We start from the raw sequence: 56,639 nt of genomic DNA on the forward strand, positions 1-56,639 counted from the left end.
GCCCGGCGATGGTGACCGCCAGCGTGGTGGTCGTGTCGACCCGGCTCGACCGGATCACCTGCCGGTACCCGTCGTTCCACCGCCGGTCGCCGACGCCCGCGCCGGCCAGGTTGACCACCGCGTCCGCCTCCGCCACCGTCGCCGGGTCGAGCTGCGCGGCGGACGGGTCCCACTGCCGCTCGTCGGGGGCGCGCGGCGGCCGGCGGACCAGTCGGGTGACCTGGTGCCCGTCCGCCGTGAGCCGGTCGACCAGCCGGGTGCCGAGGAAGCCGGACGCACCGGCCATGAGGATCCGCATGCTCATATCTTCGGGTACGGACGCCGGGCCTGACGTGTAGAGCCGGTCACCGTCCGGGGGCTGGGGGCCAGCAGCCAGCCGAGCGCGCCCCGGGCGAGCGTACGGCGTCGGTCAGTGAGTGGGTCGCCAGGTAGGAGAGGAACTCGATCGCGTCGAAGACGTTCGACTCTCCCATTCCGTTCGTGCCGGCGATGCAGGTGAAGGGGCCGAAGTCGACACTCACGTCGAGGAGGTTCTTGAACCCCTGCACCTCCAGCCGCGTCAGCGTGGAGAGAGCTTAGCCATGCAGAGGTCAACCACCTAGGTCACGTCGTGGCCGGGCGCGGCGGCGCTCCCGGACGGGTGGTCGGACGACTGCCGGGGCAGAGCCCAGCCGAGGAAGCGGTCGAAGAGTTGGGTCGGATCGGGGCCGTCGTGCGGGTTGAGCGTGTGCAGGTGACCGGCCGCGTCGTGCAGCAGGCCGCCAAGGTGGATCAGCAGCGCGATCCGGTCGTGGGCGTACTCCCGCAGCAGGGTGAGTCGCGCAGGGCCGCAGGGCCACGGCGCGCCGCATCCCCGGCAGAGCCAGAGCGGGCGCAGCGGCAGGTGCGGTCCGGCGGTCGTCACCAGCGACCGCCGTTGGCTCGCCAGGTCTGCGCGGGCGTCAGCCGGCCCACCCGCCCCACCTGCGGGTTCGCCCGGGTCGCCTCGTCCCACCACCGCGTGTTGCGCGGCGGGGTGGGCGGCTCGGTCGGCACTGGCAGGTGCCGGTCGGGGCACGCGCGCCAGCGCAGGCCGCACGAGCACCAGCGCCGCCAGCCCCGCCACGTCCGCCGGTGCCGAGGCGCGAGGGGGACGGCCCGCCCGTTCCGCCGCCGACTCGCCGCCATGTCAGCGCCGCCGATCCGGTACGCGGACCAGCCGCCTGCCGCGCGCCACCAACTCGTCGCCTTCTCCACAGCGTCCACCGGCTGGTCGATTACGGGCACGACTCTCCTTTGAGGATTCGATGCGGCGCCGAGGCGGGCGGGGGCAGCCGTTGCGCGGGCGGCTGGAGCCCGGCACCCGCCCCGGGCCTGCGGGGGCCCGCCACCGTGCGGCGGGCAGGGCGTGGCACCCGGCCGACCTCCGGGGGATTGGGCCGACCGGGTGCGTTTCACGGAACGACCAGCTCTGGTTTGCAGACCTGGGAACCAGTCAACGAGAGCTTTGCACGACATGTTGTACAAAGCAAGCCTCAGCTTGTCCTTACTTGTCGTGCCAAGTTGTTCATGGTCGAATGGCGGTGCAGACCTGGGAGTGTGAATGCCCGCCAAGCCGAAATGGGCGCAGCTCGCCGACTACATCCGTGCCCGGATCGAGTCAGGCGAGTGGGCGCCGGGAGACAAGCTGCCGTCCACCGCGCAGCTCAAGGAAGAGCACGGTGTGTCGCAGACGGTCGTGCGTCAGGCGATCCTGGTGCTCCAGACGCAGGGGCTCGTGGAGGGAGTGCACGGCGTCGGCGTGTTCGTCGCCGAGCACCCGACGACCTGACCTCGCCTCACCCGTACCCGAAAGTCGGTGGCTCAGCTGGCGGCGGCCAGGCGGGCCAGTACCGGCGTGAGCGGGTCGAGGGCGTCGGCGCGGACGACGAACCGGGTGACGCCCCAGCGGCGCCGGTGCGCGGCGACCGCCGCGACGATCTCGTCCTCGGTGCCGGCCAGCACGAACGGCGTGGCCAGCAGCTCGGCGGCGGTCAGGCCGGTCTGCTCCGCGAACTGGGCGGTGGCGGCCTCGGCGTCGTCGGTGACGGCGACCAGCTGCACGAGCGCCTCCAGCACCGGCGGCTCGGCCCGCCCGGCTGCCCCGGCCGCGACGCAGGCCAGCTGTGCCTCGATGTCCGCCTCGCGCCAGCGCACCTCGTGCATGTAGCCGTCGGGCAGGGTACGACCCAGACCGGCCAGCCCGACCACGTCCGCGTGCGCGCCGGCCCAGCGCAGCATCGTGGAGTTCGCCGTGCCGAGGGTGAGCGGGACACGCCGCTGCACCGGTCGCGGCGTCTCCAGCCGCGCGGCCCGCACGACCAGGTCGGGGGAGTCGACGGTGACCTCCTCGCCGTCGAGCAGCGCGCGGACGGCCTCGGCGACGGCCAGGCAGCGGCGCACCCGACCGGCGACGTCGGGGCGCTCCCGCCCGACCGCGTGCCACTCGGCGGGGGTGTGGCCCGCGCCGAGGCCGAGCCGGGCCCGGCCGCCGGAGAGCAGGTCGAGGGTGGCCACGTCCGAGGCGAGCAGCATGGGCTCCCGGATCCCGGCATTGGAGACGTACGAGCCCAGCTTGATCGTCGACGTCACCGCCGCCGCGGCAGCCAGGGCGACGAACGGCGACGTCGTCTTGCCGGGGTGGTCGGCGGTGGACAGGGTGTCGAAACCGGCCGCCTCGGCCCGCCGGGCCAGGTCCAGCCAGCCCCGGCCGTCGGACGGAGTCGCCTGGAGGGAGAAGATCGCCATACGCCCACCCTGCCGGCCCCGGGGCCGGCAGGCCAACCCGACGCCGGCAATTCTGCTACCGGCAGACCTACTCGGGGCCGGGCGGCGGGACGGGGACCCCGAGGAGCCCTTCGGTGGTGCCGTCGGTCAGCGCGTTGAGCGCGTCGACCAGCTTCTTCTCCTCGTAGACGAAGTGCGATTCGAGCAGCGCGGCGAGCGTGTCCAGCTCGGCCCGCACCTCGGCCGGCGGCGCGGCGGCGTCGGCCAGCTCCTCGACCCGGTGCAGGATCCCGGCCACCACGTGGTGGTCGGCCTCCAGCTCGCGCAGCACCGGGGTCAGCTCGGGGACGCGGTCGGCCAGCACCCGGAACGCCCCGGCGTCCTCGCCCGTGTGGTGCCGGGTCAGTGCCGCGCAGAAGGCCAGGCAGTGGATCCGCAGGTCCCGAGGCCGTGCGCCGGGCTCGCCCAGGCCGTCGCGGATGCGCGTGAGCTCCTCGCGGAGCCAGAGGTGGATCTCGATCAGTTGGTTGCCGAAGGCCCGCAGGCGCTCGTCCGGCGTGGATGGATGCACGCGTGTCCCATGCTGTCCCGCGCCTCCATGCCCTCGGCGGTCTCCTTGCCGGGTGCACCGCGACGCTGCCGGCCAGCCTAGACGAAGGCCCTCCCGGCGGGGTCGCCGGTGACGACCGACGACAGTCCGAGGGGCGTCAGGTCGACGGCTCGTCCGAGGTGGGCTCGCGCCAGCGGGCGCGCCAGGCGGCCTCGTACGCCTCGTGGCTGGTCTTCTCCTCGAAGACCCGTTCGCGCAGCGCGCGGCGTTCGTTCGCCTTGACCACCACCTCCACCCCCACCAGCCCGACGCAGATGGCGGTGAGCAGGGCGAGGGTGGCCAGCCCCGGCAGCACCAGGCCCACCGGGATGGCGGCGGCGAGCAGCAGCACCGCGGCGACCCTGGTCCAGTAGACGGTACGCAGGGTGCGCGCCTGGAACAGCATGTTCGCGGAGAGGTAGCAGATCACCCCGCCGAACAGCAGCGGGACACCCGGGCCGTGCGTCGACTCGGTGAATGGCACCTCGGGGTCGGTGATGTCGCCTACGACCTCCTCCGCACCGAGGGCGAACAGGATGATCCCGGCGATCATCGGCAGGTGGAGGTAGGCGTACGCGTCCCGGGCCATCGCCACCCGGGCCCGGCCCTCGGCCGTGTGCAGGGCGATCCGAGCGGCCGGGCCGACCACGTCGTAATGGGCCCACCACAGCGAGGCGGTGAAGAATCTGCCGAGCACCGCCGCCGCCACCGCGGGCCAGGTGGGGGGCTGACCGACCAGGTTGCTGCCGACGCCGACCGAGATGACCGACTCGCCCAGCGCGATGATCAGGATGAGGTCGTACCGCTCGGTCCAGTGCTCGGCGGAGGTCACCGTCCAGCCCCAGGCGCCGGCCACCAGGCCCATGCCGTACTGGAGCAGGACGACGCTGATCCAGAGCCCGTCCCGCACCAGTGCGGCCCGGCCCGGGTCGTCGACCTGCGGCGGAATCAGCGCGGCGGCCGTGAGCAGCAGGGTGCTGACCGTCAGCTCGGGGGAGTACTTCAGCAGCAGCCGGCGCTCGCCGGGCCTCTCCCGCGCGATGTGCCAGTACAGCAACAGGTGTACGCCGCGGATCACCACGTAGCTCAACGCGACCACCATCGGCCCGGCGGCCACGTCCTCCGTGTCGTCGAACGCCTGCGGCAGGGACAGCGCGAAGCAGAACAGCGCGGCCATGCTGACGACCATCAGCACCGGCACGAAGCCCTCGCCCAGCCGGACCCGGGACGCCACCACGCAGTGCACCACCCAGCACCACCAGAGCACGGCGAGCACCAGCAGGGCGTGCAGCAGCTGGCGGCCGGAGATGTTGGCGGCGGTCGTCCGGGTGATGATGAAGAACGAGAAGACGAAGACCAGGTCGAAGAAGACCTCGAACCGGTCGACCCGGGCGCCGGGGGCGATCGAGACGGCAGGCCCCAACCGCTCCTGCCACCGGAAGCCGCCCACCAACCCACTCTCGCAGCGCCCCGGCCGCGCCGCGCCGGAATCGGGCCACGGCGGGCCCCGGGGTCGGCCCGGGGGCGGGCGGCGTCGGCCGGGCGGCGTTGTCGCCGAGCGGGCGGCGGCGTCGGGCGCGGGGGCTGGCGGGGCGGCGGCGTGCAGGTCCGAGCCAGGTCGACAACGACGAGGGCGCCCCGGTCCGTGACCGGGGCGCCCTCTGTGCGTCGTGCGGGACTACAGACCCAGCTCGGCCTCGAAGTTGCCGGCCTCCAGCCGCTCCTTGACCGCGACCAGGAAGCGGGCGGCGTCCGCGCCGTCGATCAGCCGGTGGTCGTACGACAGGGCCAGGTAGACCATCGACCGGACGGCGACCACCTCGCCCAGCTCCGGGTCGTTGACCACGACCGGGCGCTTGACCACGGCACCCGTGCCGAGCATCGCCGACTGCGGCGACGGCACGATCGGGGTGTCGAACAGCGCGCCCCGGCTGCCGGTGTTGGTCAGCGTGAAGGTCGCGCCCGCGATCTCGTCCGGGCTGATCTTGTTGGTGCGGGTGCGCTCGGCCAGGTCGGCGATCCGCTTGGCGATACCGCCCAGGTTCAGGTCGCCGGCGCCGTGGATGACCGGGACCATCAGGCCACGCTCCGTGTCCACCGCGATGCCGAGGTGCTCGGCGTCGGGGTAGGTGATCGTGCCCGCCTCCAGGTCCATGCTGGCGTTGACGATCGGGAAGGTCTGCAACGCCTCTACGGCCGCCAGGGCGAAGAACGGCAGGAACGACAGCTTCACGCCGTGCCGCTGCTGGAACGCGTCCTTGGCGCGGGCCCGCAGCTTGGCGATCCTGGTGACGTCCACCTCGACCACGGTGGTGAGCTGCGCCATCTCGTGCAGCGACTGCTGCATCCGCTTGGCAATGGTGGCGCGGATCCGGGGCAGCTTCTCGGTGGTGCCGCGCTTGGCGCTCGGCTGCGGCCTGGCGGCCGGCTTGGCCGGGGCCGCCGCGGCGGCCGGCTGCTGCGCCGGGGCCGGCGCGGCCTTGGCCGCCTTGGCCTTCTCCGCCGCGTCCAGCACGTCCTGCTTGCGGATCCGACCGCCGACGCCGGTGCCGTTGACCGAGGCCAGGTCGACGCCGTGCTCGCTGGCGAGCTTGCGCACCAGCGGGGTCACGTAGCCGGCCGCCTCCTCGCCGCCCTGGACGGGCGCCGACGGGCGCTGCGGGGCCGGGGCCGCCGGCATCGCCTTCTTCTCGGCCTGCACCGGCCGCGCCGAGGTCTCGGCCTCCGCCGCCGGCTCGTTGTACGACAGGCCCGGGGTCGGCTCCTCGACCTTGGGCTCCGGCTTGGCCTCGGCCTTCGGCTCGGGCTTCGGCTCGGCCTTGGGCGCCGGCTTCGGCTCGGGCTTGGCCGGGGCCGGGGCCGGGGCCGCGCCGGCGGCACCGATCACGGCCAGGTCCGCGCCGACCGCGGCGGTCTCGTCCTCGGCGACCTTGATCTCCAGGACGGTGCCGGCGACCGGCGACGGGATCTCGGTGTCGACCTTGTCGGTGGAGACCTCCAGCAGCGGCTCGTCCACCTCGACGGTCTCGCCGACCTGCTTGAGCCAGCGGGTGACCGTACCCTCGGTGACGCTCTCGCCGAGGGCCGGCATCTTGACCGGGGTGCCCTCGCCCGACGGCGCCGGGGCGGCCTGCGCCCGCGGCTCCTCGACGGCCGGCTGCTCGGCCTCGGCCTGCGGCTCCGCGGCGGCCTCGGCGGCCTCCTCGGCCGGCTCCTCCTGCTGCGGGGCGGCCTCGCCCTCACCGGCGATCACGGCCAGCTCGCTGCCGACCTCGGCGGTCTCGTCCTCGCCGACCACGATCCGGCTCAGCACGCCCGCCGCCGGGGACGGGATCTCGGTGTCGACCTTGTCGGTCGACACCTCGAGCAGGGGCTCGTCGACCTCGACGGTGTCGCCCTCCTGCTTGAGCCAGCGCGTGACGGTGCCCTCGGTGACGCTCTCGCCGAGCCGGGGCATGGTGACCGATACCGGCATCTTCTAAGACTCCTTCATTCCCCTGGTGGGATCATCGCCCGTCGCCGGACGCCGCGGTTGTCGTGGTCAGGCGTGTGCGTGCAGCGGCTTGCCGGCGAGCGCCAGGTGCGCCTCGCCCAGGGCCTCGTTCTGCGTCGGGTGGGCGTGCACGAGCTGCGCCACCTCGGCCGGGTACGCCTCCCAGTTGTAGATGAGCTGCGCCTCGCCGACCATCTCGCCGACCCGGGCGCCGACCATGTGCACGCCGACGACGGGGCCGTCCTCCACCCGGACGAGCTTCACGAAGCCGGCCGTCTTGAGGATCTGGCTCTTGCCGTTGCCGCCCAGGTTGTAGTTGTAGCTCTTCACCTTGTCGGCGCCGTACTGCTCCTTGGCCTTCGCCTCGGTCAGGCCGACCGACGCCAGCTCCGGGTCGGAGTAGGTGACCCGCGGGATGCCGGCCTCGTCGATCACGGCCGGGTTCTGGCCGGCGATCTCCTCGGCGACGAAGATGCCCTGCTGGAAGCCGCGGTGGGCGAGCTGGAGGCCGGGCACGATGTCGCCGACCGCGTAGACGTTCGGCACGCTGGTGCGCAGCCGCTCGTCGGTCAGCACGTAGCCGCGGTCCATCTTGACGCCCTGCTCCTCGTAGCCGAGGCCGGCCGTGTTCGGGCCACGGCCGACGGCGACCAGCAGCAGCTCCGCCTCGACGGTCTCGCCGCCGGCGATGGTCACCTTGACGCCGCTGTCGGTCTTCTCGACCTTCTCGAACGGCTTGCCGACCTTGAAGTTGATCTTCCGCTTGCGGAAGGCCCGCTCCAGCGCCTTCGACGACTCCTCGTCCTCGGCGGCGACCAGCCGGGGAAGCGCCTCGATGATCGTGACGTCGACGCCGAAAGACTTCCAGACGCTGGCGAACTCGACGCCGATCACGCCGCCGCCGAGCACGATCGCGGAGGACGGCACCCGGTCCAGGACCAGCGCGTGGTCGCTCGTGATGACCCGCTCGCCGTCGACCTCCAGGCCCGGCAGGCTCTTCGCGTACGAGCCGGAGGCCAGCACGACGTTGCGGCCGGTGTAGCGCTTGCCGTCGACCTCGACGACGTTGCTGCCGACCAGCTTGCCGTGACCCTCGACGATGGTGATCGCCTTGTTGCCCTTGAGCATGCCCTGCAGGCCCTTGTACAGGCGGGAGACCACGCCGTCCTTGTACGAGTTGACCGCGGCCATGTCGATCCCGACCAGCTCGGCCTTCACGCCGAACTGCTCCGACTCGCGGGTCTGGTCGGCGATCTCGGCGGCGTGCAGCAGCGCCTTGGTCGGGATGCAGCCGTTGTGCAGGCAGGTCCCGCCGAGCTTGCCCTTCTCGACCAGCGCGACCGTCAGGCCCAGCTGGACGGCGCGCAGGGCGGTCGCGTAGCCGCCGCTGCCACCTCCGAGGATGACGATGTCGAAGGTTGCGTCATTCGGCTCGCTCACGTCCAACTCCCAGGTCGCGTCACTGCTTCGGGGGGTCACGGCGGGGGGCCACGGACACACCCCACCTCGGTCATCTTGTCACCACCGGGCACAGGCCGCGTAGCGAGGTGCCCAACGACACGTCCGAGACACGTACGCTGGGCACTGCCTTCGATGACGGAGCTTGGGGGAGACGGCCGGTGGGACTGTTCCGACGACGCAAGAAGGCGCGCGCCGTGAGCCTGGACCGCGCCGCCGACCGCGCCGATCTGGACCATCTGGAGAACTTCGTCCGGAGTCGGCGCGGCGTCGAGGCGTACATCGAGCCCCGCACGACCGTGACCGAGACCACCGTCATGCTGATCGCCGACGACGGCGAGTGGACCCGCCGCCGCATCGACGGCCCGGACGGCGCCCGCCGCTTCGCGTACCGGATGGGCATCCCCGTCTACGACGTCCGGCTGATGGGCTACCCGCAGCGGATGCGGGACTACAACGAGCGCCGCAAGCGCCGCCCCGAGTTGTTCTGATCCGGGCCGCCGCCTGGTGTAAGGAAGGGCCCCTTGTTAACGCAATGCGTTAACAAGGGGCCCTTCCTTACACGTCAGCCGTTGGCGGCGACGTCCTCGACGAGCTGGACGAGCGTGCGGACCGGGACGCCGGTGCCGCCCTTGGTCCAGTAGCCGGTCGGCTCGCCCGAGTGGTAGCCCGGCCCGGCGATGTCGATGTGCGCCCAGGCCACGTCCTCGGTGACGAACTCGCGCAGGAACACCCCGCCCTGGAGCATGTGACCGGCCCGGTCCATGCCGGCGTTGACCTGCGAGATGTCGGCCACGTCGGAGTCCATGCCCTTGCGTACGTCGTCCGGCAGCGGCATCGGCCAGGCCGGCTCGCCGACGGCGTCGCCGGCGACCCTGACCCGCTCGCACAGCTCCGGGCTGCCCATCACGCCGGCGATCTTCTTGCCCAGCGCGATGACCTGCCCGCCGGTCAGGGTGGAGGTCTCGAAGAGGTAGTCGCAGCCGTCCTCGCAGGCCCGCGCCATGGCGTCGGCCAGGATCATCCGGCCCTCGGCGTCGGTGTTGAGCACCTCGACCTTCTTGCCGTTGTACATGCTGATCACGTCACCCGGCCGGTACGACCGCCCGGACGGCATGTTCTCCGCCATCGGCAGGTACGCGGTCACCGCCACCGACGGCTTGAGCGCGGCGATCGCCAGCATGGCGGCGCCCACCGCGGCGGCGCCCGCCATGTCGGACTTCATCTCCCACATGCCCTGCGCCGGCTTGATCGAGATACCGCCGGTGTCGAAGGTGATGCCCTTGCCGACCAGCGCGACCCGCTTGCCGTTGCCGCCGCCGGCCGGGGTGTAGCTCAGCTTCACCAGGCGCGGCGGGGCCTCCGAGCCCTGCCCGACGGCGATGATGCCGCCGTAGCCGCCGGCCGCCAGCGCGGCCTCGTCGAGGACCTCGACCTCGAGGCCGGCCTCGCGGGCGGCGTCCGCCACCGAGTCGGCGAAGGACGGCGGGCGCAGCTCGTTGGGGGCGGTGTTGACCCAGTCCCGGCTGCGCCGGACCGCGCCGCCGACCGCCTGAGCCCGGGCGATCTCGGCCTGGGCGCCGGCGTCGCCGGCGTCCGGGACGGCCACCAGCACCTCGGCCACCGGCTCCCGCCGGGCCGGCTGCGGCCGGGTCTTGTAGCCGGCGAACCGGTACCCGCCGAGCAGCGAGCCCTCCGCCACGGCCCGCAGCGCGGCCGGCGCGTCGGCGTCGTCCGGCAGCGGCAGGGCCAGCGCCACCCGTGGCGCGCCGGCGAGCGCCCGGACGGCCGCGCCGGCCGCCCGGCGCAGGGCCTCCGGGGCCGGGGCGGCGCCGGTGGGCTCCGGGCCGAGCCCGACCGCCGCGACCACCGGGGCCGTCACGGTGCCCAGTGTGGCCAGCTTGATCACCTCGCCGGGGCCGCCGGTCGCGCCCAACAGGGCAAGCGTCTCGGTCAGCTTGCCGTCGAAGGCGGCGGCGATGCTCTCCGCGCCGCTGGCCAGCAGGAGGGTCCCGGCGGGGCCGCTGGTGGCGTCCTGCTCTCCGGTCTGGCTGTGCACGCCGATCACGATCGCGTCGACGGCGAGCTCGGCGGGGTCGGTGTCGACCAGGCTCAGGGTGGTGCTGGGCGATGTCACTGAAGCTACTCCGGGCGGGCCGGGCCGGTCGCGTCGTGGCGTACCGGCGATGAAGGTCTCCGGCGGAACGTACCCGTCGGAGGTCGGGGCTGTCCCGCCGACGGCTCCGGCGGGTCCCGCCGATGCTAACCAGCCGTTCAGGCCCCGGTAAGTTCCCACCCATGACCGACGTGACCTCCGACGCCGCCGCGACCCGGCTGCGCCGTTCCCCCCTGCACGAGCGGCACACCGCTGCGGGCGCGAAGTTCGCCCCGTTCGGCGGCTGGGAGATGCCGCTGGAGTACGCCGGAGGCGGCGTGCTCAAGGAGCACACCGCGGTGCGGACCGGGGTCGGCGTCTTCGACGTCTCCCACCTCGGCAAGGCGCGGGTGACCGGGCCGGGCGCGGCGGAGTTCGTCAACGCCTGCCTGAGCAACGACCTCCGCCGCATCGGGCCGGGCCAGGCGCAGTACACGCTGTGCTGCGACGACGCCACCGGCGGCGTGGTGGACGACATCATCGCCTACCTGCACGCCGACGACCACGTCTTCCTCATCCCGAACGCGGCGAACACCGCCGAGGTGGTGCGCCGGCTCCGCGCCGCCGCGCCCGCGTCGGTCACGGTCACCGACGAGCACGAGGCGTACGCCGTCCTCGCCGTGCAGGGGCCGCGCTCAGCGGAGCTGCTCGGCGCGCTGGGCCTGCCGACCGACCACGGCTACATGAGCTTCTCCACCGCGACCCTGGACGTGGCGTCCGGGCCGGTCGAGCTGACCGTGTGCCGCACCGGCTACACCGGCGAGCTGGGCTTCGAGCTGGTGGCGCCGGCGGAGCACGCCGTCGCGGTCTGGGACGCGCTCTTCGCCGCCGGGGAGCCCTTCGAGCTGCGCGCCTGCGGGCTGGCCGCCCGGGACACCCTGCGCACCGAGATGGGGTACCCGCTGCACGGGCAGGACCTGTCGCTGGAGATCACCCCGGTGCAGGCCCGCTCCGGCTGGGCGGTCGGCTGGGACAAGGCGGCCTTCTGGGGCCGCGACGCGCTGCTCGCCGAGAAGGCCGCCGGCCCGAGGCGTACGCTGCGCGGCCTGGAGGCCGTCGACCGGGCGATCCCGCGCCCCGGCATGGCGGTGTTCGTCGGCGACGGGCAGGTCGGCACGATCACCAGCGGCACGTTTTCCCCGACGAAGAAGCAGGGCATCGCCCTGGCACTGCTGGACACCGCCCCGAAGCTCGCCGACGGCGACCTGGTCGAGGTCGACATCCGCGGCCGCCGCGCCCAGATGCGCGTCACCCGCCCCCCGTTCGTCACCCCCTCGGTCAAGTGACCAGGACCCGTTGATCATGAAGTTGTAGCCGTCCGGATCGGCGTGTCGCGGCGATAACTTCATGATCAACGGGGGCCTGGGTGGCCGGGGTGGGCGGCCGGGGTGGGGGTCAGACCGGGGGTGGGGGGCGTTCGCCGGCGTCCAGGACGGCCTGGGTCCAGCCGCCCTCGATGACGCCGGTGCCGTCGAGCACCGCCCAGTCGACCACGTCCGCCGCCTCCACCACGACGGGGGAGCCGATGCGCACGGTGGGGTCGGTGTTGGCGTCGCTGGCGCTCGCGCCGACGATCCGTTCCGGCGCGTCCCACGACGTCACCCCGGCCCAGACGTACTCCGGGCCGTCGTCGCCCGGCAGCCCGTACTTCACCACGAGCTGCGTCTCCGGCGGGAGCTGGCCGGCGAGGAAGCGGGCCCGGATGTCGCCCAGCCCGGCGCGTGCGGTGGCGATCGCCTTGCTCATCGCGTCGCCCGGGCGGGCGTAGCGCACGTCCGGCTGGATGCCGGCGAAGAGGGTCGCGCAGGCGGCGGCATAGTAGCGGCCGTCCGGCCCCGGGTGCCCGGCCGGCGGACGCAGGCTGAGGAACGAGTCGGCGTCCGGGTCGGTGGCCGGGTCCAGCTCCAGCCGCAGCAGCACCGGCGCCGTCGCCCCGTGCTGCTCCGGATTGCCGTACGCCACCGCGATGTCGTGCCCGGTCACCGTGGCCAGCACCGGCAGCTGCACGAACGCGGGCACCTCCTCGCCGGAGAGCCCGTCGGTCCAGTCCCGCAGCAGCCGCCGCGCCGCGCCGGTCATCACCGCGCCCCACGCCCGGGTCAGGTGGTCCGGCACGCCCTGGGTCTGCAGCTCCAGCAGCCCGAAGCGACGCAGCCCCTTCGTGGTGAACCAGAGCCCCTCGGCGTCCGAGGAGTAGGGCACCAGCACCCAGTCGACCAGCCGGATCCGCCCCTGCTCGTCGGGCAGCGAGCGCAGCGCCGCCGCCGGGTCGAGGAACTGCAGGCCGAAGACGTCCACCACGTCGCCGCCGACGGACTCGGCGACGGCCGCGGCCACCGCCCGCGCCGCCCACTCGTGGGCCGGCGGCCAGCCGGGCCGGTATTCGGCCTGCACCACCACCAGGTGGCTCGCGGCGGCCAGCCGGGCCAGCTGCGCCTCCGTGGCGCCGAACGCGGTGAGCAGGTCCGGCGGCAGCGCGGGGAACTCGCCGATCGCCCGGGTGTCCACGGTCATCAGCGGGCTGTCCAGCATCTGCCGGGCCAGCCCGTGCACCGGCTCGGCCAGCCGGCCGCTGAGCCGCTGCACGGCCGTCTTCGTGCTCACCTTCGGCAGCCCCGTCATGGGCACCAGATAGGTCGCGCTCAGCGACTCCGGGACCGGTACGGGCAGGAAGTCGTCCGTGATGAGCATGTCGTCCCCCGGATGGCCGCGCCGGTGCTGTCGTGGGAGAACGCTACCCGCCGCAGCGGGCCCGTTCAGCCGGACAGCACCAGTCCCAGGTAGACCAGCGTGGTGACCACCTCCACGGTCGCGCCGAGCACGTCGCCCGTGACGCCGCCGAGTCGGCGTACCACGTGCCGCAGCAGCCCCACCGCGACGGCGAGGGCGGCGGCGACGGCGAGCGGCCCCTGCCACGGGCGGCCCGGCACGGCCGCGAGCGCCGGCAGCGCGACGGCGACCGCCCCGGCGGCCAGCGCGACCGGCCCGACGGTGCCGGCGACCAGCGCGCCGAGCCCCTCCGGACGGGCGGCCGGCACCCCGCGCCGGCAGGCCACCGCCACCCCGAGCCGGCCGGCGGCCGTCGCGGCGACCACCGCCGCGAGCGCAGCCGGCCACGACCGCCCCGCCAGCTCCGCGAGGGCGGCTGTCTGCACCAGGAGTACGACCACCAGCGCGACCACCCCGAACGGGCCCACGTCCGGCTTCTTCATGATCTCCAGCGCGGCCGCCCCCCGCCGGTACGACCCCAGGGCGTCCACGGTGTCGGCCAGCCCGTCCAGGTGCAGTCCGCGGGTGAGCAGCGCGCCGGCGCCGACGGTCACGGCCGCCGCGACCAGCGGGGGCGCGAGCGCGCCCGGGAGCAGCAGGATCGCGGCCAGGACGGCGCCGAGCAGCGCGCCGACCGCCGGGGCGAGCGCCATCGCCGTTCCCGCCACCGGCCGGTCGATGCGCCCGGCACGCACCGGCAGGGTGGTGAAGGTGGTCAGCGCCAGCCGCGCCCCGTCGGCGAGCCGCGACTCAGCCGGCACGCCGGCCGGACGGGTCCACCGGCTCCGTCTCCGGTTCCGTGCTGGTCGGCCCGGGGCCGGCCGGTTCCGGCTCGCGGAAGTCGGGCTCGTCGGTGTCGACACCGGGCTCCGGCTCGCCGTCCCCGTCGTCGTCGCCGTCCTCCCCGCCGCCGGGCGACGGGCGGGCCGGCAGCGCGGCGGCCAGCGCCAGCACCGATCGCAGCAGCGGCAGCGCGGCCAGCGCGTTGGCGCCCTCGCCGAGGTCGAGGTGCACGTCGAGCAGCGGGGCCAGGCCCAGCACGTCGGCGGCGAGCCGGACGGCGGGATCCCCGCGGTGGTCGGCCAGCAGGCACCAGTGCCGGGCCTGCCCGGCCAGGTCACGGCTGACCATGGCGGCGGCCACGCCGACCGGCCCGTCGAGCATGACCGGCAGCCGGCGGGCGGTCGCGCCGAGCAGGACGCCGGTGGCCACGGCGACGTCCCCGCCGCCCAGCTCGGCCAGCACGTCCTTGGCGCCGCGGGGCGAGCGCCGGGTCCGGTGCAGCGCGTCCCGGACGGCGGCGCACCGCCGCATCCAGGCCGCGTCGTCGATCTCGCCCGAGTCGGTGACCACGCGGCCGAGCACCGCGGGCGTCTCGGCGCCGGCCGTCGCGGCCAGCACCGCCGCCGCGGCGGCCTCGGTGCCGGCGCCGCACGCCCCCAGCACCAGCAGGTGTACGCCCGCGTCGGCGGCCTCCTCGGCGAGCCGCCAGCCGTCCCGCAGGGCCGCCTCGACCTGCTCGCCGGTCAGCGCCGGCTCGTCCTCCATCGGTGCCGAGGCAGGGGTCTCCACGACCTGGACGTCGGCGCCGCTCTCGGTGGCCAGCCGGGCCAGCACCCCCCTGCCGGCGCGGGCCTGCCGGGCCCGGCGCGCCGACTCGCCGTCCACGCTGCCGGCGGCGGCGCCGCCGAGGTGGTCGCCGTGCAGCAGCAGCACCCGTACGGAGCCCCACGGGGCCGGCGTGGCGGTGCCCTGGGTGGCGGCGGCGAACCCGACCACCCGCTCCAGGGCGCCCAGACCCGCCCCGGGCACGTCCAGCGTGGCGAGCCGCTCGACCGCCTGCGGGCCGGCGTACTCGTCGGGCATGGGCAGTTCCATCCCGGCCTGGATGACCAGGCCGGTGGCGACCACCGGCAGCGCCATGGTCGGTGCGGCCCAGGCGGTGCCGTCGGGCTCGGCCGACGCGGGGGCGGGCACGCCCGCGGCGGGTTCCGCGACGCCCACCCGCCCGCCGGCCGCGCCGGTGGCGGTCGTGGCGGCGGCCGGCTCAGTCGTCGCGCCCGTGGCGGCGGGCGCACCCGTCGCGGTGAGCGGGGCCGGGCCGGCCTGGGCCGGCACGACGCCCGGCTGCGGGGCGCCGGGCTTCAGCCAGGCCGCCTGCCCGGCGACCACCAGCACGACCGCGTCGCAGGCGTCGGCGACCGCCCGGTTGGCCGCGCCGAGCGCGTCGGTGAACGCCCGGCCGAGCGGGGTGGTCGGCACCAGCGAGAGCCCGACCTCGGGGCTGACCAGCACCAGCCGGGCCGCGCAGCCGCGCACCGCCGCCGCCAGTTCGGCGACGGTGGCGGTGTCGTCGGCCGGTTGGTGGGCCGGGTCGAGCAGCACCGTCACCCAGCCGCCGAGGTCGTCGACGAGCAGCGTCTCGTTCGGGCCGGCGGACGCGATCACGTCCGCCAGGCGGCGCGGGCCGTCCGCGGTCTCCTCGGTGGTCCAGGTCTCCGGTCGACGGGCGCGGTGCGCCGCCAGCCGGGCCGCCCACTCCGCGTCGTCGGCGGGCGCGTCGGCGGCGGTGGCCACGTAGCGGACCGTCGGCGCCTCGGCGACCAGGGACTCGGCGAACTCCGACTTCCCGGACCGGATGCCGCCGAGCACCAGGACCGTGTTCCACCCGTCAACCGACATGCCCGTACTTTAGAGCCAGCCCCCGGGGCGTGGCCCCCGGAGGTGCGAGGAGCCGGCGGCCCCAGCGGGCGGGCGGCCGGCCTGCGGCCCAGCCGGTGGCCGGCGGGTCTGGCCGGCGGTGGGCGGGCGGGTGCGGTCAGCCGCCGCAGGCCCGCCCACGGCGGGTGAGGCGCCGCGGGCCCCGTTCAGTCGCAGTGCTCGAAGCCGCTGCCGTAGCTGGCCCCGCCGGTCGACCCGCCCCACTTCACGCAGACCCCGGCGGCCTTCGCCCGCACCGGCCCGGCGTAGTAGGAGAACGAACCGCTGTCGGTGCTGCGTGTCCGCCCCTGCACCTCCAGCCACGCCGAGGCGGACGTGGCCGTGCCCACCGCCGACTCCTTCATCGTCACCACACAGTTGGTGCCGGTGCCCGCGTGGTAGAGCAGGTAGACCCGGCCCTTGCGGATGCCCGAGACGGTCAGCGCGGCCGAGTCGATCACCTTGTACCCGCTGCCGCACGCCTCGACCGGCGTGTACGGGTTCGGCTTCGCCGGCTGGCTGGTCGTCGGGGCGGAACTGGGCCGCCCCGACGAGGTGACGGTCGGCTCGCCGCCGGTGGTGGGGGCCGGGGAGCGGCCGGGCGTCGACGAGGGCGCCCCGGCCGACGGGGCCGCCGACCGGGTGGCGCCCGGCGACGGCTCGACCTGGAGCTGCCCCGTGTCGTCGCCGCCCTCCGGCTCCGAAGTCCCCGCCGCCACGGACTTGCCGGTCAGCGTCGTTGGCGTGTCCCCGCCGGCCGGGTCCCCGCCGGAGAAGAGGGCCGTCGCCCCCACCACCCCGGCCAGCACCACGAACACGGTGGCCGCCGCGCCGACCAGCGCAGCCCTGCGCCGCCGCGACGGCCGCGCCTCGACCGGGTCCTCCCGGGTCGGCGGCACCCCGTCCCACGTGTCGCTTCCGGCCGCCGGATGACCCGGGCGCCCGAACGGGGCCGCGCCGGCCGGCGGGGCGGTCACGTGCCCGAGCGGGCCGGATCCGGCCGGCGGGGCACTGGCCTGGCCGAACGGTCCGGCCCCGAACGGCAGCGGGCCGGCGGGCGGGAACGGCGGGTAGCCAGCCGGCACCCCTGGTGTACCGCCGGGGGTGCCGGACACCGGCACGGGCGGCGCCGGCGGGGGCCCGGCGGAGGCGGGCGACAGCGGCGCGCCGGAGCCGGTCTCCGCAGGCGGCGCGGCCGGCCGGTGCCTGGCTGGAGCGGGCGGCAGCGCGCCGAACGGGTCGATGGGGGGCGTGCGGCCCGCGTGGGTCCCGGCGGCGGGCGGCGCGGCCGCGGCGAGGCCACCCGGCCCGGCGCCGGGCTGGGAGCTGCCGCCCGGGCCGGTTCCCGCGCCGGGAAGAGAGCTGCCGCCCGGGTCGGTGCCCCCGCCGGCCAGGGACGCGAGCGCGGCGGGGGTCGGCCCGGCGACGGCCCACGGCGGGCGGGCGGAGGCCGGGACGACGGCCAGCGTCGCGTCCCGCGCCTCGGCTGCGGCGTCGGCGAGCGCCGCCGCGTCCGGGTACCGGTCGCCGGGGCGTTTGGCCATCGCCCGCTCCACCAGCGCGACCACCGGCGGCGGGGTGCCGGGCGGCAGCGGCGGCGGCTCCTCCTGGACGTGGCGCAGCGCCACCTGGAGCGGGTTGTCGCCGTCGAACGGCGGCTGCCCCGCCAGGCAGACGTACGCCACCGCGCCGAGCGCGTAGATGTCCGTCGCCGGGGAGACCGGCTGGTTCGCGGCCTGCTCGGGGGACATGTACGAGGCGGTGCCGAGCATCACGTTGGCGGCGGTGATGCCCGCCGTGGTGCCCGAGCGGGCGATGCCGAAGTCCACCAGCACCACCCGGCCGTCGGACTTCACCAGCAGGTTGCCGGGCTTCACGTCCCGGTGCACGATGCCGGCGAGGTGGGCGGTGTGCAACGCCGCGGCGGCCTGCCCCACCACGGACATGGTGGACGCCGGGTCGAGCCGCCCGGCGCGCCGCAGCCAGGAGCTCAGCGGCTGGCCGTCGACGTACTCCATCACCAGGTAGTCGGCCTGGCTGCCGTCGGCGAGGGCGGACCGGCCGACGTCGTGCACGGCGACCACGCCCGGGTGACGCAGCGCCGCCAGCATCCGGGCCTCGGCCCGGAACCGGGCGGTGAACTCGGGATCGGCGGTCAGCGCCGGCAGCAGCACCTTCACCGCGACCTCGCGCTCCAGCATGATGTCGGTGCACCGCCAGACGGCGCCCATGCCGCCGGTCGCCACCCGTTCGCCCAGCCGGTACCGCTCGCTGAGCACCACTCCTTGAGTCAGCACCGGGCCACGGTACCGGCCCGTCGCCCCGGTTGATCAGCCCGTCGGAGCCCCGGCCGCCGAGCGCCGCGCCCGTACGGGCGCGGCCGACTACGCTGGCGGGGGTTCGTCCCACGGGACATCAGCGGCGAGGGGAGACGCGGCATGGCGTGGAGCTGGCGGTACGAGGGCACGAACGGCGAGTCGGTCGAGGGGCCGGCGGAGTCGTTCGGCAGCCAGGCGGACGCCGAGTCCTGGATCGGCCAGACCTGGCGCGAGCTCGCGGCGTCCGGCGTCACCTCGGTCGCGCTCGTCGAGGACGACCGGGTGGAATACCGGATGAGCCTGCTGCCCCCGGCGGAGTGATGGCCGGCGACCGCCCGGGGGGCGAGCCGCTGGTGCTCGGCGTGCCCCGGGCGGCGTTCCGGCCCAGCCCGGTCTTCCTCGCCCTGGTCGCGCTCTTCGCCACGAGCGGCGTGCTGACCTGGAACGGGTTCGGCAACGTGCGGCTCGACGTGTTCCTCTTCGTCGTGTCCGGCTGGTTGGTGTCGCTCTGCCTGCACGAGTACGCCCACGCGATCGTCGCGTTCCGGGCTGGCGACCGCAGCGTGGCCCACCGGGGCTACCTGACGCTGAACCCGCTGAAGTACAGCCACCCGCTGCTGTCGATCGGGCTGCCGGTGCTGGTGGTGCTGCTCGGCGGCATCGGCCTGCCCGGCGGGGCGGTCTGGGTGGACCGGCACGCCATCCCCGGGCGGCTGCGGCACACGCTGGTCAGCCTCGCGGGCCCGGCCACCAACGTGCTGTTCACGCTGGTCCTGGTGGCCGCCGTACGCCTCGGCGCGGCCGGTGGCGGCCCGGTCGAGTTCTGGGCGGGCGTGGCGCTGCTGGCGTTCCTCCAGCTCACCGCGAGCGTGCTCAACCTGCTCCCGGTGCCCGGCCTCGACGGCGGCAACATGATCCAGCCGTGGCTGAACGCGCAGTGGCGCAAGATGTACGACCTGTTCGCCCCGTTCGGCTTCATCCTGCTGTTCGCGCTGCTGTGGAACCCGCGGATCAGCGGCTGGTTCTTCGGGGCGATCTTCGCCGTGGGCGACGTCCTCGGCCTGCCACCGTGGCTGTACGCGCTCGGCCTGGACCTGATCCGCTTCTGGCAGGGCTGACCGGCGCGTCGCACCCGGCCCGGCGCTGCCCGGCCCGCCGTCGCCCAGCCCGTTCGTCGGCGCGCCGTCGCCCGGTCCGGCCCGTTCGTCGGCCCGGCGCTGCCCGGCCCGGCCGGTCCCCTTCGTGGGGCCGGCCGGGCCGGAGGGTGTCACGGACGCTCGGCGGGGGACTCGGTCCGGGCCGGGTCGCGCTCGACGATCGGGTCGATGATCTCGTCGATCGCCTTGAGCAGGCCGGCGTCGAGCTTCACGCCGGCGGCCTTGACGTTGTCGTGCACCTGCTCCGGGCGGGACGCGCCGACGATCGCCGAGGAGACGTTCGGGTTCTGCAGCACCCAGGCGATGGCGAGCTGCGCCATGCTCAGGCCCGCCTGCTCGGCCAGCGGCTTGAGCCGCTGCACCCGCGTCAGCACGTCGTCGGTCATGAACTTGGCGATGAAGCCCGCGCCCGACTTCTCGTCGGTGGCGCGGGAGCCGGCCGGCGGCGGCTGACCCGGCAGGTACTTGCCGGAGAGCACGCCCTGCGCGATCGGCGACCACACGATCTGCCCGACGCCCAGCTCCTCGCTGGCGGGGACGACCTCGGACTCGATGACCCGCCAGAGCATCGAGTACTGCGGCTGGTTGGAGACCAGCGGGATGCGCAACTCCCGGGCGAGCTGGTGGGCCTCGCGGATCTGCGACGCCTTCCACTCCGAGACGCCGATGTAGAGCGCCTTGCCGGAGTGCACGACGTCGGCGAACGCCTCCATCGTCTCCTCCAGCGGGGTGCTGTAGTCGTACCGGTGGGCCTGGTAGAGGTCCACGTAGTCGGTGCGGAGCCGGCGCAGCGAGCCGTCGATCGACTCCATGATGTGCTTGCGGGACAGGCCCCGGTCGTTGCGGCCCGGCCCCGTGGGCCAGAACACCTTGGTGAAGATCTCCAGCCCCTCGCGCCGCTCGTTCTCCAGCGCGCGGCCCAGCACGTCCTCGGCGCGGGTGCCCGCGTACACGTCGGCCGTGTCGAAGGTGGTGATGCCGGCGTCCAGGGCGGCCCGGACGCAGGCGAACGCCGCGTCCTCCTCGACCTGCGAGCCGTGGGTGATCCAGTTGCCGTACGAGATCTCGCTGACCATCAGGCCGGAACGGCCCAGGTGACGGAATTCCATGCTCACGACCCTACTCCTGCCGATCATGACCGGCCGGAGACGCGGCTCAGAGCACCGGGTGGGTGTCGACGAGCAGCCGCTCGATCTCGGCGACGACCTCGTCGCGGTCGCGGTGCACCGGCTCGATCAGCGGCTCGCCCCGCCGGTCGAGCGCACCCCAGTGCCCGGTGCCGTCGTCGACCAGGAACGCGACGGGGTGGATGACCAGCGCCGGATGGGCGGGCGGGACCAGCACCTTCCCGGTGCGGTCCACCACGCCCCGCCGGCCGGCCACGTCCACCACGGCCAGCCCCTCGTCGGTGAAACCGTCGACGTACCGGCCGTCGGCCAGCACCGTGGCGAACCCGTGGTGCCGGGTGGGCACCACGATGCGGCCGTTGCGGTCGACTGCCCCCCAGCCCTCCCGGCGGACCACCGCCACGCCGCGGTGGAACGGGCGTACGTCCGCGAAGCCGTGCGGCACGACCACCTCGCCGCCGGCGTCGATCGCCACCCACCCGGAGGCGCCGTCCGACACCCAGGCCAGCCCGTCGCTGAACGGGCGGACCACCGGGTAGGACGGCCCGAGCACGGTGGCGCCGGCGAGGTCGACCAGCGACCACCGCTCCGTCTCCGGCCGCCGCACCCAGGCCAGCCCCTCGCGGAACGCCTGCGCCTCGGCGTACTCGGCCGCGATGGCCATGTCGCCGTCCGGGTCGGCGAAACCCCACAGGTCGCCGTCGCGCGCCGGCACCGGGGGCCGGTCACGCTCCAGCACCTCGTCCCGACTCCGGGGGTACGGCCCGAAGCCCGTCTCCGCCACCCGCTCCGCCACCGAGTCCAGGCTGAGCCGGATCCGTGCCTGGAGTTCGGGGTCCCCGTCGCCGCGCAGGTCGAGGGCCCGCTCGAAGTGGTGGCACGCCTCCATCAACCGGCCCTGGTCGTAGCACGACCGCCCCGCGTGCTCGTGCAGCGCCGCGCGCAGCCGGTCGGGCAGCTCCGTCGAGTTGGCCTCGGCGAAGAGCCGATCGGCCTCCACGAACTCGCCGCGCCAGCGCAGCACGTGCGCCAGCCGTGCCTGCGCGACCGCCGTACGCCGCAACTCCCCGGTCGCCTCCGCGTACGTGAGTGCGAGCCGACCGTCGGCGAGCGCGTCGTCCAGCTCGCCGAGCAGCCGTGAGACCACCGCCCGCAGGCTCAGCAGCCGGGCGCGCGACCGGTTGTCCACGGCGGCGCCCAGCTTCTCGGTGAGGCGTCGGCGGATCGTCCGGAACTCCTCCGGCACCTCCACCACCTCGCGCAGGGTCTCCGGGTCGAGCCGCCAGCGGTAGGCCGCCAGCACCTGCTCCGGGTCGCCCTGCACGGCGCTCGTCCGGTCGACGTCCCGCGACTCCGGGCCGCGTTGCTCGGGGCCGCGTTGCTCGGGGCCGCGTTGCTCCTGGGCGCGTTCGTGCCGTTCGCCGGCAGTCGACGGACCCTGCCCGGCCGGCGTCGATACGGCCGGCGCGGACGTTGCGGACGTCGGCTGTGCCGGCGGCGCCGAGACGGGCGGCGCTGACACCGGCTGCCCGGGCGCCGCCGAGACGGGCGGTGTCGGGTCGGGCGCTGCCGGCGCGGGCGGTGTCGGGGCGGGCGCTGCCGAGATGGGCGGTATCGGCGCGGGCGGTGTCGGGGCGGCGACAGCCGGTGCCAGCGGTTCGGCTGGTGCAGCTGGCGGCACCGAGACGGGTGATCCGGGCGCGGTGACGGCCGGTGTCAGCGGTCCCGCTTGTGCCGGCGCTGCCGAAACGGGCGGTACCGGCCCGGTGGCGGAAGGAGCCAGCGGTTCGGCAACGGGCGGCGCGGGCGACGCTGGCACCGGTTGCGCCGGCGGCGCGGAGACAGGCCGCGCGGCTGACTCGGAGACGGGCAGCGCGGATGGTGGTTGCGCCGGTGACATGGTGAGGGGCGACGCCGGCGGCGCGTCGACAGGCGGTGCTGGCGGCGTGGGCACCCCCTGTCTCGGCGCGACGTCGGGGAGGCCTGGTGGCCCTGCCGGTTTTTCGGAGGGTGGCGTGGTGGCCGGCTGAGCCGGCATCGACGGCGTGCTGTCGGTGGTTGCGGCGGCGGGCCGGGTCGGCGGGGCCGACACGGGCGCGACGGGCGGATTGGGCAGGGCCTGTGCCAGCGGCGCGGTGACTGGTGCGCCGGCCGGCGCAGCAACGGGCGTGGGACCGTCCTCCGGACGGTCTTCGGGCACCGCGGTGTGCCCTTCGGGTGGCGCGGGCAAGGGCCCGTCCACCGGCAGGGCGGGGAAGGACGTCGGAGCCGGCGAGACACCCCCGGCCGCCGCACCCGTGACAGGCGGCACGGGTGCGGCCTGTGTCGGGGTCGCGAGGGGCGGCACGGAAGCAGCCTGTGTCGGGGTCGCAGCGGGCGGTGTGGACACGGGCCGCGCCGTGAGTGAGGCAGTGGGCTCCGCCGGGGGCGCGGACACGGGCCGGGCCGGCGGTCCGGAAACCGGAGTGGCCGGGGCCGGCGGCGGCGCCGCCGATGGAACGGCGGCGGGCGCGCTGCTCACAGTCGCCGGTCCAGGGACGAAGCCGCTCGGGGACGCGTCGACCGGTCGCGCGGGAGGAACTGTTCCGGTTGCGCCGCTCAGCGGTGCGGTTGCCCACACTGCCGCATCTGGAGGCGGCGCGGACGCTGAGCGCGGATCGGTCGCGTCGAGTGGAACGCCATGGGTGTCAAAACCCTTCGGTGACAGCCATGGTGTTCCACCGGTGGGTCCAGCCGTGGTCGCGGCGTCGGTGTCGGGGGTGTGCAGGGGCGCAACGCCCGTTGCGGGCGGCGGAGCAGAAGCGCCCGGGGCAGGCGCCGTCACGGTCTGTGCCAGGTTCTCGGGCCTGGACTGGCCGGTCTGAAGACCGTCAAGCGTGACTGGGGCAGAAGCGGCGTGCTCCCTCGGCGCCGGATCCGACCCGGCAGGCGGTGTCGCCTCCGGCGGGGCCGGGGGTGCCGAGCCCGTCTGGGTTGGTGGTGTCGACTCCGGCGGGGCCGGGGGTGCCGACTCTGTCTGGGTTGGTGGTGTCGACTCCGGCGGGGCCGGGGGTGCCGACTCTGTCTGGGTAGGCGGTGCCGACTCCGACGGGGCCGGGGGCACGACCTCCGTCCGGGTTGGTGGTGTCGCCTCCGGCGGCACTGTGGGCATCGTCTCCGACCGGGCGGGCGGTGCCGACTCCGACGGGACCGGGGGCGCCGACTCCGGCCCGGCGGGTGATGCCGACACGTGCGGGGCAGGGGGCACGGAGACAGGGCGGGGGACAGGGGGCACGGAGACAGGGCGGGGGACAGGTGGTCCGGAGACAGGGCGTGCCGGTGCGGAGGCGAGGTGGGGTCCCGCCGGTTCCGATTGTGTGGCGGCCGAGTGACTCGGGGCAGCCGGTTCGCCCGCCGCAGGGGTCGGGGTGGGTGCCGTGGGCGGCACGGGCACCGGACCGGAGGCAGTCGGCGTAGCCGGCGGCGAAGACACAGGCGAGGTAACCGACGCGGCGGCCGTCGACGAGGTCCCCGGCGAGGCCGCTGCGGGTGTCACCGGATCGGTCCCCGCCGCCCCGTCGAGGCGGTCGTGGGTGGGCTCGGGCGAAAGGAGGTCGTCCTGAACGGGCTTCGGGGCCGCCGCGTCGACCAGGGGTGTCGACATGGCGCTCGGGGACGCGTTGTCCGCCTCCGCGGGGCGGACGTTGTCCGTCTCTGCGGAAGGCGTAATGGGCTTGGAGGGCCGGAACCAGGCGTCCGCGCCGCTCGGCACGGCCGGCTGGGGTCGGGGCGGTGCCGCCGGTGCCGGCGAATCGCTCGGTGGCGGCGGTACGTACACCCTGGGCATGCCCGCTGCGAGCGGCATCGCGGCCGCTGGCGTCTCCGACGGAACCGCTGGGGTGGTCGCCGCGCCCCTATCCTCGGCAGCGGGGCGCGGACCGGCCGGGTGGGCGCTCGCCGGACGGCCGGCCGGCGGCGTGGTGGCCGGGGGTCCGGTCACGGGCTCGGCGCCGCGAAGGTCGGCACCGAGGCCCTGCTGCGGTGTGGGCGCGTACGGGTGGGGCGGCGGGACCGGCTCGGGACGTGCCGGGGCCGGGCCGGAGGATCCGGTGCTGGACGTGGGCCCCGGTGCCGGCAGGAACTCCAGCCGCAGTCGGGCGGCGGGCGGCGCCGGGACCGGTGTGACGTCGTCCTCGGGAGCAGGTCGCGGCACATGGCCGGTCGCCTGGAACTGCTCCTCGACGGCGGGCAGCGGGGGCCGAGAACCAGCAGCCGGTGGCTCGCCGATCGGACCCGGCGAAACTGGGCGGCTGGCGGTCGGGCCTGCTGGTGACACTGGGCGGCTGGCGGTCGGGCCTGCTGGTGACACTGGGCGGCTGGCGGTCGGGCCTGCTGGTGACACTGGGCGGCTGGCGGTCGGGCCTGTCGGCGGTACCTCGTCACCCCTGACCGGGCTTGCCGGCGACACCGGGGCTGCCGGCGCCGTCGGGCGGGCGGCGGTCGGGCCTGCCGGCGACACCGGTCGGCCGGCGGTCGGGCCTGCCGGCGACACCGGGCCTGCCGGCGACACCGGGCCTGCCGGCGACACCGGGCCTGCTGGCGACACCGGGGCTGCCGGCGTCGGGCGGGCGGTGGCCGGACCGGCCGGTGACGGCGGGCCGGCGGGGGGACCCGCAGCGGGGATCGGGCGCGGGACGGGACCAGCGGGCGACACGGGCAGGTCGCGGGACGGCGCGACCGGGCCGGTTCGGTCCGTGGGCGGGATGTCGCGGGACGGCGCGGGGGAGACCGGCCGGGCAGGGACCGCAACCTCGTCACGCGGGGTCAGGAAGCCCCGAGGGCCGGAGCCGGGCCGTACCGAGGCGGGCGGACCGGCGGCAGGCGGCACCGAGATCGGCGGGCCGGAGACCGGCGGCACCGAGACCGGCGCGCCGGACACCGGGCGGTCGCCGCCAGCGGGACCCCGTGACGGCGGGTACGGGCGCGGTTCGTCGTACCGGGGCTGGGCCAGTGGTGCGGCGGCCTCGTGCGGGCCCCCGTGGTGGTGGGGACGGTCGGCCGGCTCGGCCGGCCGCCGGTGTTCGGGGTGCGGTGCGGTGCGGCGCGTGTCCCGATCAGAACCGGGCCGCGCCGGGCCGGACGACGGCCAGGGCAACCCGTCCTGCCGCGGGTGCGGCTCCCGGTACGCGTCATGCTCCCGGTACGCCTCGGGCCGGGCGGCCTCGCGTGGACGCCGATCCGGGTACGCCTCGGCGCGCGCCGCCGCCTCGCGTGCCTGCCACCGCTCGTCCGGCTCCGGCTGGCGCCGTTCCCCGTCACGGTAGGGCTGCCCGCTCGCGGCCCGGTCGGGGCGCTGCCACCCGTCGGCGGGTACGCCCGGCTCGCGGCCCCGTCCGCCCGGGGCGCGTTCCTCCCGCCCGTCGGAGCGCCGTTCCCACTGCCCCGCCGCGGCGTGCTCCCAGGGCCCGTCCCCGGCGCGCTCCCGCCGCTCGTCCGAGGAACCGCCCCGCGGCGCGTCCGAGGGGCGGTGCTCGGTGGGGGCACCCCACTGGTACCGGGGCTGGCGGGCCCCCTCGCCCGTCCGGCGGTCGTCGGTCTCGGGCCGGCGGTCGTGCCCTGGTCCGACCCGCGGATCGTGGCCGCGCTCGGAGCGGCCGTCGTGACCGCGGCCGTCGTGATCGCGCTCGGAGCGGCCGTCGTGACCGCGGCCGTCGTGATCGCGCTCGGAGCGGCCGTCGTGACCGCGGCCGTCGTGATCGCGCTCGGAACGGCCGTCGTGGCCGCGCTGTGTCCGGTCGTCGTGACCGGGGTCCGGCCGGCGGTCGTGGCCCGGTCCCGGCCGGCGGTCGTGGCCTGGCTCCGGCCGCCGGTCGTAGCCCGGGTCCGGCCGCTGGTACGCCGGCGACCGGCGCGGGTCCTCGCCCGGCTCGGGCAGCCAGCCCGGCTCCGAGTGGCCGGCGGGCGAGACGGGGCGGTCCCGTCCGGCCGGCTCGTGCCGTGGCGGGCGGGCGTCGTAGCGGTCGTGGCCGGCGTGGTCGCGCGGCCGGAGGGGGTCGACCGGCCGGCCCGCGCCGGAGCGGCCGGGCCCGTCGAAGCCGTCCCGGGCGTTGCGGTGCGGCGGCTCCTGCCGGTGCGGCGGCTGCCGGTCGTCCGGCCAGGTCGGCTCCGCGTGCGGCCGGCGGTACGGCTCGTCGTCGCGCCGCCCGTCGGGGCCGCCAAGCGGGCCGCTCCAGCGTTCCTGCCGGCCGTTCCAGCCTTCCTGCCGACCGGTCCAGCCGTCGGGGCCGTCGTCCCAGGACCGGCCGAGGTAGGTCCCGTCGGGTCGGGTCGGCGCGAGCGGGGGCACCTCGGCGCGGCCGACGGCGACCGCCCGGCCCCGGGGCGCGGGCGGGGCGTGCTGGATGCCGATGTCGCCGGGGTAGCGCTGGCCCGGGAACTGCGGGTGCCACTCGGTGGTCGGCTCGACCATCCAGGACGGTTCGCCGGTGTCGTGCCACCGGTCGGCGTAGCGGCTCATCTTGGGGACCTGTCGCCACGGCGGGTGAGCGGAACGGCCGCGGCGAGCCGTCGGTGAACGGGCGCGCCGGGGTGGCCGGCTCGCGTCCGCTCGCTCACGGCGGCGCCCCGGTGGCCGGCTCGCGTCCGCTCGCTCACGGCGATGTCACCTCGTTGCAAAATTGTCGCGCTGGGCGCCCCCACGTGCCGGTAGAGTCGCCCGTCCCGGCATGGCGTGGCTGCGGAAGGAGGGTAGCGGCGTGGGCTCGCTCACCGCCACTGTGGCACCGCCCACCACCCCAAACGTTATCCTATGGTTCCGGACATTTAGGGCTATAACCGGATCAGGCTTCCGACGTTACGCCACGTATCGGCAGGCGACCGTGGCGGGCGTCGTCACCAACACGGTCTTCGGCTTCCTGCGCTGCTACGTCCTCCTCGCCGCGGCCGGTGCCGCCGGCACGGTGGCCGGGTACGACCGGACCCAGCTCGCCAGTTTCGTCTGGGTGGGTCAGGGCCTGCTCGCCGTCGTCCTGCTCTGGGGGTGGACGGATCTGGCGGACCGGATCCGCACCGGCGACGTCGCCAGCGACCTGCTCCGGCCGGTGCACCCGGTGACCAGCCACCTCGCCACCGACCTGGGCCGCGCCGGCCACGCCGCCCTGGTCCGGCTGCTCCCGCCGGTGCTGGTCGGGCCGCTCTTCTTCGAGGTGTACCTGCCCCGACGCTGGTCCACCCCGCCACTCTTCGCGCTCTCCGCCGTCGCCGCCGTGGTGCTCTGCTTCGGCTGCCGGTTCCTGGTCAACGCGACCGCGTACTGGTTGCAGGACGTCCGGGGGCCGATGATCCTCTGGACCCTCGCCTCGGGGGTGCTCGCCGGGCTCTACTTCCCGCTGCGCTTCCTGCCGGAGTGGCTCCAGCACGTCCTCTGGCTGGGGACCCCCTTCCCGAGCCTGCTCCAGACCCCGCTCGACGTGCTCGTCGAGCGGGACCCGACCGGCACCCAGGTCGGGCTGGTCGGCCTCCAGCTCGCCTGGGCGGTGCTGATCCTGGCCGCCTGCCGGCTCGTGCAGCGCCGCGCCGAACGCCGCCTGGTGGTGCAGGGTGGCTGACGGGGCCGTGGCGTCGACCGCCCGGCGCCGCGGCGGCGGGGCGCTGGCCGCGTACCGGGCGCTGCTGGGGGCGCAGGCGCGGTCGCAGACGGCGTACCGGACGTCGTTCGTGGTCGACGTGCTCGGCAACGTCGGGTCCACCGTCTTCGACGTGCTGACCGTGCTGGTGATCTTCGGCGTCACGCGGGAGCTGGGCGGCTTCACGCTCCGCGAGACGCTGGTGATCGTCGGCCTCTCGACCTGCGCGTTCGCCACCGCCGATCTGCTGGTGGGCAACATCGAGCGGCTGCCCCGCTACGTGCGCACGGGGCTGTTCGACGCCGTGCTGGTACGCCCGCTCGGCGCGCTGCCGCAGTTGCTGCTCATGGACCTGCCGCTGCGCAAGGTGTCCCGGGCGATCTTCGGGCTCGCCGTACTGGTCGTCGCGGTCGGCTCGGCCGGCGTCCAGTGGACCCCGGCGCGGGCGCTGCTGGTGGTCGTCGCCCCGCTGGCCGGCGTGGTCTTCTTCGGGGCGGTCTTCGTCGCCACCGCCACCGTCTCCTTCTGGTGGGTCGACTCGGGCGAGCTGGCCAACTCGGTCACCTACGGCGGCCGGGACTTCACCTCGTACCCGGTCACCGTGTTCGGCGGCTGGTTCCGCGCCGTGTTCGCGTACGGCCTGGGCTTCGCCTTCGTCAGCTACCATCCGGCGCTGGCGCTGCTCGGCCGCGCCGACCCGCTCGGCCTGCCGGCCTGGGTCGGCTGGGCCGCGCCGGCCGTCGCGCTGGTCGCCGCCGCCGGGGCCGCGGCGGCCTGGCGCACCGGCGTCCGCCACTACCGGAGTACGGGGTCGTGAGCGACGAGGTCATCGTGGTCGACGGGCTGCGCAAGGAGTTCACGGTCCGGGTGCGGGCCGGCCGGCTGCGCCGGGAGAAGCGCCGGGTCACCGCCGTGGACGGGGTCGACCTGCGGGTCCCCCGGGGCGAGACGCTCGGCTACATCGGGCCCAACGGCGCGGGCAAGTCCACCACGCTCAAGATGCTCACCGGGGTGCTGACGCCCTCCGCCGGCGAGGTGCGCGTCTGCGGCCTGCGCCCGGTCGCCCAGCGCACCCGGCTCGCGCTGCGCATCGGCGTCGTCTTCGGCCAGCGCTCGCAGCTCTGGTGGGACCTGCCGCTGCGGGAGTCGTTCGCGCTGTTGCGGCACGTCTACCGGGTGCCGGCCGCCGCGCACGCCGCCCGGCTGCGCCGCTGCCGGAGCCTGCTCGACCTGGACGCCTTCCTGGACACCCCGGTCCGGCAACTGTCCCTCGGGCAGCGGATGCGCGGCGAGCTGACGGCTGCCCTGCTGCACGGCCCCGAGGTGCTCTTCCTCGACGAGCCGACGATCGGCCTGGACGTGGTGAGCAAGCAGGCGGTCCGTGGCTTCCTCGGCGAACTGGGCCGGGCCGGGGACACCACGCTGGTGCTCACCACCCACGACCTGGCCGACATCGAGCGGCTCTGCCGTCGCCTGGTGGTGGTCGACCACGGTCGGGTGGTGCACGACGGGTCGATCGCCGCGTTGCACGAGCGGTACGGCTCCCGTCGGCTGCTCGTCGCCGACCTGGAGGCCCCGCTGCCCGAGCCGCCGGCGCTGCCCGGCGCGCCGCTGCACCGGGTGGAGGCCGGCGGGCACCGGCTGGCCTTCGCGCTGGAGTCGGCGGGCGTGGCCGAGGTGGTGGCCGCCCTGGCCGCCCTGGGCTCGCTGCGGGACGTCTCGATCGTCGAGCCGGACATCGAGGACGTGGTGGCCCGCCTCTACCGGGGTGGCTGAGTCCCTCCGTGTGAGTGGAGCCTGCCTCCGGGCGAGCTGGGCCCGACTCCGGGAGGCCCGCGCCCGCTCCTGGCGCGGGAGGCGAGGCCGGGCCGGGCGGTCAGGGGTGTTCCATCACCAGGACGGCGAAGGTGCCGGGGGCCAGCGCCTCGTAGCGGTGCGGCGTGTCGCCGGGGAAGGTCGCGTAGTCGCCCGGGCCGAGTTCCACCAGGTCGCCCTCCGGCCCGACGCGCAGCCGCCCGGCGCCCACCACGATGTGTTCGACGCTGCGCGGGGTGTGCGACTCGGCGGTGCGTACCGTCCCGGGCTCCAGCTCGATCAGGTAGACGTCCCGGCGGAGGTGGGCGGTGCCGGCGGCGAGCAGTGTCGCGGTGAGGTCGGCGTGCTCGGAGCGGATCCGGGGGCCGTCGCCGGCCCGCACGACCCGGACGGTGGCCGCCGGCGGCTCGACCAGCCGGCTGAACGGCACGCCGAGCGCCACCCCGAGCGCCCAGAGGGTCTCCACGCTGGGGTTGCCGACCCCGGATTCCAGCTGGGACAGGGTGGACTTGGCGATGCCGGCCCGGCGGGCGAGCTCGGTGAGCGAGATGCCGACGCGGTCGCGCTCGCGGCGGAGCGCGACGGCGATGGTGGCCAGCGGGGGAGACGGTTCGGCGGACATTGTTCGCTCCAATGTTCCGTTTGTTCGGTTTGACGAACACATGCGGCGCGTTCATCATGGTGGACCATGCGTACGGTACAGCGAACGGTCGAGGGCGCGGCAGTCCGCGACGTCGCCGCCATCGGGGCGGCGATGGTCGCGGTCGGCGCCTCGTTCGGCGCGGTGGCGGTGGCCGCCGGCCTGCCGGGCTGGGCGGCCGTCGTCATGTCCGTGCTGGTCTACGCCGGCGGTGCGCAGTTCATGGCGGTCGGGCTGGTGGCCACCGGGAGTCCGCTCGCGGCGGTCCTCGCCGGGCTGCTGCTCAACGCCCGGCACCTGCCGTTCGGGCTGGCACTGGCCGACAGCATCGGCCGCCCGCTGTGGCGCCGGCTGCTCGGCAGCCACCTGATGACCGACGAGGCGACCGCCTTCGCGCTGGCCCGCCCCGCCGGGGGTGCGCGCCGGCGGGCGTTCTGGCTCGCCGGCATCCTGCTCTTCCTGGCCTGGAACGTGGGGACCGTGCTCGGGGTGCTCGCCGGCGGCGTGGTCGGCGACCCCGCCGCGTTCGGCCTGGACGCCGCGTTCCCGGCCGGCCTGATCGCGCTGCTGCTGCCGGCGCTGCGCGACCGCGACACCCGGCGGGTGGCGCTGGCCGGCGCGGTGCTGGCGGTGCTGGCCACCCCGCTGCTGCCGGCCGGGCTGCCGGTGCTGCTGGCACTCGCCGGCCCGGCCGTGCTGGCCGTCGCCGCCGTACGCCGTGGTCGGCGGGCCGCGAACGCGGGCGGCAGCCACCCGCCGAACGTGCCGGTCGCGGGCGGCAGCCGGACGCCGAACGCGCCGGGCGCGGGCGGCAGCCACACAGCGAACGTGCCGGTCGCGGGCGGCGGAACGGTCCTGGGGACCGCCGCCGAGCCGCCGGGCGGGGTGGGGGAGCCGGTGCGTGCGGGGGAGAGGACGCCGCCGCGGGGCGGGTCCGTGCCGGTCGGCCGGACGGGGGAGGGGTCGTGCTGATCGCCGTGATCGTGGCGCTGGCCGCCGGGACGTACGGCTTCCGGCTCGCCGGGGTGCTGCTGCGCGACCGGCTCGACCTGCCGGAGTGGTCCCGGCGGCTGCTGCCGGTCGGCGCCGCCGCCCTGCTGGCCGCGCTGGGCGCCACCGCCGCGCTGACCGAGGCCGGCCGGTTCGCCGGCTGGGCCCGGCCGCTGGGCGTGCTGGTCGGCGTGCTGCTGGCCTGGCGGCGGGCGCCGTTCGTGCTGGTGGTGCTCGCCGCCGCCGGCACCACCGCGCTGCTCCGCCTGCTCGGCGTGCCGTAGGCCCCACCCCGGTCCGCTGACGACGAACGGCCCCTCGCCCGCGGTGCGGGAGGGGCCGTCGGTGCGGTGGGTCAGACCGGGTCGCCGATGTTGACCCGGGGCTCGGGCGCGCGCATCCGGCGGAAGGTGATCGACCGCATGATGGCGTAGAGGTAGAGCGAGCCCATCCGCTGCCCGGTGTTCGGGAAGCGTTCCCGGACCAGCTTGCGGATCTTGCGGGAGATCAGGAACGAGTCGACCACCACACCCAGGGCGAGCGCGCCCCAGAGGATGTTGGAGACCAGGCGGACGATCGGGGGCATCGCCGCGTTCGAGCCGATCAGCACGATCAGCGCGCCGCCGAAGAACCAGGTGCCGACCGTACGCCGGGAGTCGACCACGTTGCGGGCGAGCAGCCGCTCGGGGCCGCGGTCACGGGGCCCACCCTCGCGGCGGAACTCCGCCGCCGACTCCGCGCGCAGCTGGCGCCGGCGCTCCCGCGCCTCCTCCTTGGTCAGCGGCTTGGTGGCCGCGGCCGGTCGGCGGCCGGCGCTGGGCCGCTTCGGCGTGACCTTGCCCAGCTCCTTCTTGCTCGGGGTGTAGCCCCGGGGCTGGGCGGACGAGGACTCCTCGTCGGGCGTCACCGGGGTGACGGCCTCGTCGACGAGGTCGGTGGACTTGCGGCGAAACAGCGACGGCACGCGGAAAGGGTAGCCAAACGACGGCGCCCGGTGCACATCGCGGTGCACCGGGCGCCGTCGGAAGTGGCCGACGTTACGGACGCTCGACGTGCGCCCCGAGGTCGGCGAGCTTCGCCTCGAAGTCCTCGTAGCCCCGGTTGATCAGGTCGACGCCGTAGACCCGGGAGGTGCCCTCGGCCGCCAGCGCGGCGATCAGGTGGCTGAAACCGGCCCGCAGGTCAGGGATGACCAGGTCGGCGGCGTGCAGCTTGCTCGGCCCCGCGATCACCGCGGAGTGCTTGAAGTTGCGCCGGCCGAAGCGGCACGGGGTGCCGCCCAGGCAGTCCCGGTAGACCTGGATGTTCGCGCCCATCGAGTTCAGCGCCTCGGTGTAGCCCAGCCGCTGCTCGTAGACCGTCTCGTGGACGATGGACAGGCCCCGGGCCTGGGTGAGCGCCACCACCAGGGGCTGCTGCCAGTCGGTCATGAAGCCCGGGTGCACGTCGGTCTCCAGGGCCACCGACTTCAGCTCGCCGCCCGGGTGCCAGAACCGGATGCCGCCCTCCTGGCCGGGGTCGCCCAGCTTCGGCGGCCGGGCGTCGGTGACCTCGTACTCGCCGCCGACCGAGCGGAAGATGTTCAGGAACGTCATCATGTCGGCCTGCTGCGCGCCGAGGACCTCGACGTGGCCGCGGGTCGCCAGCGCCGCCGCGGCCCAGCTCGCCGCCTCGATCCGGTCCGGGATCGGCCGGTGCGTGTAGCCGTGCAGCTTCGGCACGCCCTGGATCTCGATCACCCGGTCGGTGTGCACCTTGATGATCGCGCCCATCTTCTGCAGGACGCAGATCAGGTCGATGATCTCCGGCTCCACCGCCGCGTTGCGCAGCTCGGTGACGCCCTCGGCCATCACCGCCGTCAGCAGCACCTGCTCGGTCGCCCCGACGCTCGGGTACGGCAGCGAGAACTTGGTGCCGTGCAGCCCGTTCGGCGCCGACAGGTGCAGGCCCTCCGGGGTCTTCTCGACCGTCGCCCCGAACTCGCGCAGCGCCTGGAGGTGGAAGTCGATCGGGCGCGGCCCGATGTGGCAGCCGCCCAGGTCCGGGATGAAGGCGTGGCCGAGGCGGTGCAGCAGCGGCCCGCAGAACAGGATCGGGATCCGGCTGGAGCCCGCGTGCACGTTGATCTGGTCCGTGCTCGCGCTCTCCACGTTCGCGGGGTCGAAGACGAGCTCGCCGTCCTCCTCGCCGTCGGTGACCTTCACGCCGTGCAGGCCGAGCAGGCCCCGGACCACCTCGACGTCACGGATCTTCGGCACGTCGAACAGTCGGCTCGGGCTGTCGCCCAGCAGAGCGGCGACCATCGCCTTCGAGACCAGGTTCTTCGCGCCGCGCACGCGGATCCGCCCTTCCAGCGGAGTACCTCCGTGTACGACCAGGACGTCGTCGGTCAACGCAACCTCCAGCGCGTCGGTGCTGCCGTGTTGATGGTGGGCTCGCGATGTCTTCGCTACCCGGAATGCGGTCATGTCGAAACGGCCGCGTGCGTCGTCGCCCCGGCAGCATAGCCCTCCGTGACGAAAATGGACCCGGTCAGATCGCCCCTGAGGGCACTAATCGGTGATCGGGCCCATTTCCGTACCATCGGTGCTACCGAGAGTGATCAGCTCGCCGTGGGCGGCGGGGTGTCGGCCCCGGGCAGGGCGAGCATCTGGTCCAGCGCCACCCGGGCGTGGTGCGCGGTGTCCGGGTCGACCGTGATCTGGTTGACCACCCGGCCGGCCACCAGCTCCTCCAGCGCCCAGACCAGGTGGGGCAGGTCGATCCGGTTCATGGTCGAGCAGTAGCAGACCGCCTTGTCCAGGAACATGATCTGCTTGTCGGGGTGGGCCAGCGCGAGCCGGCGGACCAGGTTCAGCTCGGTGCCGATCGCCCACGCCGAGCCGGCCGGGGCCGCCTCGACGGCCTTGATGATGTATTCCGTCGAGCCGACGAAGTCGGCGGCGGTGACCACCTCGTGCCGGCACTCCGGGTGGACCAGCACGTTCACCCCCGGCACCCGCTCCCGCACGTCGTTCACGCTGTCGAGGGTGAACCGGCCGTGCACCGAGCAGTGCCCCCGCCAGAGGATCATCTTCGCGTCGCGCAGCTGCTCGGGGGTGAGCCCGCCGTTCGGCTTGTGCGGGTCGTAGAGCACGCAGTCGTCCAGCGAGAAGCCCATCTCCAGCACGGCCGTGTTGCGGCCCAGGTGCTGGTCGGGCAGGAAGAGCACCTTCGAGCCCTGCTGGTACGCCCAGTCCAGCGCCCGCTTCGCGTTCGACGAGGTGCAGACCACGCCGCCGTTGCGGCCGACGAAGCCCTTGATGTCCGCCGAGGAGTTCATGTAGGTGACCGGGACGGTCTGCTCCGCGATGCCCAGATCGGTCAGCACGTCCCAGGCCGTCTCGACCTGCGACAGCACCGCCATGTCCGCCATCGAGCAGCCGGCGGCCAGGTCCGGCAGGACGACCTTCTGCGCGTCCGACGTGAGGATGTCGGCGCTCTCGGCCATGAAGTGCACGCCGCAGAAGACGATGTACTCCGCGTCGGGGCGGGCCGCCGCCTCGCGGGCCAGCTTGAAAGAGTCTCCAGTGACGTCGGCGAACTGGATCACCTCGTCGCGCTGGTAGTGGTGCCCCAGCACGAAGACCTTGCTGCCCAGCTTCGCCTTCGCCGCCGCCGCCCGGGCCACCAGGTCCGGGTCGCTGGGCGCCGGAAGGTCGCCCGGACACTCGACGCCACGCTCGGTGGCGGGGTCGCTGCCCCGGCCGAGCAGCAGCAGTGCCGTTGCGGTGTTGGAGGGTTCCACCCAGGTCGAAGTCACGTACCCCATGGTCCCACAGGGTGGCCTGAGCGCAGCCTCCACCGGTGTGGGCTGCCACACTGCTCGGCATGCGCGTGCTGCTCTGCCCGGACAAGTTCGCCGGCACCCTGTCGGCCCCGGAGGTCGCCGACGCCGTGGCCGCCGGCTGGCACGAGGTGGCTCCCGGCGACGACCTGCTCGTCCGGCCGCTGTCCGACGGTGGGCCGGGCTTCCTCGACGTCCTCGGCGACGCGCTCGGCGGGCGCCGGATCCCGGTGCCGACCGTCGACCCGCTGGGCCGCCCGGTGGCCGGTGAGATCCTGCTCACCGCCGGCGGGACTACCGCCTGGCTGGAGAGCGCCCAGGCGTGCGGGCTGCACCTGCTCGACGCGGGCGAGCGCGACCCGAAGACCACCACCTCGTACGGCCTGGGGGTGCTGGTCGCCGCCGCCGTGGAGGCCGGCGCCCGCACGGTGGTGATCGGCCTGGGCGGCTCCGGCACCAACGACGGCGGCGCGGGGATGCTCACCGCGCTCGGCGTGACCCCGCTGGACGACGCGGGACGGGCGCTGCCGTACGGCGGCGCGGCGCTGGCCGCCGTGGTCGCGCTCGACGGGGCGCCCCGGCTGCGCGACGCCCGGCTGGTGGCCGCCACCGACGTGGACAATCCGCTGCTCGGCCTGCACGGGGCGAGTAACGTGTTCGGCCCGCAGAAGGGCGCCGACCGGGCGGACGTGCTGCTGCTCGACGCCGCGCTGGAGCGCTTCGCCGCCGTGCTGGAGCGGGACCTGCCCGGCTGCCCCGACCGGCTGGGCGCCCTGCCCGGCGGCGGCGCGGCCGGGGGCCTCGGCGCGGCCGTCCTGGCGCTGGGTGGGCACTGCGAGTCGGGCATCGGCCTGGTCACCCGGGCGATCGGGCTGGACGCCGCCCTGGACGCCGTCGACCTGGTGGTCACCGGGGAGGGCTCGTTCGACCACCAGTCGCTGCGCGGCAAGGTGGTGGCCGGGGTGGCCGGCGCCGCCCGGGACCGGGGCCTGCCCTGCGTGGTGCTGGCCGGCCAGGTGAGCACCGGCCGGCGGGAGGCGGGCGCGGCCGGGGTGACCGACGCGTACAGCCTGGTGGAGCACTTCGGGGGCGAGGAGCGCGGCGGGCTGGCCGCCGCGCTGGAGCGCCCGGCCGAGGGGCTGCGGGCGCTCGGCGCCCGGCTGGCCCGGCAGTGGAGCCGCTGACCGGCCCGCGGGCGTGACCTGGCCGGCGGGCGCGTTGCGCGCGCCGTGCGGTGTCGCTCGGCCGGGAGCCGCTCGCCCGCCGCCCGATCGGGTCCGTCGGCGCGCCGGCTGCGGCGGCCCGTGTCACGGCGGCGGGTGAGGCCGGTCGCAGCGGCGTACCATCGGATCTGGACCACACCGGGAATGGCTGGGCGACGTGAGATGTTGGCCAGTGCGTCCGGACCCAACCGCGCAGGGAGATTTCACGTGACCACGCCAGCGCAGACCGAGTCGACCGAGGCCAAGGCCCCCACGTCCGTCGTCCTCACCGACGTCGCGGCGCAGAAGGTCAAGGCCCTGATCGAGCAGGAGGGCCGCGACGACCTGCGGCTCCGGGTCGCCGTGCAGCCGGGTGGCTGCTCCGGCCTGCGGTACCAGCTCTTCTTCGACGAGCGCTCGCTCGACGGTGACGTCGTCACCGACTTCGACGGTGTCGAGGTCGTCGTCGACCGGATGAGCGCCCCCTACCTGGCCGGCGCCACCATCGACTTCGCCGACCGCATCGACGCCCAGGGCTTCACCATCGACAACCCCAACGCGGGCAACTCCTGCGCCTGCGGCGACTCGTTCAGCTGAGCCCACCTCCGCTCGCGACCAGCGGGGCCGTCCCCTCGGGGCGGCCCCGCTGCCGCGTTCGGGCCCGGTAGCGCAGCCGAGAAGATGACCGAGGCCGGACCGACGGGTCATCCTGAGGGGGCCGGACCGGTAGGCTGACCGGCGCCCTGCTCCCGACCCCGAGGGTTGACATGAAGATCGCCGTGACCGGCTCGATCGCCACCGACCACCTGATGAGCTTCCCCGGCCGCTTCGCCGATCAGTTCATCGCCGACCAGCTGCACAAGGTGTCGCTCTCCTTCCTGGTGGACGACCTGGTGCTGCGTCGCGGCGGCGTGGCGGCGAACATCGCCTTCGGCATGGGACAGCTCGGCCTGCGCCCGGTGCTGGTCGGCGCGGTCGGCGCGGACTTCGCCGACTACCGCTCCTGGCTGGAGCGGCACGGGGTCGACTGCGGCTCGGTACACGTCAGCGAGGTGGCGCACACCGCCCGGTTCGTCTGCACCACGGACACCGACATGTGCCAGATCGCCTCGTTCTACGCCGGCGCGATGAGCGAGGCCCGCAACATCGAGCTGGAGCCGGTGGCCCGCCGCCTCGACGGGCTGGACCTGGTCCTGGTCGGTGCGAACGACCCGGCGGCGATGCTGCGGCACTCCGCCGAGTGCCGGGAGCGGGGATACCCCTTCGCCGCCGACCCTTCCCAGCAGCTCGCCCGGATGGACGGCGAGGACGTCGTCGCGCTGATCGAGGGCGCCGACTACCTGATGACCAACGACTACGAGAAGTCGCTGCTGCAGAGCAAGGCCGGGCTGAGCGACGCGCAACTGCTCGACCGGGTCAAGGTCCGGGTCACCACGCTGGGCAAGCACGGCGTGGAGATCGCCGGGCGCGACTTCGACCCGATCCACGTGCCGATCGCGCGGGAGATCCGGGCGGTCGACCCCACCGGGGTCGGCGACGGCTTCCGGGCCGGCTTCTTCACCGCGCTGTCCTGGGGCCTCGGGCTGGAGCGGGCCGCCCAGGTGGGCTCCCTGCTCGCCACGCTGGTGCTGGAGACCGTGGGCACGCAGGAGTACGAGGTCCGCCGCGACCTGTTCGTCAAGCGGATGGCCGAGTCGTACGGCGACGTGGCCGCCGAGGAGGTCCGACCGCACCTGTTGCCGTGACTCACTCGGTGTCGGGAAGGGCCCTTCCGCGTCGGCCGGGTGCCCTTCCTGACATCTCTCAGTGCAGGCGGCGGACGTCGAAGGCGGGGCCGTCGGGGCCGGCGACCGTGCCGAGGAACTCGTGGCCGCGCATCCGGCACCAGGCCGGGACGTCCACCGCCGCCGCCGGGTCGTCGGCCAGCACCCGCACCACCGTGCCGACGGGCAGCTCGGGCAGCCGCCGGGCCACCGCGATCACGGGCAGCGGGCAGCGCTGACCACGGCAGTCGAGGATTTCCGCCGGCGCCGTCACAGCCCCACCACCCCCGCCTCGGCGCGCAGCCGCGCCACGACCTCGGGCAGCTCGGCGAGGAACCGTTCCACGTCCGTCTCCGTCGTCTCCCGGTGCAGCGAGACCCGCACGTTGCCGTGCGAGAGCACCCCCATTGCCTCCAGCACGTGCGACGGGCGCAGCGTGGAGGAGGTGCAGGAGGAGCCGGAGGAGACGGCGAACCCGCGCCGGTCCAGCGCGTGCAGCAGGGCCTCGCCGTCGACGTACAGGCAGGAGAACGTCACCAGGTGCGGCAGGCGGTCGTCGGGATCACCCACCACCTCCACGTCGGGCACCTCCGCCGCCACCCGGGCCCGGATCCGGTCCACCAGCGGCGCCAGCCGGGCCGCCTCGGCCGCCGCGTCGGCCGCCGCCGCGCGCAGGCTCGCCGCCGCCGCGACCACCGCCGGCAGGTTGAGCGTTCCCGGCGTACGCCCGGACTCCCGCTCGTCGGCCGGCCAGGGCGACTCCCACCGGGTGCCCTTGCGTACCACCAGCAGCCCCACCCCGGGCGGGCCGCCCCACTTGTGCGCGCTGGCGGTCAGTACCGACCAGCCCGCCGGCACGGGCGCCCGGCCGACCACCTGGGCGGCGTCCACGAACAGCGGCACCCCGGCCTCGGCGCACTCCTGCGCGGCCTCGGCGACCGGTTGGCACGTGCCGACCTCGTGGCTGGCGGCGATCAGCGCGGCCAGCGCCACGCCCGGTGCCCGCACCGCCGCCGACCAGCCGTCCAGGTCCAGCCGGCCCCGCCGGTCCACCGGCACCGACGTCGCCGTGCCGCCCGCCGCGACGTGCTGCTCGGCGGCGTGCAGCACCGCCGAGTGCTCGATCGCGGAGTGCACCAGGGCCGGGCCGACGCGCCGCCGGCCGGCCAGGCCGCCGAGCACGGCGGCGTGCGCGGCCGTCGTACCGCTGGGGGTGAAGGAGAGCTCGTCGGCGCGCACGCCGAGCGTCTGCGCGGTGGCCTCGCGGGCGGCGTCGAGCAGTTGGCGGGCGCGGCGGGCCTGGGTGTAGAGCCTGCCGGGGTCGGCCCAACCGTCGTCGAGGGCGGCCAGCAGCGCCTGTCGGGCGACCGGGTGCAGCGGCGCGGCGGTGGCCGCGTCCAGGTAGACCGGGGAAGCGCTCACGGAAGCCAACGCTATCGCGCCGGCACGCCCAAGATCCCCCCGATGGGGGCGGAGAGTGACCCCAAGACGGTCGAGCCCGTCATGGTCGAGTAATCTGCGACCGTCGGTGACGCCTTTGCCGCCGGTGTTGTCGCTCCGCTCCGGCGGAGGCCGGCAGAACAGAACAGACACCGCGGCGCGCTAGGGAGGCAGGACCAGGTGGTCGCAAGGAGTTCGGAGGTACGGCCGTCGGCCGTACGGCACAGCGCTTCCCCAGGAGCCGGTGGGCGCCGGGGGCGTGGTGCTGGTCGGATCGCCGGGCTCGGTCTCGGCGGGGCGGCGCTGCTGGTCCTGCTCACGGGCTGCGACGTCGGCGCCGCGTTCGGCGGCTTCGGCTGGCCGCAGGGCGGCATCTCGCCCGAGTCCCACCGGATGTACGACCTGTGGATCGCCTCGTGCATCGCGGCGCTCGCGGTCGGCGTGTTCGTGTGGGGCCTGATCTTCTGGTGCATCGTGCGCTACCGCAAGCGGGGCAACGAGCTGCCGGTGCAGACCCGTTACAACATGCCGATGGAGTTCCTCTACACCATCGCGCCGATCCTGATCGTCTCCGTGCTCTTCTACTACACGGCGGTCGTGCAGACCGACGTGGTGCGGACGACCAAGAACCCCGACGTCACGGTCGAGGTGGTCGCGTTCAAGTGGAACTGGCAGTTCAACTACCGCGACGGCCAGGGCACGGACGCCAACACCGTCGCCTCGGTGCTCGGCACCAGCGAGGTCATCCCGATCCTGGTGCTGCCGACCGACCGGTCCATCCGGTTCGAGGAGACCAGCCGCGACGTCATCCACTCCTTCTGGGTGCCGGAGCTGCTGTTCAAGCGGGACGTCATGCCGGGCAACGTCCGCAACGTGTTCGAGGTCTCCAAGCTCGACACCGAGGGCGCCTTCGTCGGCCGCTGTGCCGAGCTGTGCGGCAGCTACCACGCGTTCATGAACTTCGAGCTGCGGGTCGTCTCGCCGGAGAAGTACGACCAGTTCCTGGCCGCTAAGCGGGACGGTAAGTCCACGCAGGAGGCCCTGACGGCCATCGGCGAGGAGCCGTACGCGCAGAAGACGCGGCCGTTCGAGACCCGTCGCACCGAGGTCAACTTCAACCCGGACAGCGCGCCGGCCGGTACGGGAAGCTGAGGGGGCTGGCATGAAGACCGAGTGGCGCATCTTCCTGGTCATCGCCGGGTTCCTGCTCTTCGCCACCGCCCTCTACGGGGGCTGGACCGCCGCCGACTCCGGTGGCCAGGTCGAGTGGGTCGGCACGATCGCACTGCTGCTGAGCTTCCTGCTCTGCGCGATGTGCGGCGGCTTCTTCTGGTTCGTCTCGCGCCGGATCGACCTGCGGCCGGAGGACCGGCCGGACGGTGAGATCGCCGACGGCGCGGGCGAGGTCGGCTTCTTCAGCCCGGGCAGCTACTGGCCGTTCGGCCTGGCGCTGGCCGCCGCGCTCACCGGCTTCGGCCTCGTGTTCTGGCAGTTCTGGCTGCTGGGCGTCGGTGCGCTGGCGGTCATCTTCGCGGCCTGCGGCCTGCTGTTCGAGTACTACAGCGGCACCCGGCGCACCGCCGAGCACTGAGCCGGCGGCCGACGACGGCCCCCTGCACGTGACGAAGGCCCGCCTCCCCTCGGGGAGGCGGGCCTTCGTGCCGTGATCGCCGACGTGCGGGGCGGCCGAGGACCGGCCGGGCGTGCGCCGCGTCGCCGGTCGGGGCGGTGGGGCCGGCGCGGGCCGCGTCAGGCGGCACGGCGGGGCTCAGGCGGCGCGGTGGGGCTCAGGCGGCGCGGTGGCGATGGTGCAGGCGGCGCGGACCGGGTCGGGTGGCGATGGTGCAGGCGGCGCGGAGGGGTCAGGCGGCACGGCGGTGGGGCGACGGCTGGTGGTGCCGCGGCGCCAGGCGCGGGGCCCGGAAGGTGAACGTGGCGACGAGCACCGCCTCGCCGCAGCCCGTGCAGGCCAGCTCGGGGCAGTCGACGCCGTGGCCGTCGACGCACGGCGGCGCCTCGAACGGCTGAACGCCCTCGCAGGTGGCGCAGTAGAGCTCGCGCTCCGACACGGGCGTCTCCTCTCGCTCCGGTCCCGTCGGGGGCGCACGGCGGAACTGCCGCGCCGCACGGCGCACGACGGATGTGCTGTGGTGAACAGCGCATGATGGAAGTGGAAAACTACTCAGTTGTAGTTTCCCACGGGGGTCCGACAACTTCCGCACGCCACCCGGCGCCGCCGGGGTGGCCGCCGGCGGTCAGTCGGCGCGGGCGGCCTCGATCCAGCGGTCCAGGACGCGGGCGGCGGCCCCGGAGTCGACGGACTCGGCGGCCCGGTCCATCCCGACGCGCAACGCCTCGGTGAGGTCGCCGTCGAGCGGACCCTGGGTGGCCAGCGCCGCCGCCGCGTTGACCAGGACGGCGTCGCGCACCGGGCCGGTCTCGCCGGCCAGTAGCCGGCGCACCACGTCGGCGTTGTGAGCGGCGTCTCCGCCCCGCAGGTCGGCCAGGGTGGCCCTGGGCACCCCGAGGTCGGTCGCGTCCAGCAGCGCCTCCCTGACGGTGCCTGCCTGGATGGCCCAGACGCGGGTCGGCGCGGCGGTGGTGAACTCGTCCAGCCCGTCCTCGCCGCGCATCACCAGAGCCGAGTCGCCCCGGGCGGCGAAGACGCCCGCCATCACCGGGGCCATCCGGAGGTCGAAGCAGCCGACCGCGGCGGCCCGCGGCCGGGCCGGGTTGGTCAGTGGGCCGAGGAAGTTGAAGAAGGTGGGCACGCCCATCTCCCGGCGTACCGGGCCGGCGTGGCGCATGCCGGGGTGGTATCGGGCCGCGAAGCAGAAGCCGATGCCGGCCTCCGCGACGCACCGGGCCACCCCCTCCGGCCCCAGGTCCAGCGGCACGCCGAGGAACTCCAGCACGTCCGCCGTGCCGCAGGAGGAGGACGCCGCCCGGTTGCCGTGCTTGACCACCCGGACCCCGGCGCCGGCCACCACCAGGGAGGCCATGGTGGAGATGTTGACCGTGTGCGCGAGATCACCGCCGGTGCCGACCACGTCGAGGGCGGTGTCCCGCAGCGCCTCGGGCAGCTCGACCGCGACCGCCCGGCCGAGCATCGCCTCCACCAGGCCGGCCAGCTCGGCCGAGGTCTCGCCCTTGGCGCGCAGCGCGACGGCGAAGCCCGCGACCTGCGCCGGGGCGGCCGCGCCGGACATGATCTCGCCCATCGCCCAGGCGGTGTCGGCGGTGGAGAGCTCCTCCCCGCGCAGCAGCGCGGCGAGCAGGTGCGGCCAGGTCCGATCGCCCATGGCGGGCCTCCCGAGCGTGCGAAGCGGGTGGGATGGAACCGGCGCCGGGTGGTCCGGCGCCGAGACGGGCCGGAGCGGGGGACGTCAGGCGGGGGCGTGCGTCCGCAGCAGCTCGGCCACCGTGGTGCCGGTGGTCACCGGGTCGAGCGGGTGCACCAGGGTGGCGTCGACCTCGGCGTAGGCCGCGAGCCATCGGTCGGCGGCGCGGGCGATCACCACGCAGGTCGGGGGAGCGTCGTCCCGGTCGTCCTTGATCTGCCGGGCGATGCCGATGCCGCCGCCCGGGGTCGCCTCGCCGTCGAGCAGCAGCAGGTCGATCTCGTAGTCGTCGACGAGCCGGACGCACTCCGCGTAGGTGGACGCGTCGACGAACTCGATCCGCAGACCGGGCGCGGGACGCGTGCCGACGGCGAGCCGCATCCGGTCACGGACCTCCGGGTCGTCGCTGTAGAGCAGGACGGTGCAAAGACGATCACTCATGACGACACTCCGCTTCGCCGAACGGTCCGAGTCCAGGCCGCGCCGGTGGATCCCACAGCGTCGCCACGGCCTCGGCCGGGGATCGGACTGTGAGCGGTGCCGTCATGAGGCACCGTCGCACTGCGCTTGGTGATTCGCTCGCTGCGCTCACTCATTGGCTGGACAGGCTCCCACCTCGTAGCTGCCCGCTGATCCTACCCGTCGGTGTGAGGTGCGTGACGTCCGCCCGTCGGCGGCGCCGGGGCGTACCGTCGGCGCAGGTCAGGCGGCGGACTCCGCGGCGCGCTGACGGGCCTCCTGGCGGTCCAGGTCGCGGTCGATCCGACGGGCCTCCCGCTCGGCGTGGCGCATCCACTGCACGACCAGCACGGCCAGCATCGTGACGCTGACGAACTCGCCGCCGGCCCAGAGGATGCCGCCGGCGAGCACCTGGTCCTCCCAGGGGTCGGACCAGGTCAGCCCGAGCGACGGGTACCAGTCGCCGCCGAAGAGCGTGCTGCTCTGCATGATGGTGAGCCCGAGCACCGTGTGGAACGGCACGGAGAGCAGCATCAGCAGCGCCCGGCCCGGGTACGGCCAGCGCCCCGGCAGCGGGTCGAGGCCGAGCAGCGGCCAGAAGAACACGCAGCCGGTCATGATGAAGTGCGCGTGCACGACCTCGTGCGCCCACGCGTGCTCGAGCGTGTAGCGGTACAGGTCGGTGAAGTAGAGCGCGAACGGGTTGACCACGAAGATGGTGAACGCCACCAGCGGGTAGCTGTAGACCCGCGCGACCCGGCTGTGCACGATCGCCAACAGCCGCTTGCGCGGCCGCAGCGGCAGGGTGCGCAGGGCCAGCGTCACCGGCGCGCCCAGCGCGAGGAAGATCGGCGAGATCATGGAGAGCACCATGTGCTGGACCATGTGCACCGACAGCAGCGCCGTGTCGTACGCGTGCAGGCCGCTGACGGTGACCGCCGCGATCCCGCCGAGGCCGGGGCCGAGGAAGAACACCGTCCGGGCCACCGGCCACCGGTCGCCCCGGAGCCGGAGCCGGTGCACCCCGTAGAGGTAGATGCCGGCGGCCAGCACCAGGCCGACGGCCAACCAACTGTCCAGCCGGGTCTCGGTGAACACGGAGGTGACGGTGAACGGCGGCGGGGTGGCCGCGGTCACCGTGGGCGCGGCGGCCGAGGTTGCGGTGAAGATCGGATCGACGTGCAGCACGCTTTTCAGCCTAGGTCAGGCGAACCGGACGACCCCGATCGGGCTGCCGATGCCACCGGTTTGCCACCCCGCTGATCGCCGGCCCCGGTCAAGGGCAATAATGACCGCGTGACTGCGGCCCCAGCCATTGACAAGAGCCGGATCCACTCCCTGACCCGACCCAACATGGTCAGCGTCGGGACGATCGTGTGGCTCTCCAGTGAACTCATGTTCTTCGCGGCGCTGTTCGCGATGTACTTCTCCATCCGCGCGGCGGCGCCGGAGCAGTGGGCGAAGCACACCGAGGTACTCAACATCCCGTACGCGACCACCTTCACGGTGATCCTGGTGTTGTCGTCGGTGACCTGCCAGCTCGGTGTCTTCGCCGCTGAGAAGGGTGACGTCCACGCCCTTCGGCGCTGGTTCACGATCACCTTCGTGATGGGCCTGATCTTCGTGCTCGGTCAGGTCAACGAGTACCGCGAGCTGGTGCACGAGGGCATCAAGATCAACTCGGACGGGTACGGGTCGATGTTCTACCTGACCACCGGGTTCCACGGTCTGCACGTGACCGGCGGTCTGATCGCCTTCATCATCTTCATGATCCGCACGACCATGGGCCGGTTCACGCCGGCGCAGGCCACGTCGGCGATCGTCGTGTCCTACTACTGGCACTTCGTCGACGTCGTGTGGATCGGGCTCTACGCCATGATCTACTGGCTTCAGTGATCTTGGCGCGTCACGAACCGCGCCGCTGCTCCGTCCCCTGAGACAAGGTCCAACCGGTTAAGGACACAGGTCATGACTTCTGACAACGACCGCCGACGCGGTCTGCTCGCGCGGCTGCGCGAGCGGCCCGCGGCGCGCAGCAGGGGCCGCCGCCGGCTGGGTGCCGCGGTCCGGCTGTTCGCCGCGCTGATGCTGGCCGGCGGCGCCTACACCGTCTTCGCCCCCGGCGTGCAGGCGCAGGACGCCCCGCTCACCGGCGCCGCCGCGGAAGGCAAGGCGCTGTTCGACGTGAGCTGTGTGACCTGTCACGGTCGCAACGCCCAGGGCGTCGAGGGCCGTGGGCCGAGCCTGATCGGCGTCGGCGCGGCCTCGGTCGAGTTCCAGGTCAGCTCCGGCCGGATGCCGATGGCCCGCCAGGAGGCGCAGGCGGAGCGCAAGCCGGAGCTGTTCACCGACGAGGAGACCCGCCAGCTCGCGCAGTACATCCAGGAGCTCGGCGGCGGTCCCGTCCTGCCCGACGGCGAGGACCTCCACTCCGACGGCAACATCGCCGCCGGCGGCGAGCTGTTCCGGATCAACTGCTCGCAGTGCCACGCCTTCGGCGGTGGCGGCGGCGCCCTGTCCTCCGGCAAGTACGCCCCGAGCCTGCACCCGGCCAGCGACCGGCAGATCTACGCCGCGATGCTGAGCGGCCCGCAGAACATGCCGGTCTTCGGCGACAACCAGATCACCCCGGAGCAGAAGGCGGACATCATCGCCTACATCCAGGAGACCCTGAAGCACGACCAGGACCCGGGTGGCTTCAACCTCGGTCGGTACGGGCCGTCCACCGAGGGCTTGGCGATCTTCCTGGTCGGCATCGTCGCGCTCGTCTTCGCGAGCCTGTGGATCGCGGGCAAGTCGTGACCGGGCGGATCATCCGATTCAGTGCTGTGGTGCCGGGGTCCGGCACCGCCCGTAGCGAGGTGACGGCATGACCACGCACACCGAGCACCAGGCCCAGCAGGGCCGGGAACCGCTCGACGTGACGACCCCCGGGCTCAGCCAGTTCGACATCGTCCGCGAGGGCGCGCGCCGGGACGACATCGAGATCGTCCACTACGAGCCGCAGGTCGTCCCGGGCAGCAAGGCCGAGCGCCGGCTGACCCGCACCGTCGCGTCGTTCTTCCTGCTGACCGGGCTGGCGGCGACCGCCTTCCTGGTGGTCTACATCTGGTGGCCGTGGGAGTACGCTCCCGGCCGCGGCGGCGACACGTGGTACACCCCGCTGCTCGGCGCCACCCTCGGCGTGGCCCTGCTCGGCGTCGGCTTCGGCATCCTGACCTGGGGCAAGAAGCTGCTGCCCAAGGAGGTCTCGATCCAGGACCGGCACGAGGGCGCCGTCAGCGAGGACGACCGGATCATCACCGGCCAGACCATGCTCTACATGGCCGACGAGTTGGGCGTGAAGCGCCGGCCGCTGCTCGGCATCTCGCTGCTGGCCGGTCTCGCGCCGGTCGGCGCGGTGGTCGCCGCGCCCCTGGTCGGTGGCCTGATCTCCCAGCCGCACAAGAACAACCAGATGTTCACCACCGGGTTCGCCCCGACCGAGGGCGGCGGCAAGGTCCGGCTGGTCCGCGAGGACGGCCGTCCGGTCCGCCCGGCGGACGTCAGCACCGGCGGCCAGATCACGGTCTTCCCCGGCATCGACCACGGCGTGAGCAACCTGCACGCCGACTCGCCGACCCTGCTGATCCACCTGCGGGACAGCGACGCGCAGGAGTCGCGCCGGGCCAACGAGCGGGTCGGGCACGGCGACTACATGTGGGGCAACTACGCCGCCTACTCGAAGATCTGCACGCACGCCGGCTGCCCGGCGAGCCTGTACGAGCAGCAGACCAACCGTCTGCTCTGCCCGTGCCACCAGTCGCAGTTCCTGATCACCGACAACGCCCGGCCCATCTTCGGTCCGGCCAGCCGGCGACTGCCGCAGTTGCCGATCGAGGTGGACTCCGAGGGCTACTTCGTGGCCAAGTCCGACTACACCGAGACCGTCGGGCCCGACTTCTGGGAGCGGCCGTGAAGCGGCGCAAGTTTGACATGGCAGCTGTGCCGGGCAACGCCGCCCGGGGAGTGGACGACCGCTTCCAGGTGGCCACCCCGCTGCGCCGGCTGCTGAACAAGGTCTTCCCGGACCACTGGTCCTTCCTGCTCGGCGAGATCGCGCTCTTCTCGTTCATCGTCCTGCTGCTGACCGGTGTCTTCCTGACCTTCTTCTTCGAGCCGGCGATGACCGAGGTGGTCTACAACGGCAGCTACGCCCCGCTGCGGGGCACGCCGATGTCGGCCGCGTACGCCTCCAGCCTGGACATCTCGTTCGACGTCCGCGGCGGCCTGATCATGCGGCAGATGCACCACTGGTCGGCGCTGCTGTTCATGGCCGCGATCGTGGTGCACATGCTCCGGGTCTTCTTCACCGGCGCGTTCCGCAAGCCGCGTGAGACGAACTGGATCATCGGCTCGCTGCTGTTCTGGGTCGGCTTCCTGGCCGGCTTCACCGGCTACTCGCTGCCGGACGACGGCCTCTCCGGCACCGGCCTGCGGATCGCCTCGGCGATCATGCTCTCCATCCCGGTGATCGGCTCCTGGGTCACCTCGTCGATCTTCGGCGGGGAGTTCCCCGGCACCATCATCATCAGCCGGTTCTACATCGCCCACGTGTTGCTCATCCCGGGTCTGCTGGTCGCGCTGATCAGCGTCCACCTGGGCCTGGTCTTCAAGCAGAAGCACACCCAGTGGCCCGGCCCCGGCCGGACCAACGGCAACGTGGTCGGCGAGCGGATGTTCCCCCGCTACGCGATCAAGCAGGGCGGCTTCTTCATGGTCGTCTTCGGCGTGATCGCGCTGATGGGCGGTCTGTTCCAGATCAACCCGATCTGGCTGTTCGGCCCGTACGAGGCGTGGGTGGTCTCGGCCGCCAGCCAGCCCGACTGGTACGTCATGTTCCTCGACGGCTCGACCCGCCTGATGCCGGCCTGGGAGATCAACATCCCGATCGGCGACGGGTACGTGATCCCGCCGCTGTTCTGGCCGACGGTGGTGCTGCCGGGCATCCTGGTGGGGATCTCCACGCTCTACCCGTTCCTGGAGGCCCGGCGCCTCAAGGACACCCGCAGCCACAACCTGCTCCAGCGGCCCCGGGACGTGCCGGCGCGCACCGCGGCGGGCGCCATGGCCATCGCGTTCTTCATCGTGCTGACCCTGTCCGGCGCCAACGACGTCATCGCCGACAAGTTCATGATCAGCCTGAACGCGATGACCTGGGCCGGCCGGATCGGCCTGCTGGTGCTCCCGCCGCTGGCGTACTACTTCACCTACCGGATCTGCCTCGGTCTGCAGCAGCACGACCGGGAGGTGCTCGCCCACGGTGTCGAGACCGGCATCATCCGGCGACTGCCCGACGGCCGGTTCGAAGAGGTGCACCAGCCGCTCAGCGCGGGGGACCACGACGGCCACGGCGGGCTCGAGTACGCCGGCTGGGTCGTGCCGAAGAAGATGAACCGGCTCGGGGCCCTCGGCCCGGCCATCCGGGGCTTCTTCTACCCGATCGAGAAGCCGGCCGAGGCGCCGGTCTCGCCGGGCCACCCGCCGGTCGAGCCGCGGCCCGACCGGGAGCAGGTCGGCAGCGGCGAGAGCCGTCGCTGACCTCGCGACACCCGACGTGGCGTCCACCGGAGTCCTCCGGTGGACGCCACGTCCGTTTCCGCCCCTCCCACGGTTCCGCGCGTGGCGTGTCGTCTGTCGCCCCCCGGGGCGGGGATCGCAGGAATAACCCCGGTCAGCCGGGTATCCGTGCGGTCCAACGTCTCGAGGGGGAGGAAGCATGTTGGGTATCAAACGCCTCGGCCTGCTGGCCGCGCTGGTGCTGGTGGGAATCGCGCCGGCAGCGGCGGCGCAGGCCGCGGTGCAGCCGTCGCAGCAGGACACCCAGTACCTACAGGCCCTGCACCAGGTGAATCTGTTCGAGATCACCGCGGGTGACCTGGCCCAGCAGAAGGGCCAGAACCAGGGGGTCAAGGACCTGGGTGACCGGTTCAGGACGGACCACACGCAGCTCGACCAGACGGTGCAGCAGACCGCGTCCCAGCTCGGGGTGCAGTTGCCGGCCGAGCCCACCGCGGACCAGCAGTCCGTCCTCGACCAGCTCAACAATGCCAGCGGCGAGGAGTTCGACCGGCTCTGGGTGACCAGCGAGTTGGCCGGCCACGTCCAGGCCATCCAGGCCACCCAGACGGAGATCTCGCAGGGCTCCGACCAGACGGTGGTCCAGCTGGCCCAGACCGCCCTGCCGACGTTGCAGGCGCACTACGACGCGCTGGTCCAGCTCGCCGAGCAGCTGGGCATTCCGGTTCCGCAGGCCAGCGGCACCGCCACGCCGAGCCCGGGCGGCACGACCCCGGCTCCGGGCGGCACCACCGGGACCCCGGCTCCGGGCGGCACCACCGAGTCGCCGGCTCCGGGCGGCACCACCACCGAGACGCCGGCTCCCACGCAGAGCTGACGTCGCCGTACCACGACGGCCGGTCCACCAGCGGGTGGACCGGCCGTCACGCGCCCGTGCCGGCCCGGCCGGCGTCCGTGGTCAGTCGGCGTTCGCGAGCCCGATCGCGAACGCCTCCTCCAGGTCGTGCTGGGAGTACGCCCGGAACGCGATGTGCGACTCGGTGTTCAGCACCCCCGGCACCTTGGAGATGCTGCCGGCGATCACCTTGGCGATCTGGTCGAACTCCCGGACCCGGACCACGGCGATCAGGTCGACGTGGCCGGCCACCGAGTAGACCTCGCTGACGCCGGGGAGGGCAGCCAGGGCCTCGGCCACCTCGGGGATGGAGTCGGTGGCGCAGTCGATCAGCACGATCGCGGTGATCACGGGACATTTCTCCGTTCGTCGGCGTCGTCGCCCATGCTAGAGGTTCCCCGGGCCCCGGGACGGGGGTGTGGCGGGGACGGTGAGGGTGGCGCCCGCGCGGATCGCGTCGCGCAGGCGCTCGCCGGGGCCGACGGTGGCGCCCGGCCAGACGACCGCACGCTCCACGTCGCCCTGGACGACCGCGTCGGCGCCGACCACCGCCGCCCGGCAGCGGCCGGTCACCGTGGCCGTGGGCGCCACCAGGCTGCCGCCGCCGGCCGCGTGCAGGTTGGCTGCCAGGTAGTCGGCCGGGGTGCCCGTGTCGTAGAACGTGCCGGAATAGGGCACGACGGTCAGCGCGCCGGCCGCCTCCGCCGGGCGCCAGACCGCCCGGACGAGGTCGCCGAACCCGACCGGCAGCTCCCGCACCAGCCGCCACGGCAGCAGCGAGAAGCCGGTGAACACGTGGCCGTCGAAGGTGCCCGGCGCCTGCGGGTCGGCGGCGGGCTGGCCGAGCAGGCGTACGGAGTCGCCGTCCCAGTCGCGCAGCAGCGCGGCGATGTCCGGCCCCGCGGGTCGCTCTGGGTCGGCGAGGTAGGCGTCGGCGTTGCCGACCAGCACTCCGCGCCCGGCGATCCAGTCCCGCAGGTTGGCCACCCCGCCGGCCGTGCCCAGCGGCGAGCCCGGCTCGACCGACAGGTGGGCGCGGTCCCCGACGTGCGCGACGACCTGCGCGCCGAGGTAGCAGGCGTTGACCGCGACCCGGGCCGGCCCGACCAGGCCGAGCCCGGCCAGCCGGTCCAGCGCCCGGTCCAGCAGCGGCACGTTGCCCACCGGGCAGAGCGCCTTCGGCAGCCGCTCGGTCAGCGGCCGCAGCCGGGTGCCCTCGCCGGCGGCGAGCACCACCGCGCAGACGTCGACCGGGACGGTGGCGGGGGCGTAGGCCCGATCGGCGGTGGTGGCCGCGCCGTGGTCGGCCGGGGCGGTGGTGGCGGCCGCTCGGTCGGCCCGGTCGGCGTTCACGGCCACGTGTCGGGCACCGGGGGCGGGAACTGTCCGGCCAGCGGCCCGATGTCGTAGTACGCGAGCAGCCGGGCGGTCGGCCAGGTCAGCTTGGGCAGGTCGTCCAGCGGGTGCCAGGCGGCCTCGAAGACCTCGGCGCCGTCGACCTTCAGCTCGGTGGTCGACGCCGGCACCTCGGCGGTGAACACCACGTCCACCCAGCCCTTGGCGTGCACGATCGCGTTGGGGACGGCGGGGCTCAGCTGGTGGGGGGAGAGCCGGATGCCGGACTCCTCGTACAACTCCCGGGCGGCTCCCACCACCGGCGCCTCGCCCTTCTGCAACAGGCCGGCGGGCAGCCCCCAGCCCCGGCCGGGCGGCTGGCGCAGCAGCAGCAGCCGCCCCGCCCCCTCGGCCTCTGCGTCGCGGACGAGGGTGACCGCGCCGACGATGTACTTCGGCACGGCCAGCCGGACCAGGCGGCGGCGCACCGGCAGCGGCAGCCGATAGAAGACCTGGTAGGCGACGGCCCGGCCGGTGGCGCGCGAGCGGGGGATCATGACTCCAGGCTAGTGGCCCCGAGGAACGTTCGGACGACCCGGGCCCGACGGGCGGTCACTGCCGGTGGTCCACCAGGTCGATGAGCTGGCGTACGACCGTGTCCGGCTCGATGACCCGGTCGAAGACCGCGACCAGCAGCGTCTCCAGGTCGGGGTAGCCCAGTTCCTCCGACAGCCGCAGCAGCGGCAGGTCGCTGGCCAGCCCGCGGTCGTGCTTGCGCAGCGCCAGCCCGATGGTGGCCCGGCCGAGGCGGACCTTGTCGGCGATGGAGATGCCCGGCTCGGTGTGCTCGGCGAACCACCGGCTGATCTGCATCTGCGCGTGCGGCGACTTGACGAAGCCGAGCCACTCCCGGCGCGGGCCGCGGGGGGCGACGTCGGCGTCGAAGCCGTTCGCCGCGTCGGTCTCGGTGAAGATCTCCACCACGTCGCCCTCCCCCAGCGCGGAGGAGAGCGGGGCCAGCCGGCCGTTGATCCGCGCCGCCAGGCAGTGGTCACCACGCTCGGTGCCCAGCTCGTACGCGAGGTCGACCGGGGTTGCCCCGGCCGGCAGCACGACCTGCCGCCCGTCGGCGAAGACCTGGATCTGGCTCTCGGCGAGGTCGCAGCGCAGCGACTCGAGGAACTGTGCCGGGTCGGCCGCGTCCTGCTCCCAGTCGAGCACCCGGCGCAGCCAGTCGAGCTGCTCCGCGCAGGCGGCCGTGCCGCCCGGCCGGGGGAAGCGGAAGTCGGCGGCGACGCCGTACTCGGCCGAGCGGTGCATCTCCTCGGTGCGGATCAGCACCTCCACGGTGCGGTCCTTCGGCCCGCAGACGCTGGTGTGCAGGGAGCGGTAGAGATTGTTCTTCGGGGAGGCGATGAAGTCCTTGAACCGGCCGGGGACCGGCCGCCACAGGCCGTGGACCGCGCCCAGCGCCGCGTAGCAGTCGGTGGCCGGGCCGTCCACCACGATCGCGATGCGGGGCAGGTCGTAGGGGGCGGTGTGGCCGCCGGCCACGGTGTCCTTCCAGATCGAGTAGAGGTGCCGGGGGCGGGGGGTCACCTCGGCGTCGACCCGGTTTCGGCGCAGCGCCGACTTCGCCCGGGCGACCACCTCGTCGAGGTACGCGTCCCAGCCCGGCCGGTCGTGCACGTGCCGGGTGATGCGGGCGTGCTCCTCCGGCTCCAGGTGCAGCAGCACCACGTCGTCGAGCTCCCGCTTGAGCAACTGGATGCCCAGCCGGTCGCAGAGCGGGACCAGCACCTCCTGCGTCTTGCGGGCGATCCGCTCCCGGGACGCGGCGGACCGGACGCCCAGGGTGCGCATGTTGTGCAGCCGGTCGGCCAGCTTGATGATCAGGACCCGGACGTCCTTGCCGGCCGCGATGATCATCTTGCGGATCGTCTCGGCCTCGGCGGCCTTGCCGTAGAACGCCTTGTCGAACTTGGTCACCCCGTCGACCAGGTGCGCCACCTCCCGCCCGAAGTCCTCCGCGAGAGCCTGGAGCGTGTAGCGCGTGTCCTCCACGGTGTCGTGCAGCAGCGCGGCGACCAGGGTGGTGGCGTCCATGCCGATCTCGGCGCAGATCTGGGCCACCGCCAGCGGGTGCGTGATGTAGGGCTCGCCGCTCTTGCGGAACTGCCCGCGGTGCATGTTCTCCGCGATGGTGTAGGCCCGACGCAGCACGGAGGGCTCGGTGCCCGGGTGGATCGTCCGATGGGTCCGGACGAGGTGGTTGACCGGGTCGGCGTCGGCGGTGGGCCAGCTCAGCAGCGACCGGAGCCGGCGGGCCAGCGGCAGCTCGCCCGGTTGGGTCGGAAGGGCGCCCCCCAGGGCGGCGCCGCGTCCGGCGTCGACGTCCACGTGGGACACCTCCTCACCCCGGCCCCACGGCCGCCGGGACGCGGCAACCGGGAGCAGGCCCACGAAACGGGCAGGACTGCACTTCTCTAACAGCCTAAGCGAGTCGACGTCGTCCGATCGGTCACTTGGTCATGAGCGTTCGGTCGAGAGTTGGTGGGACGCGGCGCTCTCGGCCTTGCTCAACAGGTCGCGGAAGCGCGCCGCGCCAGCCACCGGGGAAGCCCATCCGGAGGACATCTCGACCAGCCTGGTCTCGGGCCGTTCCAACCAGGACAGGATGCGTTCGGTCTCCTCCGCGGAGGCGTGCGGGACCGGGCCGTGGCCGGGCGGCACCGTCTCGGCGGTCGCCCGGATCGCGGCGATCGTCGGTCGAGGGTGGACGCCGGGCGGCGACACCCCCGCCCCGGCCAGCCGGCCGTGCCGCACGAGGGCCAGCTCCCAGCCGCCCCGGGCCGCCGGGCGGGCCGCGGCCAGCTCGGCGATCCCGGTCAGCGCGGCCAGCCGCTGCATCCGCACCGTCGCCCGCAGCACCGCGGCCAGCCGCGAACGCACCACCGCCGCCTCCTCGTAGCGCTGGTCGCGGGAGAGCACCTCGATCCGGGCCAGCAGCGCGTCGACCACCGGCTGCGGGTCGCTGGCGGTCGCGGTGCGGAACGGCGCGACGGCGCGGGCGTCGTACTCCTCCGGGGTGATCCGGTGCTCGCAGGGCGCCGGGCAGCGACCCAGCTCGGCCAGCGCGCAGGCCGGCGTGACCGTGCGCAGCGAGAGTCGGTGGGTGCACTGCCGCAGCGGCACGGCGTCGTGGAAGCCGGCGGCGGCCAGCTCCGCCGCCCGGCGGGAGCTGAACGGGCCGAGGTAGCCGGCGTCGCCGGGGGCGATGCCCCGGACCACCGAGAGCCGGGGGTAGGGACCGTCGGTCAGCTTGAGCCAGACCGCCCGCTCCGGAAACTTCGACCGCCGGTTGTACGGCGGCGCGTGCGCCCCGATCAGCCGCAGCTCGCGGACCTCCGCCTCCAGCGAGTGGGCGCACTCGACCGCCTCCACCCGCTCGGCCGCAGCGAGCATCTCGGAGATCCGGGCCCGCTTCTCCGCGGCGGTGAAGTAGCTGCGCACCCGGGTGGCGATGTCGCCGGAGGTGCCGACGTAGAGCGGCCGGTCGTCGGCGGCCCGGAAGATGTAGACCCCAGGTGCCTTGGGCAGCCCCTCCGCCAGGTGCCGTTTGCGTCGCTGGGTCGGGGTGACCGCCCGGGCGAACTCGATGGCGTCGCCGATCGTGTCGACCCGGTGCCCGCCGAGCCGGGCGATCAACCCGTGCAGCACGTCGACGGTGGCCTTGGCGTCGTCGAGTGCCCGGTGGGTCGGCTGGGTGGCGGTGCGGAAGTAGGCCGCGAGCGTGCCGAGCTTGCGGTTGGGCACCTCGTCGCGGGTCAGCACCCGGCGGGCGAGCGCGGCGGTGTCGAGCACCCGGGGATTGGGCCAGCGGTAGCCGTGCTTCGCACACGCGGCCTTAAGGAAGCCGATGTCGTAGGGGGCGTTGTGGGCGACCAGCACGGCGTCGGAGACGAACTCGAGGAAGCTCGGCAGCACCTGCTCGATCGGCGGGGCCGGGACCAGCATGGCCTGCGTGATGCCGGTGAGCACCGTGATGAACGGTGGGATGGGCACGCCCGGGTTGACCAGGGTGGCCAGCACGCCCAGCTCCTCGCCGCCGCGCACCTTCACCGCGCCGATCTCGGTGATCCCGCCCCCGTCCGGCGCGCCGCCGGTGGTCTCCAGGTCGACCACCACGAACGTCGTCGCGTACAGCGGCAGCGCGGGATCGATCCCGCCCGCGCCCGGGTCGAAGCCGGCCAGCGGCTCCTGGACGTACTCCGTCTCTGCCATCGGCGGCACGCTAGCGTCCCGGTCCGACACTCCCGTCCCACCGGCACCAGCCGCCACCACCGGTCTAGGATGAGAGATCGGCTCACTCACCGGGCGGTGGGCCCGGTCGCGGTGGGAGACTTGCCACATGCCCCTCACCGAGCCGCACGACGACCGCCTCCCGCAGGAGGGGCCGGTCGACGCCGTGCGCGACGCCGGTGGGGTCGGCCCCGACGGGGGCGGTCTGCCCGCGGCGATCGAGCCGGGGCCTGAGGCGGCCGGTGCCGAGCCCGGTCGCGAGGCGGCCGAGGGGGTCGTCGCCGACGGCCCGGCAAACGGCGGGTCCACGCTTGAGGGATCCACGCCCGAGGGGCCGGCGGACGACGGCTTCACGCCCGAGGGATCCGCGGACGACGGGTCCACGCCCGAGCCGGAGCCCGTGCTGCCCGAGCCGGTCCGCCAGCGGATCGTGGCGCTCACCGCCGCCGTGCTGCCCGGGCTGCCCGCCGACGAGGTGCCGGTGCCGCTGCGTCGGGTCGCCAAGTTCGCCCCCAACCGCCGGGCCCGGCTCGGCGCCCCGGCGATCGCCGCCCAGCTCACCGGTGATCCGCTGTTCCGGCAGCGGATCACCGCCCGGGTGCTCGCCGACACCGGCGACCTGGGTGCGGCGGTGCTCGAGGGCACCGCGCCCGCCGCCGCCGACCCGGTCGAGGTGGCCGCGCTGGCCTACCTGGCCCGGCCCCGGGGGTGGCGGGAGCTGATCGAGGCCAGCGGCGCGGCGGTGCGCGCGGAGGCCGACAGCGCAGTCGTCGCCGAGCTGGTCCGCGAGGCCGAGCAGCGGGCCACCCGCGCCGAGCACGACCGGGCGGTGGCCCGGGTGGAGGCGGAGAAGCTCCGCGACGAGCTGGCCCGGGTGCGCGAGGAGCTCGGGCAGCTGCGCGAGGAGAGCCGGCAGCTGGGCCGGTCGCTGCGCGAGACGCAGGCCCGTGAGCGCAA

The 56,639-nt window shown here is 74.4% G+C and carries 53 protein-coding genes (2 of these 53 running past the window's edge); 22 read left to right on the forward strand and 31 right to left on the reverse strand.

Features of this window, described 5'->3' with window-relative positions; translation table 11 throughout:
* The 4 genes in view from ACGF5C_RS11090 to ACGF5C_RS11105 are tightly spaced (at most 50 nt apart) and all read right to left on the reverse strand, a layout consistent with a single transcriptional unit that may run on beyond the window.
* Nucleotides 1–298: the 5' portion of a TIGR01777 family oxidoreductase gene (locus ACGF5C_RS11090; RefSeq protein ID WP_393299638.1), read on the reverse strand. It extends 602 nt beyond the left edge of the window; only the first 298 of its 900 coding nucleotides appear in the window; the start codon lies at nt 296–298; the stop codon falls past the left edge of the window.
* A 46-nt stretch (nt 299–344) separates the two neighbouring features.
* Nucleotides 345–548 (reverse strand): hypothetical protein, encoded by a 204-nt coding sequence (locus ACGF5C_RS11095; protein WP_393299641.1) that lies wholly within the window; start codon nt 546–548, stop codon nt 345–347.
* Nucleotides 549–598: 50 nt separating this feature from the next.
* Entirely contained in the window at nt 599–904 is a 306-nt protein-coding gene (locus ACGF5C_RS11100; RefSeq protein ID WP_393299644.1) for a hypothetical protein, read from the reverse strand.
* A complete protein-coding gene (locus tag ACGF5C_RS11105; protein WP_393299647.1) occupies nt 901–1,266 on the reverse strand; it encodes a hypothetical protein in 366 nt (121 codons plus the stop codon). Before ACGF5C_RS11105 ends, ACGF5C_RS11100 begins: the two co-directional genes overlap by 4 nt.
* 316 nt (nt 1,267–1,582) lie before the next feature.
* On the opposite strand from ACGF5C_RS11105, the gene ACGF5C_RS11110 reads away from it, so the two are divergent.
* Nucleotides 1,583–1,810: a GntR family transcriptional regulator gene (locus tag ACGF5C_RS11110; protein WP_393299650.1), complete on the forward strand. Its 228-nt coding sequence runs from the start codon at nt 1,583–1,585 to the stop codon at nt 1,808–1,810.
* Nucleotides 1,811–1,842: 32 nt separating this feature from the next.
* Here ACGF5C_RS11110 and ACGF5C_RS11115 read toward each other — a convergent pair whose 3' ends face one another.
* From ACGF5C_RS11115 to lpdA, 5 genes are all read right to left on the reverse strand, one after another.
* A complete protein-coding gene (locus tag ACGF5C_RS11115) occupies nt 1,843–2,766 on the reverse strand; it encodes a TIGR03621 family F420-dependent LLM class oxidoreductase (RefSeq protein ID WP_393299653.1) in 924 nt (307 codons plus the stop codon).
* A gap of 67 nt (nt 2,767–2,833) precedes the next feature.
* The gene (locus ACGF5C_RS11120) at nt 2,834–3,316 is read right to left on the reverse strand and encodes a hemerythrin domain-containing protein (RefSeq protein ID WP_393299656.1); all 483 of its coding nucleotides are present in this window, start codon (nt 3,314–3,316) and stop codon (nt 2,834–2,836) included.
* Between the two features lie 136 nt (nt 3,317–3,452).
* A complete protein-coding gene (locus tag ACGF5C_RS11125; RefSeq protein ID WP_393299659.1) occupies nt 3,453–4,784 on the reverse strand; it encodes a low temperature requirement protein A in 1,332 nt (443 codons plus the stop codon).
* Nucleotides 4,785–5,012: 228 nt separating this feature from the next.
* Nucleotides 5,013–6,809 carry a 2-oxoglutarate dehydrogenase, E2 component, dihydrolipoamide succinyltransferase gene (gene sucB, locus ACGF5C_RS11130; protein ID WP_393299661.1) on the reverse strand — a complete coding sequence of 599 codons (1,797 nt, stop codon included), beginning with the start codon at nt 6,807–6,809 and terminating at the stop codon, nt 5,013–5,015.
* A 66-nt stretch (nt 6,810–6,875) separates the two neighbouring features.
* Complete coding sequence (gene lpdA / locus ACGF5C_RS11135; RefSeq protein ID WP_350707894.1) at nt 6,876–8,306, reverse strand: dihydrolipoyl dehydrogenase; 1,431 nt, start codon at nt 8,304–8,306, stop codon at nt 6,876–6,878.
* A gap of 140 nt (nt 8,307–8,446) precedes the next feature.
* Here lpdA and ACGF5C_RS11140 point away from each other — a divergent pair, with 140 nt between their 5' ends.
* Nucleotides 8,447–8,776 (forward strand): hypothetical protein, encoded by a 330-nt coding sequence (locus ACGF5C_RS11140; protein WP_357702497.1) that lies wholly within the window; start codon nt 8,447–8,449, stop codon nt 8,774–8,776.
* A 74-nt stretch (nt 8,777–8,850) separates the two neighbouring features.
* Here the strand turns inward: ACGF5C_RS11140 and ACGF5C_RS11145 are convergent, their stop codons facing one another.
* Nucleotides 8,851–10,422 (reverse strand): leucyl aminopeptidase, encoded by a 1,572-nt coding sequence (locus ACGF5C_RS11145; RefSeq protein ID WP_393299665.1) that lies wholly within the window; start codon nt 10,420–10,422, stop codon nt 8,851–8,853.
* Between the two features lie 161 nt (nt 10,423–10,583).
* Here ACGF5C_RS11145 and gcvT point away from each other — a divergent pair, with 161 nt between their 5' ends.
* The gene (gene gcvT / locus ACGF5C_RS11150; protein WP_393299668.1) at nt 10,584–11,726 is read left to right on the forward strand and encodes a glycine cleavage system aminomethyltransferase GcvT; all 1,143 of its coding nucleotides are present in this window, start codon (nt 10,584–10,586) and stop codon (nt 11,724–11,726) included.
* Nucleotides 11,727–11,835: 109 nt separating this feature from the next.
* Here gcvT and ACGF5C_RS11155 read toward each other — a convergent pair whose 3' ends face one another.
* The 4 genes from ACGF5C_RS11155 to ACGF5C_RS11170 form a co-directional block, all read right to left on the reverse strand.
* Nucleotides 11,836–13,131, reverse strand: a complete 1,296-nt coding sequence (locus ACGF5C_RS11155) for a DUF2314 domain-containing protein (RefSeq protein ID WP_393299671.1) — start codon at nt 13,129–13,131, stop codon at nt 11,836–11,838.
* Between the two features lie 65 nt (nt 13,132–13,196).
* The gene (gene cobS / locus ACGF5C_RS11160; protein WP_393299673.1) at nt 13,197–13,970 is read right to left on the reverse strand and encodes an adenosylcobinamide-GDP ribazoletransferase; all 774 of its coding nucleotides are present in this window, start codon (nt 13,968–13,970) and stop codon (nt 13,197–13,199) included.
* A complete protein-coding gene (locus ACGF5C_RS11165) occupies nt 13,960–15,891 on the reverse strand; it encodes a bifunctional adenosylcobinamide kinase/adenosylcobinamide-phosphate guanylyltransferase (RefSeq protein ID WP_393299676.1) in 1,932 nt (643 codons plus the stop codon). Before ACGF5C_RS11165 ends, cobS begins: the two co-directional genes overlap by 11 nt.
* 185 nt (nt 15,892–16,076) lie before the next feature.
* On the reverse strand, nt 16,077–18,206 hold the full coding sequence (locus ACGF5C_RS11170) for a protein kinase (RefSeq protein ID WP_393299679.1): 2,130 nt from the start codon (nt 18,204–18,206) through the stop codon (nt 16,077–16,079).
* Between the two features lie 141 nt (nt 18,207–18,347).
* On the opposite strand from ACGF5C_RS11170, the gene ACGF5C_RS11175 reads away from it, so the two are divergent.
* On the forward strand, nt 18,348–18,548 hold the full coding sequence (locus ACGF5C_RS11175; RefSeq protein ID WP_350707905.1) for a hypothetical protein: 201 nt from the start codon (nt 18,348–18,350) through the stop codon (nt 18,546–18,548).
* Complete coding sequence (locus ACGF5C_RS11180; RefSeq protein WP_393299682.1) at nt 18,548–19,345, forward strand: site-2 protease family protein; 798 nt, start codon at nt 18,548–18,550, stop codon at nt 19,343–19,345. Before ACGF5C_RS11175 ends, ACGF5C_RS11180 begins: the two co-directional genes overlap by 1 nt.
* Before the next feature lie 149 nt (nt 19,346–19,494).
* On the opposite strand, the gene ACGF5C_RS11185 is transcribed toward ACGF5C_RS11180, so the two are convergent.
* Nucleotides 19,495–20,493, reverse strand: a complete 999-nt coding sequence (locus ACGF5C_RS11185; RefSeq protein WP_393299685.1) for an aldo/keto reductase family protein — start codon at nt 20,491–20,493, stop codon at nt 19,495–19,497.
* A gap of 46 nt (nt 20,494–20,539) precedes the next feature.
* Nucleotides 20,540–23,032 carry a WG repeat-containing protein gene (locus ACGF5C_RS11190; RefSeq protein WP_393299688.1) on the reverse strand — a complete coding sequence of 831 codons (2,493 nt, stop codon included), beginning with the start codon at nt 23,030–23,032 and terminating at the stop codon, nt 20,540–20,542.
* 2,649 nt (nt 23,033–25,681) lie between these two features.
* On the opposite strand from ACGF5C_RS11190, the gene ACGF5C_RS11195 reads away from it, so the two are divergent.
* The 4 genes from ACGF5C_RS11195 (at nt 25,682) to ACGF5C_RS11210 (ending at nt 29,891) form a co-directional block, all read left to right on the forward strand.
* Complete coding sequence (locus tag ACGF5C_RS11195; protein ID WP_393299691.1) at nt 25,682–27,064, forward strand: hypothetical protein; 1,383 nt, start codon at nt 25,682–25,684, stop codon at nt 27,062–27,064.
* 181 nt (nt 27,065–27,245) lie between these two features.
* Complete coding sequence (locus ACGF5C_RS11200; protein WP_393299845.1) at nt 27,246–28,097, forward strand: ABC transporter permease; 852 nt, start codon at nt 27,246–27,248, stop codon at nt 28,095–28,097.
* Entirely contained in the window at nt 28,090–28,932 is an 843-nt protein-coding gene (locus tag ACGF5C_RS11205) for an ABC transporter permease (RefSeq protein WP_393299694.1), read from the forward strand. Before ACGF5C_RS11200 ends, ACGF5C_RS11205 begins: the two co-directional genes overlap by 8 nt.
* A complete protein-coding gene (locus tag ACGF5C_RS11210) occupies nt 28,929–29,891 on the forward strand; it encodes an ATP-binding cassette domain-containing protein (protein ID WP_393299697.1) in 963 nt (320 codons plus the stop codon). The genes ACGF5C_RS11205 and ACGF5C_RS11210 overlap by 4 nt, the downstream gene beginning before the upstream one ends.
* Before the next feature lie 100 nt (nt 29,892–29,991).
* On the opposite strand, the gene ACGF5C_RS11215 is transcribed toward ACGF5C_RS11210, so the two are convergent.
* Complete coding sequence (locus tag ACGF5C_RS11215) at nt 29,992–30,552, reverse strand: helix-turn-helix domain-containing protein (RefSeq protein WP_393299700.1); 561 nt, start codon at nt 30,550–30,552, stop codon at nt 29,992–29,994.
* A gap of 66 nt (nt 30,553–30,618) precedes the next feature.
* Between ACGF5C_RS11215 and ACGF5C_RS11220 the strand changes: the two genes are divergently transcribed.
* A complete protein-coding gene (locus ACGF5C_RS11220) occupies nt 30,619–31,542 on the forward strand; it encodes an AzlC family ABC transporter permease (protein WP_393299703.1) in 924 nt (307 codons plus the stop codon).
* A complete protein-coding gene (locus tag ACGF5C_RS11225) occupies nt 31,536–31,844 on the forward strand; it encodes an AzlD domain-containing protein (protein ID WP_393299706.1) in 309 nt (102 codons plus the stop codon). The genes ACGF5C_RS11220 and ACGF5C_RS11225 overlap by 7 nt, the downstream gene beginning before the upstream one ends.
* 71 nt (nt 31,845–31,915) lie before the next feature.
* Here the strand turns inward: ACGF5C_RS11225 and ACGF5C_RS11230 are convergent, their stop codons facing one another.
* From ACGF5C_RS11230 to nadA, 3 genes are all read right to left on the reverse strand, one after another.
* Nucleotides 31,916–32,524 carry a DUF3043 domain-containing protein gene (locus ACGF5C_RS11230; RefSeq protein ID WP_357693090.1) on the reverse strand — a complete coding sequence of 203 codons (609 nt, stop codon included), beginning with the start codon at nt 32,522–32,524 and terminating at the stop codon, nt 31,916–31,918.
* A 73-nt stretch (nt 32,525–32,597) separates the two neighbouring features.
* Nucleotides 32,598–33,953: a UDP-N-acetylglucosamine 1-carboxyvinyltransferase gene (gene murA / locus ACGF5C_RS11235; RefSeq protein ID WP_393299709.1), complete on the reverse strand. Its 1,356-nt coding sequence runs from the start codon at nt 33,951–33,953 to the stop codon at nt 32,598–32,600.
* 209 nt (nt 33,954–34,162) lie between these two features.
* Nucleotides 34,163–35,362, reverse strand: a complete 1,200-nt coding sequence (nadA, locus tag ACGF5C_RS11240) for a quinolinate synthase NadA (protein WP_393299714.1) — start codon at nt 35,360–35,362, stop codon at nt 34,163–34,165.
* A 68-nt stretch (nt 35,363–35,430) separates the two neighbouring features.
* Here nadA and ACGF5C_RS11245 point away from each other — a divergent pair, with 68 nt between their 5' ends.
* From ACGF5C_RS11245 to ACGF5C_RS11255, 3 genes are all read left to right on the forward strand, one after another.
* Nucleotides 35,431–36,570, forward strand: coding sequence for a glycerate kinase (locus ACGF5C_RS11245; RefSeq protein ID WP_393299849.1), 1,140 nt, complete (start codon nt 35,431–35,433; stop codon nt 36,568–36,570).
* Nucleotides 36,571–36,816: 246 nt separating this feature from the next.
* Nucleotides 36,817–37,185 (forward strand): iron-sulfur cluster insertion protein ErpA, encoded by a 369-nt coding sequence (gene erpA / locus ACGF5C_RS11250; protein WP_091104634.1) that lies wholly within the window; start codon nt 36,817–36,819, stop codon nt 37,183–37,185.
* 170 nt (nt 37,186–37,355) lie between these two features.
* On the forward strand, nt 37,356–38,333 hold the full coding sequence (locus tag ACGF5C_RS11255; RefSeq protein WP_393299717.1) for a carbohydrate kinase family protein: 978 nt from the start codon (nt 37,356–37,358) through the stop codon (nt 38,331–38,333).
* A gap of 58 nt (nt 38,334–38,391) precedes the next feature.
* On the opposite strand, the gene ACGF5C_RS11260 is transcribed toward ACGF5C_RS11255, so the two are convergent.
* Together ACGF5C_RS11260 and ACGF5C_RS11265 are read right to left on the reverse strand one after the other, a co-directional pair.
* A complete protein-coding gene (locus tag ACGF5C_RS11260) occupies nt 38,392–38,625 on the reverse strand; it encodes a sulfurtransferase TusA family protein (protein ID WP_393299720.1) in 234 nt (77 codons plus the stop codon).
* Nucleotides 38,622–39,773: a cysteine desulfurase family protein gene (locus tag ACGF5C_RS11265; RefSeq protein ID WP_393299723.1), complete on the reverse strand. Its 1,152-nt coding sequence runs from the start codon at nt 39,771–39,773 to the stop codon at nt 38,622–38,624. Before ACGF5C_RS11265 ends, ACGF5C_RS11260 begins: the two co-directional genes overlap by 4 nt.
* 198 nt (nt 39,774–39,971) lie before the next feature.
* Here ACGF5C_RS11265 and coxB point away from each other — a divergent pair, with 198 nt between their 5' ends.
* Together coxB and ACGF5C_RS11275 are read left to right on the forward strand one after the other, a co-directional pair.
* A complete protein-coding gene (gene coxB / locus ACGF5C_RS11270; protein WP_393299726.1) occupies nt 39,972–40,943 on the forward strand; it encodes a cytochrome c oxidase subunit II in 972 nt (323 codons plus the stop codon).
* A 10-nt stretch (nt 40,944–40,953) separates the two neighbouring features.
* The gene (locus ACGF5C_RS11275) at nt 40,954–41,382 is read left to right on the forward strand and encodes a cytochrome c oxidase subunit 4 (RefSeq protein ID WP_393299729.1); all 429 of its coding nucleotides are present in this window, start codon (nt 40,954–40,956) and stop codon (nt 41,380–41,382) included.
* Between the two features lie 271 nt (nt 41,383–41,653).
* On the opposite strand, the gene ACGF5C_RS11280 is transcribed toward ACGF5C_RS11275, so the two are convergent.
* The 4 genes from ACGF5C_RS11280 to ACGF5C_RS11295 all read right to left on the reverse strand — a co-directional run bounded on the left by ACGF5C_RS11280 (nt 41,654) and on the right by ACGF5C_RS11295 (nt 44,779).
* Nucleotides 41,654–41,860 carry a hypothetical protein gene (locus tag ACGF5C_RS11280; protein ID WP_393299732.1) on the reverse strand — a complete coding sequence of 69 codons (207 nt, stop codon included), beginning with the start codon at nt 41,858–41,860 and terminating at the stop codon, nt 41,654–41,656.
* Between the two features lie 186 nt (nt 41,861–42,046).
* Nucleotides 42,047–43,093 (reverse strand): anthranilate phosphoribosyltransferase, encoded by a 1,047-nt coding sequence (trpD, locus tag ACGF5C_RS11285; protein ID WP_393299735.1) that lies wholly within the window; start codon nt 43,091–43,093, stop codon nt 42,047–42,049.
* A gap of 84 nt (nt 43,094–43,177) precedes the next feature.
* The gene (locus tag ACGF5C_RS11290; protein ID WP_393299738.1) at nt 43,178–43,573 is read right to left on the reverse strand and encodes a hypothetical protein; all 396 of its coding nucleotides are present in this window, start codon (nt 43,571–43,573) and stop codon (nt 43,178–43,180) included.
* Between the two features lie 261 nt (nt 43,574–43,834).
* Nucleotides 43,835–44,779, reverse strand: a complete 945-nt coding sequence (locus ACGF5C_RS11295; protein ID WP_393299741.1) for a cytochrome c oxidase assembly protein — start codon at nt 44,777–44,779, stop codon at nt 43,835–43,837.
* 108 nt (nt 44,780–44,887) lie between these two features.
* Here ACGF5C_RS11295 and ACGF5C_RS11300 point away from each other — a divergent pair, with 108 nt between their 5' ends.
* The 5 genes from ACGF5C_RS11300 (at nt 44,888) to ACGF5C_RS11320 (ending at nt 50,027) form a co-directional block, all read left to right on the forward strand.
* Nucleotides 44,888–45,487 carry a heme-copper oxidase subunit III gene (locus tag ACGF5C_RS11300; protein WP_357693113.1) on the forward strand — a complete coding sequence of 200 codons (600 nt, stop codon included), beginning with the start codon at nt 44,888–44,890 and terminating at the stop codon, nt 45,485–45,487.
* Between the two features lie 72 nt (nt 45,488–45,559).
* Nucleotides 45,560–46,393 carry a cytochrome c gene (locus ACGF5C_RS11305; protein WP_393299745.1) on the forward strand — a complete coding sequence of 278 codons (834 nt, stop codon included), beginning with the start codon at nt 45,560–45,562 and terminating at the stop codon, nt 46,391–46,393.
* A 67-nt stretch (nt 46,394–46,460) separates the two neighbouring features.
* Complete coding sequence (locus ACGF5C_RS11310; RefSeq protein WP_357693117.1) at nt 46,461–47,549, forward strand: Rieske 2Fe-2S domain-containing protein; 1,089 nt, start codon at nt 46,461–46,463, stop codon at nt 47,547–47,549.
* Nucleotides 47,546–49,171: a cytochrome bc complex cytochrome b subunit gene (locus ACGF5C_RS11315; protein WP_357693119.1), complete on the forward strand. Its 1,626-nt coding sequence runs from the start codon at nt 47,546–47,548 to the stop codon at nt 49,169–49,171. Before ACGF5C_RS11310 ends, ACGF5C_RS11315 begins: the two co-directional genes overlap by 4 nt.
* Before the next feature lie 178 nt (nt 49,172–49,349).
* Nucleotides 49,350–50,027: a DUF4142 domain-containing protein gene (locus ACGF5C_RS11320; RefSeq protein ID WP_393299749.1), complete on the forward strand. Its 678-nt coding sequence runs from the start codon at nt 49,350–49,352 to the stop codon at nt 50,025–50,027.
* 81 nt (nt 50,028–50,108) lie between these two features.
* Here the strand turns inward: ACGF5C_RS11320 and ACGF5C_RS11325 are convergent, their stop codons facing one another.
* The 5 genes from ACGF5C_RS11325 to ACGF5C_RS11345 all read right to left on the reverse strand — a co-directional run bounded on the left by ACGF5C_RS11325 (nt 50,109) and on the right by ACGF5C_RS11345 (nt 55,664).
* On the reverse strand, nt 50,109–50,396 hold the full coding sequence (locus ACGF5C_RS11325) for an Lrp/AsnC ligand binding domain-containing protein (RefSeq protein WP_350707952.1): 288 nt from the start codon (nt 50,394–50,396) through the stop codon (nt 50,109–50,111).
* 36 nt (nt 50,397–50,432) lie between these two features.
* Nucleotides 50,433–51,281 (reverse strand): NDP-sugar synthase, encoded by an 849-nt coding sequence (locus ACGF5C_RS11330; RefSeq protein WP_393299851.1) that lies wholly within the window; start codon nt 51,279–51,281, stop codon nt 50,433–50,435.
* A 113-nt stretch (nt 51,282–51,394) separates the two neighbouring features.
* Nucleotides 51,395–51,937 (reverse strand): NUDIX domain-containing protein, encoded by a 543-nt coding sequence (locus tag ACGF5C_RS11335; RefSeq protein ID WP_393299752.1) that lies wholly within the window; start codon nt 51,935–51,937, stop codon nt 51,395–51,397.
* A 55-nt stretch (nt 51,938–51,992) separates the two neighbouring features.
* A complete protein-coding gene (locus ACGF5C_RS11340; RefSeq protein ID WP_393299854.1) occupies nt 51,993–53,780 on the reverse strand; it encodes a RelA/SpoT family protein in 1,788 nt (595 codons plus the stop codon).
* 129 nt (nt 53,781–53,909) lie between these two features.
* Complete coding sequence (locus ACGF5C_RS11345) at nt 53,910–55,664, reverse strand: DEDD exonuclease domain-containing protein (RefSeq protein ID WP_393299755.1); 1,755 nt, start codon at nt 55,662–55,664, stop codon at nt 53,910–53,912.
* Between the two features lie 127 nt (nt 55,665–55,791).
* Between ACGF5C_RS11345 and ACGF5C_RS11350 the strand changes: the two genes are divergently transcribed.
* Nucleotides 55,792–56,639, forward strand: partial view of an NYN domain-containing protein gene (locus ACGF5C_RS11350; RefSeq protein WP_393299758.1) — the 5' portion only. 739 nt of this gene lie beyond the right edge of the window; only the first 848 of its 1,587 coding nucleotides appear in the window; it begins with the start codon at nt 55,792–55,794; its stop codon lies beyond the right edge, outside the window.

Source organism: Micromonospora sp. NPDC047620 (assembly GCF_043205005.1).
GTDB lineage: Bacteria > Actinomycetota > Actinomycetes > Mycobacteriales > Micromonosporaceae > Micromonospora.

Coding starts and splice junctions, on each gene's coding strand:
- ACGF5C_RS11110 (WP_393299650.1), top strand. CDS start 1,583: ATGCCCGCCAAGCCGAAATGGGCGCAGCTCGCCGACTACATCCGTGCC.
- ACGF5C_RS11115 (WP_393299653.1), bottom strand. CDS start 2,766: ATGGCGATCTTCTCCCTCCAGGCGACTCCGTCCGACGGCCGGGGCTGG.
- sucB (WP_393299661.1), bottom strand. CDS start 6,809: ATGCCGGTATCGGTCACCATGCCCCGGCTCGGCGAGAGCGTCACCGAG.
- gcvT (WP_393299668.1), top strand. CDS start 10,584: ATGACCGACGTGACCTCCGACGCCGCCGCGACCCGGCTGCGCCGTTCC.
- ACGF5C_RS11155 (WP_393299671.1), bottom strand. CDS start 13,131: ATGCTCATCACGGACGACTTCCTGCCCGTACCGGTCCCGGAGTCGCTG.
- ACGF5C_RS11165 (WP_393299676.1), bottom strand. CDS start 15,891: ATGTCGGTTGACGGGTGGAACACGGTCCTGGTGCTCGGCGGCATCCGG.
- ACGF5C_RS11175 (WP_350707905.1), top strand. CDS start 18,348: ATGGCGTGGAGCTGGCGGTACGAGGGCACGAACGGCGAGTCGGTCGAG.
- ACGF5C_RS11180 (WP_393299682.1), top strand. CDS start 18,548: ATGGCCGGCGACCGCCCGGGGGGCGAGCCGCTGGTGCTCGGCGTGCCC.
- ACGF5C_RS11185 (WP_393299685.1), bottom strand. CDS start 20,493: ATGGAATTCCGTCACCTGGGCCGTTCCGGCCTGATGGTCAGCGAGATC.
- ACGF5C_RS11195 (WP_393299691.1), top strand. CDS start 25,682: ATGCTCCCGGTACGCCTCGGGCCGGGCGGCCTCGCGTGGACGCCGATC.
- ACGF5C_RS11215 (WP_393299700.1), bottom strand. CDS start 30,552: ATGTCCGCCGAACCGTCTCCCCCGCTGGCCACCATCGCCGTCGCGCTC.
- ACGF5C_RS11220 (WP_393299703.1), top strand. CDS start 30,619: ATGCGTACGGTACAGCGAACGGTCGAGGGCGCGGCAGTCCGCGACGTC.
- ACGF5C_RS11245 (WP_393299849.1), top strand. CDS start 35,431: ATGCGCGTGCTGCTCTGCCCGGACAAGTTCGCCGGCACCCTGTCGGCC.
- ACGF5C_RS11255 (WP_393299717.1), top strand. CDS start 37,356: ATGAAGATCGCCGTGACCGGCTCGATCGCCACCGACCACCTGATGAGC.
- ACGF5C_RS11275 (WP_393299729.1), top strand. CDS start 40,954: ATGAAGACCGAGTGGCGCATCTTCCTGGTCATCGCCGGGTTCCTGCTC.
- trpD (WP_393299735.1), bottom strand. CDS start 43,093: ATGGGCGATCGGACCTGGCCGCACCTGCTCGCCGCGCTGCTGCGCGGG.
- ACGF5C_RS11290 (WP_393299738.1), bottom strand. CDS start 43,573: ATGAGTGATCGTCTTTGCACCGTCCTGCTCTACAGCGACGACCCGGAG.
- ACGF5C_RS11305 (WP_393299745.1), top strand. CDS start 45,560: ATGACTTCTGACAACGACCGCCGACGCGGTCTGCTCGCGCGGCTGCGC.
- ACGF5C_RS11310 (WP_357693117.1), top strand. CDS start 46,461: ATGACCACGCACACCGAGCACCAGGCCCAGCAGGGCCGGGAACCGCTC.
- ACGF5C_RS11320 (WP_393299749.1), top strand. CDS start 49,350: ATGTTGGGTATCAAACGCCTCGGCCTGCTGGCCGCGCTGGTGCTGGTG.
- ACGF5C_RS11335 (WP_393299752.1), bottom strand. CDS start 51,937: ATGATCCCCCGCTCGCGCGCCACCGGCCGGGCCGTCGCCTACCAGGTC.
- ACGF5C_RS11345 (WP_393299755.1), bottom strand. CDS start 55,664: ATGGCAGAGACGGAGTACGTCCAGGAGCCGCTGGCCGGCTTCGACCCG.